General features: G+C 70.8%; 43 protein-coding genes and 3 pseudogenes (2 of these 46 running past the window's edge). 30 read left to right on the forward strand and 16 right to left on the reverse strand.

All coding sequences use genetic code 11. The features are described 5' to 3' along the window. Positions 1–1822: pseudogene (locus tag MMA15_RS15840) on the reverse strand (ABC transporter ATP-binding protein) (its annotated part extends 41 nt beyond the left edge of the window); the annotation flags it as partial. A 530-nt stretch (positions 1823–2352) separates the two neighbouring features. Here MMA15_RS15840 and MMA15_RS15845 point away from each other — a divergent pair. Further along, positions 2353–2593 (forward strand): annotated as a pseudogene (locus MMA15_RS15845) (DUF397 domain-containing protein). A 290-nt stretch (positions 2594–2883) separates the two neighbouring features. On the opposite strand, the gene MMA15_RS15850 reads toward MMA15_RS15845, so the two are convergent. After that, positions 2884–3552 carry an ATP-binding protein gene (locus MMA15_RS15850; protein WP_241060435.1) on the reverse strand — a complete coding sequence of 223 codons (669 nt, stop codon included), beginning with the start codon at positions 3550–3552 and terminating at the stop codon, positions 2884–2886. Positions 3553–3898: 346 nt separating this feature from the next. Here MMA15_RS15850 and MMA15_RS15855 point away from each other — a divergent pair, with 346 nt between their 5' ends. From MMA15_RS15855 to MMA15_RS15875, 5 genes are all read left to right on the forward strand, one after another. Next, entirely contained in the window at positions 3899–4738 is an 840-nt protein-coding gene (locus tag MMA15_RS15855) for a Sco1979 family transcriptional regulator (RefSeq protein WP_241060437.1), read from the forward strand. Positions 4739–4835: 97 nt separating this feature from the next. Further along, positions 4836–6293 carry an aldehyde dehydrogenase family protein gene (locus tag MMA15_RS15860; protein WP_241060439.1) on the forward strand — a complete coding sequence of 486 codons (1458 nt, stop codon included), beginning with the start codon at positions 4836–4838 and terminating at the stop codon, positions 6291–6293. 215 nt (positions 6294–6508) lie between these two features. After that, complete coding sequence (locus MMA15_RS15865) at positions 6509–7132, forward strand: DinB family protein (RefSeq protein ID WP_241060440.1); 624 nt, start codon at positions 6509–6511, stop codon at positions 7130–7132. Between the two features lie 258 nt (positions 7133–7390). Further along, positions 7391–8011: a PadR family transcriptional regulator gene (locus tag MMA15_RS15870; RefSeq protein WP_241060442.1), complete on the forward strand. Its 621-nt coding sequence runs from the start codon at positions 7391–7393 to the stop codon at positions 8009–8011. 225 nt (positions 8012–8236) lie between these two features. Then, positions 8237–9892 carry a threonine/serine exporter family protein gene (locus MMA15_RS15875; protein WP_241060444.1) on the forward strand — a complete coding sequence of 552 codons (1656 nt, stop codon included), beginning with the start codon at positions 8237–8239 and terminating at the stop codon, positions 9890–9892. 245 nt (positions 9893–10137) lie between these two features. Here the strand turns inward: MMA15_RS15875 and MMA15_RS15880 are convergent, their stop codons facing one another. Further along, the gene (locus tag MMA15_RS15880) at positions 10138–10629 is read right to left on the reverse strand and encodes an inorganic diphosphatase (RefSeq protein WP_241060446.1); all 492 of its coding nucleotides are present in this window, start codon (positions 10627–10629) and stop codon (positions 10138–10140) included. An 85-nt stretch (positions 10630–10714) separates the two neighbouring features. On the opposite strand from MMA15_RS15880, the gene dacB reads away from it, so the two are divergent. The 6 genes from dacB (at position 10715) to folE (ending at position 18715) form a co-directional block, all read left to right on the forward strand. After that, entirely contained in the window at positions 10715–12400 is a 1686-nt protein-coding gene (gene dacB, locus MMA15_RS15885; RefSeq protein WP_241060448.1) for a D-alanyl-D-alanine carboxypeptidase/D-alanyl-D-alanine endopeptidase, read from the forward strand. A gap of 126 nt (positions 12401–12526) precedes the next feature. After that, on the forward strand, positions 12527–13663 hold the full coding sequence (locus MMA15_RS15890) for an Rv3626c family coenzyme F420 biosynthesis-associated protein (protein WP_241060450.1): 1137 nt from the start codon (positions 12527–12529) through the stop codon (positions 13661–13663). A 359-nt stretch (positions 13664–14022) separates the two neighbouring features. Then, positions 14023–15108, forward strand: a complete 1086-nt coding sequence (gene tilS, locus MMA15_RS15895) for a tRNA lysidine(34) synthetase TilS (RefSeq protein ID WP_241060452.1) — start codon at positions 14023–14025, stop codon at positions 15106–15108. An 83-nt stretch (positions 15109–15191) separates the two neighbouring features. Continuing rightward, a complete protein-coding gene (hpt, locus tag MMA15_RS15900; RefSeq protein WP_241063221.1) occupies positions 15192–15731 on the forward strand; it encodes a hypoxanthine phosphoribosyltransferase in 540 nt (179 codons plus the stop codon). A gap of 168 nt (positions 15732–15899) precedes the next feature. After that, a complete protein-coding gene (gene ftsH / locus MMA15_RS15905; RefSeq protein ID WP_241060454.1) occupies positions 15900–17933 on the forward strand; it encodes an ATP-dependent zinc metalloprotease FtsH in 2034 nt (677 codons plus the stop codon). Between the two features lie 173 nt (positions 17934–18106). After that, positions 18107–18715: a GTP cyclohydrolase I FolE gene (folE, locus tag MMA15_RS15910; RefSeq protein ID WP_241060455.1), complete on the forward strand. Its 609-nt coding sequence runs from the start codon at positions 18107–18109 to the stop codon at positions 18713–18715. A gap of 146 nt (positions 18716–18861) precedes the next feature. On the opposite strand, the gene MMA15_RS15915 is transcribed toward folE, so the two are convergent. The 8 genes from MMA15_RS15915 to MMA15_RS15950 all read right to left on the reverse strand — a co-directional run bounded on the left by MMA15_RS15915 (position 18862) and on the right by MMA15_RS15950 (position 24882). Next, on the reverse strand, positions 18862–19350 hold the full coding sequence (locus MMA15_RS15915) for a DUF3180 domain-containing protein (protein WP_241060457.1): 489 nt from the start codon (positions 19348–19350) through the stop codon (positions 18862–18864). Between the two features lie 14 nt (positions 19351–19364). Further along, positions 19365–19961 (reverse strand): 2-amino-4-hydroxy-6-hydroxymethyldihydropteridine diphosphokinase, encoded by a 597-nt coding sequence (gene folK / locus MMA15_RS15920; RefSeq protein WP_241060459.1) that lies wholly within the window; start codon positions 19959–19961, stop codon positions 19365–19367. Then, positions 19958–20317 (reverse strand): dihydroneopterin aldolase, encoded by a 360-nt coding sequence (folB, locus tag MMA15_RS15925; protein ID WP_241060461.1) that lies wholly within the window; start codon positions 20315–20317, stop codon positions 19958–19960. Before folB ends, folK begins: the two co-directional genes overlap by 4 nt. A 339-nt stretch (positions 20318–20656) precedes the next feature. After that, entirely contained in the window at positions 20657–21133 is a 477-nt protein-coding gene (locus tag MMA15_RS15930; RefSeq protein WP_241060463.1) for a nuclear transport factor 2 family protein, read from the reverse strand. Next, complete coding sequence (gene folP / locus MMA15_RS15935) at positions 21130–22080, reverse strand: dihydropteroate synthase (protein WP_241060464.1); 951 nt, start codon at positions 22078–22080, stop codon at positions 21130–21132. The genes MMA15_RS15930 and folP overlap by 4 nt, the downstream gene beginning before the upstream one ends. 114 nt (positions 22081–22194) lie before the next feature. Beyond that, entirely contained in the window at positions 22195–22749 is a 555-nt protein-coding gene (locus MMA15_RS15940; protein WP_241060466.1) for a rhodanese-like domain-containing protein, read from the reverse strand. Next, positions 22746–23372, reverse strand: coding sequence for a cupin domain-containing protein (locus MMA15_RS15945; protein ID WP_241060468.1), 627 nt, complete (start codon positions 23370–23372; stop codon positions 22746–22748). Before MMA15_RS15945 ends, MMA15_RS15940 begins: the two co-directional genes overlap by 4 nt. Positions 23373–23658: 286 nt before the next feature. Continuing rightward, entirely contained in the window at positions 23659–24882 is a 1224-nt protein-coding gene (locus MMA15_RS15950; RefSeq protein ID WP_241060470.1) for an ABC transporter ATP-binding protein, read from the reverse strand. Positions 24883–25138: 256 nt separating this feature from the next. Here MMA15_RS15950 and MMA15_RS15955 point away from each other — a divergent pair, with 256 nt between their 5' ends. The 4 genes from MMA15_RS15955 to MMA15_RS15970 all read left to right on the forward strand — a co-directional run bounded on the left by MMA15_RS15955 (position 25139) and on the right by MMA15_RS15970 (position 30869). Beyond that, the gene (locus MMA15_RS15955; protein ID WP_241063222.1) at positions 25139–26038 is read left to right on the forward strand and encodes an ABC transporter permease; all 900 of its coding nucleotides are present in this window, start codon (positions 25139–25141) and stop codon (positions 26036–26038) included. A gap of 2 nt (positions 26039–26040) precedes the next feature. Next, positions 26041–26880 (forward strand): ABC transporter permease, encoded by an 840-nt coding sequence (locus MMA15_RS15960; RefSeq protein WP_241063223.1) that lies wholly within the window; start codon positions 26041–26043, stop codon positions 26878–26880. Between the two features lie 284 nt (positions 26881–27164). Further along, positions 27165–28208 carry an ABC transporter substrate-binding protein gene (locus MMA15_RS15965; protein ID WP_241060472.1) on the forward strand — a complete coding sequence of 348 codons (1044 nt, stop codon included), beginning with the start codon at positions 27165–27167 and terminating at the stop codon, positions 28206–28208. Positions 28209–28466: 258 nt separating this feature from the next. Continuing rightward, positions 28467–30869, forward strand: coding sequence for a hypothetical protein (locus MMA15_RS15970; RefSeq protein WP_241060474.1), 2403 nt, complete (start codon positions 28467–28469; stop codon positions 30867–30869). A gap of 70 nt (positions 30870–30939) precedes the next feature. On the opposite strand, the gene MMA15_RS15975 is transcribed toward MMA15_RS15970, so the two are convergent. Then, entirely contained in the window at positions 30940–32034 is a 1095-nt protein-coding gene (locus MMA15_RS15975) for an NADH-quinone oxidoreductase subunit D (protein ID WP_241063224.1), read from the reverse strand. Positions 32035–32318: 284 nt separating this feature from the next. On the opposite strand from MMA15_RS15975, the gene MMA15_RS28255 reads away from it, so the two are divergent. Both MMA15_RS28255 and MMA15_RS15985 read left to right on the forward strand, forming a co-directional pair. Beyond that, positions 32319–32825 (forward strand): PH domain-containing protein, encoded by a 507-nt coding sequence (locus MMA15_RS28255; protein ID WP_241060476.1) that lies wholly within the window; start codon positions 32319–32321, stop codon positions 32823–32825. Beyond that, positions 32822–34429, forward strand: a complete 1608-nt coding sequence (locus tag MMA15_RS15985) for a PH domain-containing protein (protein WP_241060478.1) — start codon at positions 32822–32824, stop codon at positions 34427–34429. Before MMA15_RS28255 ends, MMA15_RS15985 begins: the two co-directional genes overlap by 4 nt. Here MMA15_RS15985 and MMA15_RS15990 read toward each other — a convergent pair. Then, positions 34415–35761, reverse strand: coding sequence for an SAM-dependent methyltransferase (locus MMA15_RS15990; RefSeq protein ID WP_241060480.1), 1347 nt, complete (start codon positions 35759–35761; stop codon positions 34415–34417). The genes MMA15_RS15985 and MMA15_RS15990 overlap by 15 nt on opposite strands. Positions 35762–35883: 122 nt before the next feature. On the opposite strand from MMA15_RS15990, the gene MMA15_RS15995 reads away from it, so the two are divergent. Continuing rightward, positions 35884–37152: a sensor histidine kinase gene (locus MMA15_RS15995; RefSeq protein WP_241060482.1), complete on the forward strand. Its 1269-nt coding sequence runs from the start codon at positions 35884–35886 to the stop codon at positions 37150–37152. A 212-nt stretch (positions 37153–37364) separates the two neighbouring features. Beyond that, the gene (locus MMA15_RS16000) at positions 37365–38051 is read left to right on the forward strand and encodes a response regulator (protein ID WP_241060484.1); all 687 of its coding nucleotides are present in this window, start codon (positions 37365–37367) and stop codon (positions 38049–38051) included. Positions 38052–38182: 131 nt separating this feature from the next. On the opposite strand, the gene MMA15_RS16005 is transcribed toward MMA15_RS16000, so the two are convergent. After that, positions 38183–39463: a threonine aldolase family protein gene (locus MMA15_RS16005; RefSeq protein WP_241060486.1), complete on the reverse strand. Its 1281-nt coding sequence runs from the start codon at positions 39461–39463 to the stop codon at positions 38183–38185. 514 nt (positions 39464–39977) lie between these two features. Here MMA15_RS16005 and MMA15_RS16010 point away from each other — a divergent pair. From MMA15_RS16010 to MMA15_RS16060, 10 genes and pseudogenes are all read left to right on the forward strand, one after another. Beyond that, positions 39978–40844: a Rossmann-like and DUF2520 domain-containing protein gene (locus MMA15_RS16010; RefSeq protein ID WP_241063225.1), complete on the forward strand. Its 867-nt coding sequence runs from the start codon at positions 39978–39980 to the stop codon at positions 40842–40844. A gap of 92 nt (positions 40845–40936) precedes the next feature. Continuing rightward, complete coding sequence (gene panC / locus MMA15_RS16015) at positions 40937–41992, forward strand: pantoate--beta-alanine ligase (RefSeq protein ID WP_443732565.1); 1056 nt, start codon at positions 40937–40939, stop codon at positions 41990–41992. Continuing rightward, a pseudogene (locus MMA15_RS16020) lies at positions 41989–44024 on the forward strand (L-aspartate oxidase). Before panC ends, MMA15_RS16020 begins: the two are co-directional and overlap by 4 nt. After that, entirely contained in the window at positions 44021–45205 is a 1185-nt protein-coding gene (gene nadC, locus MMA15_RS16030) for a carboxylating nicotinate-nucleotide diphosphorylase (RefSeq protein ID WP_241060492.1), read from the forward strand. The pseudogene MMA15_RS16020 and the gene nadC overlap by 4 nt, the downstream one beginning before the upstream one ends. Then, positions 45205–46002 carry a type III pantothenate kinase gene (locus tag MMA15_RS16035; protein ID WP_241060495.1) on the forward strand — a complete coding sequence of 266 codons (798 nt, stop codon included), beginning with the start codon at positions 45205–45207 and terminating at the stop codon, positions 46000–46002. Before nadC ends, MMA15_RS16035 begins: the two co-directional genes overlap by 1 nt. Positions 46003–46167: 165 nt before the next feature. Then, a complete protein-coding gene (locus tag MMA15_RS16040) occupies positions 46168–46338 on the forward strand; it encodes a hypothetical protein (protein WP_241060497.1) in 171 nt (56 codons plus the stop codon). 51 nt (positions 46339–46389) lie between these two features. Beyond that, positions 46390–46797: a BlaI/MecI/CopY family transcriptional regulator gene (locus tag MMA15_RS16045; RefSeq protein ID WP_241060499.1), complete on the forward strand. Its 408-nt coding sequence runs from the start codon at positions 46390–46392 to the stop codon at positions 46795–46797. A 171-nt stretch (positions 46798–46968) separates the two neighbouring features. Further along, the gene (locus MMA15_RS16050; protein ID WP_241060501.1) at positions 46969–47496 is read left to right on the forward strand and encodes an amino-acid N-acetyltransferase; all 528 of its coding nucleotides are present in this window, start codon (positions 46969–46971) and stop codon (positions 47494–47496) included. Positions 47497–47685: 189 nt separating this feature from the next. After that, entirely contained in the window at positions 47686–48018 is a 333-nt protein-coding gene (locus tag MMA15_RS16055; protein ID WP_055488851.1) for a histone-like nucleoid-structuring protein Lsr2, read from the forward strand. Between the two features lie 1071 nt (positions 48019–49089). Further along, positions 49090–51618 (forward strand): ATP-dependent Clp protease ATP-binding subunit, encoded by a 2529-nt coding sequence (locus tag MMA15_RS16060; protein WP_241060503.1) that lies wholly within the window; start codon positions 49090–49092, stop codon positions 51616–51618. Between the two features lie 177 nt (positions 51619–51795). On the opposite strand, the gene MMA15_RS16065 is transcribed toward MMA15_RS16060, so the two are convergent. Both MMA15_RS16065 and MMA15_RS16070 read right to left on the reverse strand, forming a co-directional pair. Then, positions 51796–54510 carry an NACHT domain-containing protein gene (locus tag MMA15_RS16065; RefSeq protein WP_241060505.1) on the reverse strand — a complete coding sequence of 905 codons (2715 nt, stop codon included), beginning with the start codon at positions 54508–54510 and terminating at the stop codon, positions 51796–51798. A 143-nt stretch (positions 54511–54653) separates the two neighbouring features. Beyond that, positions 54654–57671 carry the 3' portion of an NACHT domain-containing protein gene (locus MMA15_RS16070; protein WP_241060507.1) on the reverse strand. 159 nt of this gene lie beyond the right edge of the window, so only the last 3018 of its 3177 coding nucleotides appear in the window; the start codon falls outside the window, past its right edge; it ends in the stop codon at positions 54654–54656.

A 57671-nucleotide genomic window follows, 5' to 3' on the forward strand; every position in this document is an offset into this window, starting at 1 on the left:
GTCCGCCCAGCGCGAGCAGCTCCTCGTGTGTTCCGCGCTCCACGATCCGGCCGCTCTCCAGCACGAGGATCAAGTCCGCGGCCCGCACGGTCGACAGCCGGTGCGCGATCACCACGGACGTGCGTCCGGCGAGCGCCTCGCCGAGTGCCTCCTGCACGGCGGCCTCCGAGGTCGAGTCGAGGTGTGCGGTCGCCTCGTCCAGGATCACCACGCGCGGCCTGGCCAGCAGCAGCCGTGCGATGGTCAGCCGCTGGCGCTCGCCGCCCGAGAGCCGGTAGCCGCGCTCGCCGACGACCGTCTCCAGCCCCTGCGGCAGCCCGGCGATCAGCCCGTCGAGCCGTGCTCTGCGCAGTGCGTCCCACAGCTCGTCGTCGGTGGCCTCGGGCCGGGGGAGCAGCAGGTTGGCGCGGATGGTCTCGTGGAAGAGGTGGCCGTCCTGGGTGACCATGCCGAGGGTCTGGCGCAGCGAGGCCGCGGTCACATCCCGTACGTCCGTGCCGCCGATGCGTACGGAGCCGCTGTCGGCGTCGTAGAGCCTGGGGGCCAGGGACGCGATGGTCGACTTGCCCGCACCGGAGGATCCGACCAGCGCCACCATCTGCCCGGGCTCGGCGCGGAAGGAGACGCCGTGCAGGATCTCCTCGCCGCCGCGGGTGTCGAGCGTGGCGACCTCTTCGAGGGAGGCCAGCGAGACCTTCTCCGCCGACGGATAGGCGAAGCGCACGTCGTCGAACTCCACGGAGACCGGCCCCTCCGGCACCTCCACCGCGTCCGGCTTCTCGTCGATCAGCGGCTTCAGATCGAGGACCTCGAAGACCCGCTGGAAGCTGACGAGTGCGCTCATCACCTCCACGCGGGCGCCTACCAGCGCCGTCAGCGGTGCGTACAGCCTGGTCAGCAGCAGCGCGAGGGAGACCACGGTGCCGGCGTCGAGGGTGCCGCGAAGGGCGTGGTAGCCGCCGAGTCCGTAGACCAGCGCGAGCGCGAGAGCGGACACGAGCGTCAGCGAGGTGATGAAGATGTGCTGGACCATCGCCGTGCGGACGCCGATGTCGCGCACCCTGCCCGCCCTCCTGGCGAACTCCGCCGACTCCTCCTGCGGTCTGCCGAACAGCTTGACGAGGGTGGCGCCCGGCGCCGAGAAGCGCTCCGTCATCTGGTTGCCCATGGCGGCGTTGTGGTCGGCGCGTTCACGTTCGAGGCGGGCGAAGCGCCTGCCCATCCTGCGGGCTGGGAGGACGAACAGGGGCAGCAGTACGAGGGTCAGCAGCGTGATCTGCCACGACAGCCGGAGCATCACCACCAGCGTCGCCAGCAACGTCACGAGGTTGCTCACCACTTGGGACAGGGTGTTGCTGAACGCCCGCTGCGCACCGATCACATCGTTGTTGAGCCTGCTGACGAGCGCGCCCGTACGGGTGCGTGTGAAGAACGCGACCGGCAGTCGCTGCACATGGTCGTAGACGGCCCTGCGGAGGTCGAAGATGAGCCCTTCGCCGATGCGGGCGGACAGCCAGCGTGTCAGCAGCCCCGTCCCGGCCTCGGCGACGGCGATCAGCGCGATCACCGAGGAGAGCGTGACGACGGTACGGGTCGCGGCGCCGCTGGTGATGGCGTTGACCACGCGGCCCGCGAGCAGCGGCGTCGCGACGGTCAGCAGGGCGAGCGCGCTGCTGAAGACGAGGAACGCGGCGAGCGCACGGCGGTGGCCCCGGGCGAAGCGGAGAATGCGGGTGAGCGTCGCCCGTGAGAAGGGGCGCTTGTCGTGCTGGGCGAAGCGGGAGGCGTAGAGCGCGTGCCACGCGGTCGTCTCCATGCTCATGCGTTCTCCTGGTGTGCCGGTGGCGGTGCCGGTGCGGAGCCGCACTGACGCACAGACCGTAGAAGTTGAAGTTACGTTGAAGTCAAGGGGTTCGGGGTGCCGGAGGGCGCGTAGGGTCCGTGGGTTCCGCGTCGCTGCCGTACTGCTGCCGTACCGCTGCCGTACTGCTCTCGTAAGGCTGTTGTACGGCTTTTCTTCGCCCGGCGTCCGGCTCTTCGGCGCCTGTCGTACGGCTGCGGTACGCCCGGCGTACGACGGCGGGGGAGCGGCATGCGGCGGGGTCGTGGTCCCTACGGGCTGTCCTGCGGGGGCGGCGGGGGTCCGGAGGAGGACTCCGGGTGATGGGTGATCAGCGGTCCGCAAGGGGCTTTGACCGGCTGTGATGGCGCAGCGACAGGGCGTCGTGCACGTGCATCGGCACATGCATAGGCACATGAACGAGGTTATGATCCAGGGCAGTTGACGGACGACGGTGTCCGTACACCGCGCACTGTGCGACACCCCCCACCGCACCAGCCCGGGAGATCCAAGTGCCTCACCCGTACAACGGCATGGCCGCCAGGGACCTGCACGGGGTCGAGTGGCAGAAGAGCCGGCGACAGCAACTCGCAGGGCACCTGCGTGGAGTTCGCAAGGCTGCCCGGCGGCGACATCGCCGTACGGAACTCGCGCTTCCCGGACGGACCGGCGCTGGTCTACACACCCGCCGAGATCGAAGCGATGCTTCTCGGAGTCAAGGACGGGGAGTTCGACCACCTCGTACAGGACTGACCCCGCCGCGGCGGCACCGGGGCCGACAGTGAAGACGCCTGCCGGGCCGCGGGGGTTGAGCCGCCTTCGGTGGTCTTTGCGCCCGAACCCGCCGGGTGTGTACGGGAGTTGAGCCCGCGTCCGCCGGATCTGCGTCCGCCGGATCTGCGTCCGCTGAGGGTGCACACGCCGAAGCTGCGCTCGCCGGGCCTGCACACGCTGAGCCCGCGCACGAGGTGTGCGCGCACTGGGCGTGTGTGCCCGCCGTACGGGAGAACGCCGCGTCCGTTCGGCCGGGGCGATCGCGCCGGTCAGCTCCCCCGCGGGAGCTGGAGGGCGCCCACCGGAGACAGCCGGAAGTGCGCCCAGACGACCTTGCCGCGCATCATGCCCGTCAGCGGATGCCAGCCCCAGCCGTCGCTGAAGGACTCCACGAGGCACAGACCGCGGCCCGACTCGGCGGTGAAGTCCGCGTACTCGGCGCAGTTGTCGACGGTCTGCGGCGGGGCGCAGCTCGGATCGCGCACGGCACACACCAACCGGGCGGCCCAGCGCATCAGGTCGAGTCTGACCGGGGGCCCCACGGGAGGCGTGGGCGCCGCCTCGATCGCCGGAGCGAGCGCGGGCAGTCCGCCTCCGGGCGATCCATGAACGGGCGCCCCATGCCCGGCAGTTCCGTTTCCCGTCGCCCCGAGTCCCGGCGTACCGTGGGCCGTTGCCCCGTGGCCCGCTGTCGCGTGGCCTGGTACTCCGTGGCGCAGCGCATTGGTCACCAGTTCCGAGACGACCAGCGCGACGGTGTCGAACTCGCCCTCCAGCCGCCAGCGTTGAAGAGTCTCACGGGTGAAGTCCCGTGCACTCTTGACCGCGTCGAAGCGCGCGGGCAGCGCGCACGTGGCGGAACCGGAGACGGTCGAGTGGTCGAGGTGCGGGAGCCCACGCCACAGGGGCTCAAGCACGGTCGATCCTTCGGTCCCCATGACGAGCCACTCCTGGTCGCGGCAGTGATGATCCTGTGTGGATCCGGTCGGCTTGCTGTCCCGATGGGTCTCGCTGTTCCTCGTTCGCCGTTCCCCGTCTGTCACAACTGGGCTGGCACGCAGCGCACTTGTGCGATCCCCATGGTTCCCAATGCCCTCGGCAGATGCAAGGGCAGATGCACGTGCACGAGAGACTTTCGATCGTGTGTAATCACCCGGGCACGCAACGAAGCGCATTGATGGCACACTTCCTTCAGAGCAGGGTGAAGGGTTTCTCGAAATGGAGACACAACCGGCAATGGGTGCGAGCGGCGGCGCAATCGGGGCGAGTGGCTCAAGCGGGTCCATGGTGCGGCGCATTCTGCTCGGGTCTCAGCTCCGCCGCCTCCGTGAGGCGTGCGGCGTCACCCGTGAGGCCGCCGGTTACTCGATCAGGGCGTCCGAATCCAAGATCAGCAGGATGGAGTTGGGCCGTGTGAGCTTCAAGGCCCGCGATGTGGCCGATCTGCTGACGCTCTACGGAGTGGTCGACGACTCCGAACGCGAGCCGCTGCTCGGGCTCGCAAGGGACTCGAGCATAGCCGGGTGGTGGCACAGCTACAGCGACGTGCTGCCCGGCTGGTTCCAGACCTACGTCGGTCTGGAGGGCTCCGCCTCCCACATCAACACCTACGAAGTGCAGTTCGTGCACGGCCTGTTGCAGACGGAGGAGTACGCGCACGCCGTCGTCACCGCGGGCCACCAGAGCCACATCCCGCGCGAGGAGGTCGAGCGACGCGTCGCCCTGCGCGTCGAACGGCAGAAGCTGCTCCTCGGGGAGAACGCCCCGAACTTCCTGTGCATCCTCGACGAGGCCGCGCTGCGCCGCCCGTTCGGCTCGCACGCCATCATGGACGCCCAACTGCGCCATCTCGCCGAGGTGTCGGAGTCCCCCAACATCACAGTCCAGGTCGTACCGTTCGAACTCGGCGGCCATCCCGCGGAGAGCGGCGCCTTCACGCTTCTGCGCTTTCCCGAGTCGGATCTCAACGACGTGGTGTATCTGGAGCAGCTGACCAGTGCTCTTTACCTGGACAAGAAAGATGAAGTCGCTCACTATGACCAGGTGTTGAGCCGATTGGTGAAGGACAGCCTCTCCCCGTCGCGTACGCGTGACCATCTACAAGCAATCCGCCAACTCGGCTGAATTGCAAGTACGATGACCAGCCATCAGTACGGAGTTGTGCTGTGCTGCGGCCCCAGGCGGTACCGCTCAGCTTGTTCCTGCCCCACGAAGGAATGACATGTCCTACTTCACGGAGCTGGCTCTTCAGTACATAGACGGCCAGTGGTGCCAGGGCAGCGGCTCATGGGACGTCATCGACTTCGATCCGTACAACGACGAGAAGCTCGCCTCCATCACGGTCGCCACGGCCGAGGAGGTCGACCACGCCTACCGCGCCGCCGAGCGGCACCAGCGTGAATGGGCCAAGACCAACCCGTACACCAGGCGGCAGGTCTTCGAGCGCGCGATCCGCATCATCGAGGACAACGAGCAGGAGATCAGCGAGGCGCTTATCGCCGAGGTCGGCGGCACGCGTCTGAAGGCGGACATCGAACTCCACCAGACCAAGGAATTCCTGCGCGAGACCGTCCACTTGGCGCTGCGCGCGGAGGGCCGCATCGTGCCGTCGCCGGTCGACGGCAAGGAGAACCGCGTACACCGGGTGCCCGTCGGCGTCGTCGGCGTCGTCACCCCGTACCACTTCCCGTTCCTGCTCTCGCTGAAGACGATCACCCCGGCGCTCGCGCTCGGCAACGCGGTGGTGCTCAAGCCGCACCAGAACTCCCCGGTGTGCGGCGGCTCGCTCGTCGCCAAGGTGCTGGAGGACGCGGGCCTTCCGCCCGGCCTGCTGAACGTCGTGATCAGCGACACCGCCGAGATCGGCGACACGTTCATCTCCCACCCGGTCCCGAAGGTCATCTCCTTCACGGGCTCGGAGCCCGTCGGCCGCCAGGTCGCGACCGTCGCCGCCGCGCACTTCAAGCGCACGGTGCTGGAGATGGGCGGCAACAGCGCGCTGATCGTCCTCGACGACGCCGATCTCGACTACGCCGTGGACGCCGCGGTCTTCAGCCGGTTCGTGCACCAGGGGCAGGTGTGCATGTCGGCGAACCGCATCATCGTCGACCAGGACATCTGCAAGACGTTCAACGAGAAGTTCACCGCCAAGGTGGAGAGCCTGAAGGTCGGCGACCCGCGCGACCCCGACACCCAGATCGGCCCGCTGATCAACGCCGTTCAGGCCGACAAGGTCAACTCCCTTGTGGAGCGCACCATCGCGGAGGGCGCGACCGCGCTCGTACGGGGCACCAAACGGGGCAACCTCGTCTCGCCGACCATCCTCACCGACCTGCCCGACGGGTCGCCCGCGCTGCGCGAGGAGATCCTCGGCCCCGTGGCCCTGGTCATCCCGGTGGACGGCGAGGACGAGGCCGTGCGGGTCGCCAACGACACCCCGTACGGGCTGGGCGGCGCCGTGCACACCGGCAACATCGACCGGGGGCTGCGCGTGGCCCACCGGATCGACACCGGCATGGTGCACATCAACGACACCACGGTGGCCGACGAGCCGATCGTCCCGTTCGGCGGCGAGAAGAACTCCGGCCTGGGCAGGCTCAACGGCGAGCAGATGGTCGAGGCGTTCACCACCACGAAGTGGATCTCCATCCAGCACGACCGCAGCGGCTTCCCCTTCTGAGCGTCGCTGCCTTCGAGGGCAGCGCTTCCGCTTGATGCCGGGCGCCGGGGCGCGCGGGGTGCACGTGCGCCGGGGCGCCCGGTGCCGGGCTCCGTGCCGCTGAATCCGAATCCGTGGCCCTGCGGCTTGAGGACACTCCCTGACCGCAAGCGCTCATAGCGTGGTCGCCATAGAGAGACGCCGTACGGGGCGGCTCCCGACGGAAGGTGACGACCATGCCCGTAGTCGTGAAGCCGGAGGCACCCGGCGACGAACGTGGCGCACTCCTTGCGTATCTGGACGCTCAGCGCGGCGGCATCCGGCGCGCACTGCACGGGCTGACCGAGGAGCAGGCCCGCAGTGTGCCCTCGGCCAGCGCACTGTCGCTCGCCGGCGTACTCAAGCACGTTGCGGTCGGCGAGCGCGGCTGGCTCCGACGCCTCCAGGCGAGCGGCGAGGACTTCGACTTCGCCGAATCCGCCGCCGAGTGGGAGGACAGCTTCAGCCCCGGCGAGCACGAGAGCGTCCAGTCGCTGCTCGATCTCTACGAGAAGGTCGCTAACGAGACGGAGGCGGCGGTACGTGCGCTCGACTCGGTCGACGAGACCTTCCACGCGCCGAAGGTCCCCTGGGACGAGGGCGGCCAACGCTCTTGGCGCTGGGCGCTGTTGCACCTCATCGAGGAGACGGCACGGCACGCGGGCCATGCCGACGTCATCCGGGAGAGCATCGACGGCAAGGGCGCCTTCGACCTCGTCTTCGAGACGGGCGCGATGCCGGAACCGGACTGGGCGGCCTTCGGGGGCGAGCCGTCCGGCGAGGGCGGCAAGGGGGACGAGGGGGACGAGGGGCAGAAGTAGGCGGCGGGGCAGGGCAGTTGACGGACCCCCGGATTCCCGGACCGGCGGCCCTCCGCTCCGGGCCCCCGGGACTCCCGGAGCGGCGGGCCGCCGGTCCCCCGCGTCCGGACCCCGGACGCCCTCCGCAGCCTCGCACCACGCACCGCCCGCCCCGGCGCCCGCGTACCGCCCGTCTAGGCTGGCGGCGACGCGGGCGCACGCCCGGCGCCGTGTGCCCGGCACCGGCCCGTGCGCGTGCCGTAGGGCGAGAGGGAGACGATGTCGGCGATCCGGCTGCTGGTGCTGGGGGCCGTACGCCAGCACGGGCGTGCACACGGCTACATGGTCCGCAACGACCTGGAGTTCTGGGGCGCGCAAGAGTGGTCCAACGCCAAGCCCGGCTCGATCTACCACGCCCTCAAGCAGCTCGCCAGACAGGGCCTGCTGCGCCCGTACGAGACCGCCCCGAGCACCGCGGGCGGCCCGCCGCGTACGCAGTACGAGCTGACGGACGAAGGCGAGAGCGAGTTCCTGAGGCTGCTGCGGCACGCGCTCACGTCCGTGGACGAGAAGCCGGACATGCTCACGGCGGGCGTCGGCTTCCTGGTCGACCTGCCGCGCGAGGAGGCCGTCGCGCTGCTGGAGAAGCGCATCGCCGCCCTGGAGGAGTGGCGCGAGGAGGTCGTACGGCGCTGGACGCCCGACGAGAGCGCCCCCGACGAGCACAGCCACATCCGCGAGATCATGGTGCTCTGGGTGCACGACGCCGACAGCGGCGCGCGATGGGCGCGCGGCCTCGTGGAGCGGCTGAGGAACGGCGCGTATGTGATGGCGGGAGAAGGCGAGCGAGAGGTCGACGTGCTGCCGCCCGGCATGGAGAACCCGTACGCGGAGAAGTGAGTTCGCGACCGCACCCCGCGGACGGCCGCGGTCGTCAGCGGCGCCGTGACGCGTCCCGGCCGCCGCCTCCGGCCACCGCTTCCGTCCCCGCTCTCGCACGCGTGTCGGCCACCGTCGTACGGGCACCCTGACCGGGACCCCGGTACGAATGCGACCTTATGCTTCGGTCCATAGGGCGGAGGCGGACGAAGGCCGCGGACGCAACTGTGAGGGAGCGGGCAGAAAGTGGTGGGGGAGCCGAAGCGGAACGGCCGGGCGGCCGAGAGCGGTGAGTCCCTGGAGGAGGCGCGCCAGCACCTCGCCGACGAGGTGCGCAGCGCCTTCACACCGCCTCAGGGGGTGCCGCTGCCGCCCGTACCGGAGGATGAGCACCCGACCTCCGAATTCGCCGTTCCCGAGGGGCTGTTGACGTCTCCGCCGCAGGAGTTCGCCAGCGCGTTCACACCGCCCGAGGGCATTCCGAGGATCTCGCTCGTCAAGCCAGGCGTGCCCTGGCAGGACCGGATGCGGACGATGATCCGCATGCCGCTGGCGGAGCGTCCGGCTCCGGAAGGGCCCAGCCGCGCCGAGGACACCGAGACCGGCCCCGCGGTGCCCCGCGTGCTCGACCTCACCCTCCGCATCGGCGAACTGCTGCTCGCGGGGGGTGAGGGCGCCGAGGACGTCGAGGCGGCGATGTTCGGCGTGGCCCACGCGTTCGGCCTGGACCGCTGCGAGCCCACCGTCACCTTCACGCTCATCTCGATCACCCATCAGCCGTCCCTGGTCGACGACCCGGTGACGCTCGGCCGCACCGTGCGCCGCCGCGGCACGGACTACACGCGTCTCGCCGCCGTATTCCGGCTCGTCGACGACATCACCAAGGGCGACATCACGCTGGAGGAGTCCTACCGGCGTCTCGCCGCCATCCGCCGCAACCGCCACCCGTACTCCAAGAACGCGCTGACCCTCGCCAGCGGCACCCTCTCCGGCGCCGCCTCCCTGCTCGTGGGCGGCGACGCGCTCGTCTTCGTGCTGGCGGCGATCGGCGCGATGCTCGGCGACCGGCTGGCGTGGCTGTGCGCCGGGCGCGGGCTGCCGGAGTTCTACCAGTTCGCGGTGGCGGCCGTGCCGCCGGCCGCGATGGGCGTCGTGGTCGCCGTGGCGGGCTCGTCGAACGAGACGAAGCTCAAGGCCGCGGCCGTCATCACCGGTGGGCTCTTCGCGCTGATCCCCGGGCGTGCGCTGGTCGCCGCCGTACACGACGGACTGACCGGCTTCTACATCACCGCCGCGGCCCGTCTGCTGGAGGTCATCTATCTGATCGTCGGCATCGTCGGCGGCGTGCTGGTGATGCTCTACCTCGGTTCCAAGCTGGGCGCCCAGCTCACCCCCGAGAACACGCACGGCGAAATCCAGCCCGTACTACAGCTCTTCGCGGCGATGCTGCTCGCGCTCGCCTTCTGCGTACTGCTCCAGCAGGAACGTCACACCGTGCTGCTGGCCACCCTCAACGGCGGCGTGGCCTGGCTGATCTACGGCGCCCTGGTCAATCCGCCGGTGAACGTGGACGAGGTCCCGGCGACCGTCGCCGCCGCCGGACTGGTGGGCCTCTTCGGGCAGTTGATGTCGCGTTACCAGTTCGCGTCGTCGCTGCCGTACATCACCGCGGCGATCGGGCCGCTGCTCCCCGGCAGCGCCACGTACTTCGGGCTGCTCAACATCGCCCAGGGCCACATGGACGAGGGCATGCTCAGCATCTCCCGCGCCATCGCCCTCGCGCTCGCCATCGCCATCGGCGTCAACCTCGGCGGCGAACTGGCACGCCTGTTCATCAAGAGCCCCGGTGTCGAGACCCCGCTGCCTGGCCGCCGCGCGGCCAAGCGCACCCGCGGGTTCTAGGCGGCGTCCTCGACGGGCGTACGTACTCGACGGGCGTACGTCCCCCGCATGCGTGCGTGCTCAACGGGCGTACGGGGCGGGCGACTTCGTACCCCGGGCACGAGCGCCGGACGGGCTGTGACGGGAACGGCCCCCCGACGCACAGGCCCACGCACACCGAGGGGTGCGCCCCTCGTCAAGGGACGCACCCCTCGCCTGTACGCCGTTCGTACGCGCTCGCCTCGCCCGTCGGACGGGCCGGTGCTTCAGTGGTCGCCGTGGGCCTCAAGCCGCTTGATCGACGCCTCGACCTCGGCCTCGGCGTCGGCACGTCCGACCCAGTTGGCGCCCTCGACGGACTTGCCGGGCTCCAGGTCCTTGTAGACCTCGAAGAAGTGCTGGATCTCCAGCCGGTCGAACTCGCTCACGTGGTGGATGTCCCGCAGGTGCTCCATGCGCGGATCGGACGCCGGCACGCACAGCAGCTTGTCGTCGCCCCCGGCCTCGTCCGTCATGCGGAACATGCCGATGGCGCGGGACTTGATGATGCATCCGGGAAAGGTGGGCTCATCGAGCAGCACGAGCGCGTCCAGCGGGTCGCCGTCCTCGCCGAGGGTGTGGTCGACGAAGCCGTAGTCGGCGGGGTACACGGTGGAGGTGAACAGGTGCCGGTCCAGCCGGATACGGCCGGTCTCGTGGTCCACCTCGTACTTGTTCCGCGAACCCTTCGGGATCTCGATGACGACGTCGAACTCCAAGGAAGGCTCCTCAATGATCAGCACATGTATCTGGTGATTAAGTGTCCCCTACGCACGTACACGGGCGCGAAAGGGGCTGATCGAGGTGCGTGACACCGCCTCCGAGGTGCGTGACACCGCGATCCGGGCATACCGGAAGGTCCGCGACCGTGCCCGTCGTCACGGGCGGCGGATCCGGCAGCGCTGGCGGACCGCGACTCCGCAGCAGCGGCAGACCGTACGAGTGACGGCCGGCGCCGCCGGGCTCGGACTGGTGGTCGCCGTCACGGCGGTGGCCACGAGCGGACCATGGGACTCGGGCCAGCGTACGGCGGAGCGTTCGTGGGCCGCCGCCCGCGATGGCCGAAGTGGCGGGAACCACACAGGAGAAGGCGCCGGAGCACCTGGAGCGCCCGACGTCCTCGCCGCGCTCGACATGGACGCCGTACGAGGAGACCCCGCGGGCGGCGGCCGCGAGGCCGAGCCGACACACGGCCCCGGCGCGGCAGGTGTGCCCCCGCCCAGCGAGGACGCGCTTGCCGACGCCCTCGAACCCCTCATGAAAGACGGCGACTTGGGGAAGCTGCGCGCCGTCTCGGTCGTGGACGCCGCCACCGGACGGAAGCTCTACGCGAAGAAGCCGCACAAGGCAGTCACCCCCGCCTCCACGGTGAAGCTCGCCACCGCCGTGGCCGCGCTCTCCGCCCGTGGCGCCGAACACCGCATCGAGACCCGGACGGTGCGGGGCACCGGAGAGTCCTCCGACGAGATCGTGCTCGTGGGCGGCGGCGACCCGACGCTGAGCCGCGGCGCACTCGACGACCTCGCACGCGACACCGCCCGCAAACTGCGAACGGGCCAGGACGGCAAGGACGGCAAGGACGGCAAGGACGGCAAGGGGGGCAAGGGCGGCAAGGGGGGCAAGGGCGGGAAGGTCTCGGTCCGCTACGACACATCCCTCTACGGCGGGCCCGTCCGCCACTCCATCGGCACCAACGACAACCTCGCACCCGTCAGCCCCCTCATGGTCGACGAGGCCCGCCTCGGCGACCCCCCGGACTCCGGCGACGAAGAACCCGCCCACGGCCCCGCCCCCCGCTCGTCCGACCCGGCCGAGGACGCCGCCGAGCACTTCGCCGACGCCCTCGGCGAGCACGGCGTCGACGTCGAGGGCGACCCCGAGGAGACCAAGGCGCCCGGCAGGACGCAGAAGCTCGCGTCCCACCGCTCCGTGCCGCTCTCCGCGCTCGTCGAGCGCATGCTGACCTACAGCGACAACGACATCGCCGAGGCCCTCGCCCGCCAGACCGCGCTCGCCGCCGGAGAGCCCGCGAGCTTCAAGGGCGCGGGCAAGGCCGTACGCCACCGCCTCGACAAGCTCGGCGTCCCCGTGAAGGGCGCGCACTTCGCCGACGGCAGCGGCCTCGACCGCGGCGACAAGGTCACACCGGCGCTCCTCACCAGCCTCCTCGTACGCGCGGCCGACCCCGGCCACGCCGATCTGCGCCCCGTGCTGACGGGCATGCCGGTCGCCCACTTCACCGGCACCCTCGGCGGCAGATACGGCAACGACAAGGGCAAGCAGGGCGCGGGTCTCGTGCGTGCCAAGACGGGGACGCTCACCGGCGTCAACACCCTCGCCGGCACCGTCGTGGACGCCGACGGCCGGCTCCTGGCCTTCGCCTTCATGACCTCCGGCACATCCGACGGCAAGGGGGCCCAGCGTTCCCTGGACAGCCTGGCCGCCGCCCTCGCCAACTGCGGCTGCCGGGACTCGCCTTCCGAGGGCTGACGCCCTCCGGCGCGGCCCAGGGCGGTACCGCGCAGTCCCGTGGCGCCGCGGCTCACGCACGGGCCCGCACTCCCGCGGCCCAGGCGCAGCCTCCCGCCCGGCGCCGGTGCCACGTACCGTGAAGTCATGACGAGCCTCGGTGGTGTGGAGATGGTCGACTGGAACCTCGCGGTCGCGACCGCGACCCGGCTCGTACGGCCGGGCCCAGAAGTGAGCCGTGAGGGAGCGCGGGAGGCCGTCTCCGAGCTGCGCCGCCACGCACGTTCCTCCGAGGAGCACGTACGCGGCTTCACGCTGATGCGCCCCGACCGCCCCTCCCAGACGGACACCCCGGTCCTCGTCGTGGACCGCCCCGGCTGGGTCCGCGCCAACGTGGCCGGCTTCCGGGAGCTGCTCTCCCCGCTGCTCGAAAAGGTGCAGGAACGCCGCAGCAGCACCCCCGGCGGCGCCGTGCTCGGCGCCGTGGGCGGCAAGGTGACGGGCGTCGAGGTCGGGATGCTGCTGTCGTTCCTCGCCTCCCGTGTCCTCGGCCAGTACGAGACCTTCGCCCCGGCGACCCGTGAACTGCCCGGCGGCCCCGACGGCACCGGCCGCCTGCTGCTCGTAGCGCCGAACATCGTGCACGTGGAGCGCGAACTCGACGTCGATCCGCACGACTTCCGGCTGTGGGTGTGCCTGCACGAGGAGACCCACCGCACGCAGTTCGCCTCCGTCCCCTGGCTGCGCGACCACATCCAGGGGGAGATCCAGTCCTTCCTAGGCGAGACCGACATGGACCCGTCGACGCTGCTTGAGCGCCTGCGCGAGGCGGCCCAGTCGCTCTCGGGCGCCCGCGGCCAGGGCGCGGGCACGGAGGAGAAGCCGGAGGCCGGCAGGGCCGCCGGAATCGTCGAACTCGTGCAGACTCCCACCCAGCGCGAGATCCTCGGCCGCCTCACCGCGGTGATGTCCCTGCTGGAGGGCCACGCCGACTACGTGATGGACGGCGTCGGCCCCGACGTGGTGCCGAGCGTCACGGAGATCCGCGAGAAGTTCCAGAAGCGCCGTGCCACGGGAGCGGGACGGCTGGACCAGGCGCTGCGCAAGCTGCTCGGCCTCGACGCCAAGCTGCGCCAGTACCGCGACGGCGAGCGCTTCGTACGTGCCGTGGTGGAGGAGCTGGGCATGAACGGCTTCAATCGCGTCTGGACGTCGCCCAACACCCTCCCCACCAAGTCCGAGATCAACAGCCCCTCCGACTGGATCGCGCGCATGCGCTCCTGAGCCCCCGCGCACGCGGGCGGCGAGCGCTGCCGACGGCCGTTCCGGCAGGTCGGTGGCGTTCGTTCTGCCTGCTCGGCCAGTCGCAGCAGCGCGAGTACGTGAGCAGATCCCGCCGAGCCGGGGCCCGTACGGCCACTGGCACGCGCCGGGAGGGCGAGGAGACCACGGCGAAATACGGACTGCGCGGCTCCGCCCGAGCCATTACTCTCCGGAACTGACACGGGCTGCGGAAGCCCTCGTAATCACCCGTCCGAGGGACCGAGAATGGCCGGTCCGCGTGCGATGCTCTGGGAACACCTCCGTCTCTGTCACCATCGACACACTCAGCGTGACAACTCCTTCGAGGAAGTGAATCGGACATGGGTCCCCACCCCGCGGTCGCTGCAATACGTCTGGCGGTTCGCCGCGCACTTCACGACGTCCTCAGTGAACAAGCAGTCGTCAGTGACGAAGCCGGCGACACCCGCAGCCCCGGCGAGCCCCCGCTCGTCCTCGTCGCCTGTTCCGGCGGCGCCGACTCCATGGCGCTCGCCTCCGCCCTCGCCTTCGAAGCCCCCCGGCTCGGCCTCCGCGCAGGAGGTGTGACGATCGACCACGGGCTACAGCCCGGTTCGGCCGACCGTGCACAGGAGGTCGCCGAGCGGCTCACCTCCCTCGGACTCCGCCCCGTCGAATCGATCGCCGTCACCATCGGCCGTACGAACACCGGCCCCGAGGCCGCCGCGCGCACCGCGCGGTACGCCGCCCTCGACGACATGGCGGACCGCTCCGGTGCGAAAGCCGTGCTGCTCGGGCACACCCGCGACGACCAAGCCGAAACGGTGCTGCTCGGACTCGCCCGCGGTTCCGGTACGCGCTCGCTGTCCGGCATGGCCGAGGTCACCGGGCCCGCGGCCCGCTACCGCCGACCGTTCCTGGCCATCGACCGGCAGACCACCCGCAAGGCCTGCCTCGCCCAGTCCCTTCCCGTATGGGACGACCCCCACAACGACGACCCCGCGTACACGCGCTCCCGCGTACGCCACGAGGCCCTGCCGATACTGGAGAAAGCATTGGGCAAGGGCGTCGTCGAGGCGCTCGCCCGCACCGCGCGTCTCTCCCGTGACGATGCGGACGCGCTCGACGCCTGGGCCCTCGAAGCCGAGAGGTCCGTACGCATCGACCAGCCCGGCACCGACGGCTGGGACGAGGTGGAGCTGGACGCCGCCCGGCTCTACGCGCTCCCGTCCGCCGTCCGCCGCCGGGTGCTGCGCCGCGCGGCCGTCGCCGCCGGCGCTCCCTCGGGCTCGCTCTTCGCCCGTCACCTCGAGGAAGTCGACCGCCTGATCACGGCCTGGCGCGGCCAGCGGGCCATCAATCTGCCCGGGCGTGTAGAGGCCGCGAGGCAGGGTGGCAGACTGGTCATCCGGCATGGCTCACAGACCCCGCCGACACCGACCGGCTGACCGTCCCCGACGGGAGGTGACCGGCCGGCGGCAGCGTGGGCCGGAGACCTCGACCGAGAGCGGCACGGGTGGACGAGAAAGACATGGGCACCGACCTCAAGTCGGTGCTCATCACCAAGGAAGAGATCGACGCGAAGCTGGCCGAGCTGGCCGCGAAGATCGACGAGGAGTACGAGGGCAGGGAACTGCTGCTCGTCGGTGTGCTCAAGGGTGCCGTCATGGTGATGGCCGACCTGGCCCGCGCCGTCTCGACGCCGGTCACCATGGACTGGATGGCGGTCTCCTCCTACGGGGCGGGCACGCAGTCCTCCGGCGTGGTCCGCATCCTCAAGGACCTCGACACCGACATCAAGGGCAGGCACGTCCTGATCGTCGAGGACATCATCGACTCCGGGCTGACGCTGTCGTGGCTGCTGTCCAACCTCGGCTCGCGTGAGCCCGCTTCGCTCAACGTCTGCACGCTGCTGCGCAAGCCGGACGCCGCCAAGGTGGCGATCGACGTGAAGTGGGCCGGCTTCGACATCCCCAACGAGTTCGTCGTCGGCTACGGGCTGGACTACGCGGAGAAGTACCGCAACCTTCCGTTCGTCGGGACGCTCGCCGCACACGTCTACGGCGGCTGACGCCGCGGCCAGCGGGAACCTTGAGAGGCCGCGCTCCGTTGGAGGAGCCAGGACGGTTCTGTTTGACCGTCCTCGGCGGCGCCCTGAGACAATGCTGAGGTACCGTCCGAAGGTCAGCCTTTTCAACTCACTGTGGCAGGAGGGACGGGGCGCACGCGCTCCGTATGGATGGACGTGAAGCGATACTTCCGCGGGCCGGTCATGTGGATCGTGCTGGCCGTCCTCGCCGTGGTCGTGTTGATGCAGGTCGTCGGCTCTTCCGGCGGCTACAAGACGGTGGACACGGGACAGGTCGTCCAGGCGATCGACCAGGACAAGGTGAAGTCCGCCGAGCTCACGACGGGCGATGAGCAGATCGTGAAGCTCGAGCTCAAGGACGGCGCCAAGGTCGAGGACAGCGACAAGATCAAGGCGAGCTACATCGACTCCCAGGGTGTCGACCTCGCAAAGAAGCTCCAGAGCAAGTACGAGCAGAACGAGATCACCAAGGGCTACACGGTCGCCCCGCAGCAGCAGAACCCGTTCGTCGGGATGCTGCTGTCGTTCCTGCCGTTCGTGCTCATCATCGTGGTCTTCCTGTTCCTGATGAACCAGATGCAGGGCGGCGGCTCCCGGGTCATGAACTTCGGGAAGTCGAAGGCCAAGCTGATCACCAAGGACACCCCCAAGACGACGTTCGCGGACGTGGCCGGGTCGGACGAGGCGTGCGAAGAGCTCCAGGAGATCAAGGAGTTCCTCCAGGAGCCCGCCAAGTTCCAGGCGGTGGGCGCCAAGATCCCGAAGGGCGTGCTGCTCTACGGGCCGCCCGGCACGGGTAAGACGCTGCTGGCCCGCGCGGTCGCCGGCGAGGCCGGTGTGCCGTTCTACTCGATCTCCGGCTCCGACTTCGTCGAGATGTTCGTCGGTGTCGGTGCCTCCCGGGTACGCGACCTGTTCGAGCAGGCGAAGGCGAACGCGCCCGCGATCGTCTTCGTCGACGAGATCGACGCCGTCGGACGCCACCGCGGCGCCGGCATGGGCGGCGGTCACGACGAGCGCGAGCAGACGCTGAACCAACTGCTCGTCGAGATGGACGGGTTCGACGTCAAGGGCGGGGTCATCCTGATCGCCGCCACGAACCGGCCCGACATCCTCGACCCGGCGCTGCTGCGTCCCGGCCGCTTCGACCGGCAGATCGCCGTCGACCGGCCGGACATGCAGGGCAGGCACGAGATCCTGAAGGTCCACCAGAAGGGCAAGCCGATGGCGCCCGACGTGGACCTGGGAGCGGTCGCCCGCCGTACGCCGGGCTTCACCGGCGCCGACCTCAGCAACGTGCTGAACGAGGCGGCGCTGCTCACGGCCCGCGGTGACCAGAAGCTCATCGACAACAGGTATCTGGACGAGGCGATCGACCGGGTCGTCGCGGGTCCGCAGAAGCGGACCAGAATCATGAGCGACAAGGAGAAGAAGATCACCGCGTACCACGAGGGCGGTCACGCCCTGGTCGCGGCGGCTTCGCCGAACTCCGACCCCGTACACAAGATCACGATTCTCTCCAGAGGCCGGGCCCTCGGCTACACGATGGTGCTGCCGGACGAGGACAAGTACTCCACGACGCGCAACGAGATGCTCGACCAGCTCGCGTACATGCTGGGCGGGCGCGCGGCCGAGGAGCTGGTCTTCCACGACCCGACGACGGGTGCGGCGAACGACATCGAGAAGGCGACGGCGACGGCGCGGGCCATGGTCACGCAGTACGGCATGACCGAGCGGCTGGGCGCGATCAAGTTCGGTTCCGACCAGTCCGAGCCGTTCCTGGGCAAGGAGATGGGTCACCAGCGCGACTACTCCGAGGAGGTCGCCGGGCTGGTGGACGAGGAGGTCAAGAGCCTGATCGAGACGGCGCACAACGAAGCCTGGGAGATCCTGGTGGAGAATCGCGACGTCCTCGACAACCTCGTTCTCGCGCTGCTGGAGAAGGAGACGCTGGGCAAGGAGGAGATCGCCGAGATCTTCGCCCCGGTCGTCAAGCGCCCGTCCCGTCCGGCCTGGACCGGCTCGTCCCGGCGTACGCCGTCGACGCGTCCTCCGGTCTCGTCTCCCGCTCTGAGCAACGGCAACGGCTCGGCGCCGAGCCTCGACAAGAGCGGCGGCGGCAAGGAGATCGGCCCGCATGAGTCGGAAGCCATCGTCGAGCCCGTCGACCCGACGGAGAACTGACGGAGGCGGAAGGCCGCCGGAGTCCTGGCAGCAGTAATTGTGTGACGGCCCACATTCGGGCCGTGGAATTCAAGCCGCGCCCCCCGGGTTGTGAGACCTGAGGGGCGCGGCTGAATGTGTGCGCACACATGCGCGGGCCACGGGCAGGCGCAGGTATCAGGAACGAGGCAGAGATGACCGACCCGGTGACGCTCGGTGGGGAGAGCGACTTCCCGCACGCCGACTTCGACGAGAAGCGCGCGGAGAACGCCGTACGCGAACTGCTGATCGCGGTCGGCGAGGACCCGGACCGCGAGGGGCTGCTGGAGACTCCGGCGCGTGTGATGCGTGCGTACAAGGAGATGTTCGCCGGGCTGCACCAGCGTCCCGAGGACGTGCTGACGACCACCTTCGACCTGGGGCACGACGAGATGGTCCTGGTGAAGGACATCGAGGTGTTCAGCACCTGCGAGCACCATCTGGTGCCGTTCCACGGTGTCGCGCACGTCGGCTACATCCCTTCGACGGACGGCAAGATCACCGGGCTGTCCAAGCTCGCGCGTCTCGTGGACGTCTACGCACGGCGACCCCAGGTCCAGGAGCGGCTGACCACGCAGATCGCGGAGGCGCTGATGCGGATACTGGAGCCGCGCGGCGTGATCGTCGTCGTGGAGTGCGAGCACATGTGCATGTCGATGCGCGGCATACGCAAGCCGGGGGCGAAGACGCTCACCTCGGCGGTGCGCGGGCAGTTGAGGGATGCCGCCACGCGTTCCGAGGCGATGAGCCTGATACTGCGCTGATACGGGCAGGCGCTGATACTGCGCCGAGGCGCGACACCCGTGCTGGGCCCGTCACCGCGCTGAACTCGTCACCGTGCTGGGCTTGTTACGGCGCGGGCCTGCGGGGGCGAGTTCGAGCCGCCGACTTCCGCCGCGCCGCGTTCAGTTCAAGCCGTCGACGTCGCCGACGGGTCGTCGTTGTCGTCCTCCGGGAGCCGGCAGACCCGTTGCAGGAAGAGCGCCGTCACCACCACCGCGATCCCCGCCGCGACGGACAAGCCCGCGTAGATCGTCTGGTCCTGACGGGCCGGAGCCTCCGACGGGTCCATCAGCAGCGCCACCCCCACGCCCCCGTAGATCCCGGAGACCAGCGACGCCACCAGGGCGCTGGCATGTCCGAAGAGGACGGCGCGGGCCGCCATCATCGGGTCGACGCCCTTCGCTCCCGGTTCGCGCTCGCGCTGTGCCTTGAGCCGGGAGCGCAGCGAGAGTGCGGTGGCCAGCAGGACCGTGGCGATGATCGCCAGTACGACGGGAGCCGCGACGGGCACGGCGGGCAGTGTGTCCAGCGAACTCCACAGCCGCGCGACCGCCCAGGCCAGTACCCCGGCGACGACGAAGACACCCGTCAGGACGGGGATACGCAGTTCCTTCACGGGGTTCCCAACGACTACTCGGGCAGGCTGAGTTCCAGGTCCGTACGGGCCGCGACGCCTTCGCGTCCCAGCGTGGCCAGAAGCTCCGCCACCGTGCCCTGGCCGGGCACTTCCGCGGTCGGGTCGATGTCGTGCCACGGTACGAGCACGAAGGCCCGTTCGTGGGCGCGCGGATGAGGAAGCGTCAGCCGGGGATCGTCGGAGACGACGTCCTGATAGGCGACGATGTCGACGTCTATCGTGCGGGGTCCCCAGCGCTCCTCCCGCACCCTTTCGAGAGCCTCCTCGATCGCGTGTCCGCGTTCCAGGAGCGAACCGGGCGGCAGGGTCGTACGTACGAGGACGACAGCGTTGAAGTACGTGGCCTGGCTGCCCGGGTCGACGCCCCACGGTTCCGTCTCGTAGACGGGGGAGACGGCGAGGACCTTCATCCCCGGGGTGTCGGCGAGCGCGTCGACCGCGCTCTGAAGCCGCTCAAGGCGGTTGCCCACGTTGCTGCCGAGGGCGATCACCGCCTGCTGGGGGTTGTGGAGTGTGGTGTCGGCGGCATCGACCTGGCGCACGACGGAGGCGGGCACCGGCTGTACGGTCGGGTCACTGTTCGGCGTCATGCGCGGCTCCGCTTGATAGTGATGGTCACGTCGTCGAAGGGGACGGTGATCGGGGCGTCCGGCTTGTGCACGATCACCTCCGCCACCTGTACGCGCGTATGTGAGAGGCAGACGTCGGCGATCCGCTGCGCGAGGGTCTCGATCAGTTCTACGGGCTCTCCCTCGACGATCTTGACGATCTCCTCGGCGAGAACGCCGTAGTGAACGGTCTTGGTGAGGTCGTCGCCCTCCGCGGCGGGCCGGGTGTCCAGGCCCAGCTCCACGTCCACGACGAAGATCTGGCCCTGTTCCCGTTCCCGTTCGAGGACGCCGTGATGCCCGCGGGCCCGAAGGCCCCGCAGTGCGAGGTGGTCCACGCGAATCACTCCCGTCCTCGGTCTCGGTCCTGGTCGTGGCGGGCGGCGGGGGATGCGCCTCTTCCGCATCGAATCTACCCGCGGACGGTCGCCGTACCTGCCCGGGGCGGGTGCCTACCCGACAGCGTCGAGGCCCACGCTCGCATTCCGCGCGGGCTGCTGCGAAGGAGTGGCACGGGCCACACCCGGGGTGGGCGCGAATGCATGCCGGGCGCACTCCGCCGCATACGCGCTGCGCATGAGCCCCCTCGGACGGCTGTGTACGGCCGCTGCGTCGGGCCTTTTACGGGGCGCGCATCGGTGCTGGGCGGCGGTGCTGGGCGTCGGTGCCGGGCGGGGTCAGAGCGTGACGTCGCCGTCGTCGAGGCCGCCCTCGTCTTCGTCGTCCTCGCGCTCGACCAGCACCGGCGAACCGTGGTGCGACCACACCTTCCAGCGGCCGCCCTCGTCCCTGCGGAAGACGTTGGTGGCGACGACCAGGCCGCCTACGAGGGGGCCCGCGGAGCCGTCGTCCTCGGCGGGGCCGCCGCTGAGGATGTTCTCGGTGCAGCTCACCAGGGCGGTGTCGCCGTGGACGGCGACCTCGACGTCCGTGAGGAAGAACTGCACGTAGTCGGTGTTCGCCATGATCAGGGCGTAGGAGCGCAGTACCTCGTCGCGTCCGGTGAGCACCGGCCAGCCGGGGTGCACGACGCTGATGCCGTCGTTCATCCACAGGTCTTGCAGGGCGTCCAGGTCGGCGTGCTCGACCGCGTCGTACAGGGCGGTGTTGGCGGCCTCGACCGCCTCGATGTCGGTACGGGCGCCGCGGCTCACCCGCGCCGCCCCTGGTCGTCGGCGGGCGCGGGGCCGGCGGCGGGCGACGGCGTTCCGTGGCCCGTGCGGTGGCCCGTATCCGGTGGGTCCGCGGCGTTCTCGACGGCGTGTACGACGCGCACCGCGTCCGCGCTCGCCCGCACCTCGTGCACACGTACGGCCCAGGCGCCCTCGCGGGCGGCGAGCGCGGTGACCGCGGCGGTGGCGGCGTCACGTTCGCGCGCCGGGGGCACCGGGGCGTCGCCGCCATCGGCGAGCACACGGCCCAGGAACCGCTTACGGGAGGCGGCCACCAGCAGCGGGCGGCCCAACTCACGGCGCAGACGGCCCAGTTCGGCCACGAGGCGGAGGTCGTGCGGGGCCTGCTTGGCGAAGCCGAGGCCCGGGTCGGCGATGATGCGGGCCGGGGAGACGCCGCCGTCGACGGCGCGGTCCAGGCTGGCGCGCAGCTCGGTGAGGACCTCGCTCGTCACGTCGTCGTAGACGGCGCGGTTGTTCATGTCGATGGACTGGCCGCGCCAGTGCATGACGACGAAGGGGACCTTCGCGGAGGCCACCGTGGGGACCATGCGGGGGTCGGCGAGGCCGCCGCTGACGTCGTTGACGAGCACGGCGCCCGCTTCCAGGGCCTGCTCGGCGACGGAGGCACGCATGGTGTCGACGCTGACGAGTACGTTCTCGGAGACCAGCCCGCGCACCACGGGCAGCACCCGCCTCAACTCCTCGGCCTCGTCCACACGGGGTGCGCCGGGACGGGTCGACTCCCCGCCGACGTCGATCAGGTCCGCGCCCTCGGCTACGAGGTGGAGGCCGTGCTTGACGGCGACTTCGCTGTCGAACCACTTGCCGCCGTCGGAGAAGGAGTCCGGGGTGACGTTGACCACCCCCATCACTGCACAGCGGTTCCATTCCGGGAGTCCGGTGACGCGGCCACGCGATGGGTTCATGTGTCCAGCGTAGGGCGCCTGCCTTGTCGGGGAAGGACGGGTGGGGCGACGGGGTGGACGGCGGGAGGGGGCGAGGGGAGCGCCGGGGCCGTAGCGGAGTCCGCGGCGGAATGGTCAGGCGGTGCCCGGACCGGGACCGCCTGACCGGTCGCCAGGGCCCGTGACCGGGAGTCCGGCCGCACGCCAAGCCTGGAAGCCGCCTTCCAGGTCGGTCGCCCGGTGCAGTCCCAGCTCCCGCAGCGAGCGGGCGGCGAGGCTGGAGGCGTAGCCCTCGTTGCACACCACGACCACGAGCAGGTCGAACGCCTTGGGGTCTCCCCAGGCCCCTCGGGCCGGGGGGAAGGCCTCGGGGGAGCGGTGCGGGCAGGTCGGGTCGAGGCGCCACTCCAGCTCGTTGCGTTCTACGACGAGGGCTCCGGGGATGGTGCCGTCCCGTTCACGCAGGGCCGCGTAGCGGATGTCGACGAGCAGGGCGTCCTCGTCGCGCCGTGCGCGTGCGGCGGCCTCCGGGGTGAGGCGGGCCAGGCCCGAGCGGACCGACTCCAGCAGGGAGTCGACGCGGCTCGGGCGGCCGTCATCTGGCGGGCCGGGTGCCGGGTGCGGACCGGGGCGCGGATCGGCGGCGCCGTCCGCCGGGGGCGGCTGAGGGGCGCGTACCTGCTCCGTCATTCCCACTCGCCCGGACGCTCGATCTGTTCCAGGCGCAGCAGCGATCCCGTACGGCTGTAGCGGCGCATCAGCGGAAGCGGCGGGTAGTAGGCGTGCACGGAGATCGCGTGCTGGTCCTCGGTTTCGTTGAGCACCTGGTGCACGTGGTGGGGGCCGAAGGCGCGTCCGCGGCCCTCGGTGAGCTGCCGTTCGCGGTCGACGCCGTCCGCGAGTTCCAGCGTCTTCCACCCCTCGGTGGGGATGCGGGCGGCGAGGGACTGCTCGGTGAGGCGACCGCGGGCCGTGGTGAAGGCGCCGTGGGAGCCGCCGTGGTCGTGCCAGCCCGTACCGGTGCCGGGGGGCCAGCCGATGATCCATGCCTCGCTGCCGCCGGGGCCGTTGAGCCGCAGCCATGTGCGGCCCTCGGGGTCGAGGGGGAGGGAGGCGACGAGTCCGGCGTCGGCGGCAGTCCTGCGTACGAAGTCGAGAAGCTCTGCCTGGGTGGGGGCGGGAGCGTCGGCTGCCCCGGCGGGCGAGCCGGTGCCGGTACCGGCAGCGGAGGCGGGCCCGGAGACAGAACCGGAAGGAGAACCGGAACCGGATTCGGAACCGGACACAGGTGTTGCGGGGGATGCGGAAGACACGGAAACCGTCCTGGATGCGATCGAAGGGCGCGCTCACCGACTGAGCGCGGCATGGCCTGACTTGATCAGCAGGACGGACGACACACGCAGCCCACGTAGCGGAGAAGGTCGAGATGGACCCTCCGCCAGGGGTGCAGTGCGGTGCCGTTCATGCGGTGGAGTGAAACACGAGTCCGTGTGGTGGTCAACTTGCGTCCACGTACGGGGCGATGGGGTGCCGCGACGGAGCGCTGCACACGGAACGGCCCGTGTGCAGCGGCGGCCGGCACCGGTCGGCCTCCTCCGCCTATGCGTCGGCGACCGTGCTCAGTTCGACCTCGTCGCGGCGTACGTCGCGCTCGTCCGCGTCGATGGAGCGGCGCAGCGCCTCGTGCAGGCGTCCGGGGGTCAGTACGCCGACGAAGCGGTCGGCGTCGTCCAGCACCGCGATCCAGCCCGCGTCGTGCTGGAGCATGCTGCTGAACGCCTGCTTCAGGGGCGAGCCGAGCGGCAGCCATGCCTCCATGCGGCGCGCGTGGTCGGCGACGGTCGGAGGTCCGGCGGCTTCCCCGGACCCTCGGCTTCCGGCACCGGCACCGGCCCCGCTTCCGGATTTCGGCGGGGTGTCCACGGCCTCGGCCGCGAGCCAGCCGTGCAGCTCGTCCGCGTCGTCGAGCACCACCGCCCATCTCGCGCCCTGGCTGCGCATGCGCGTACGGGCCTTGTCGAGCGGGTCGTCGAGGTGCACGACGGGCGGCTCCTCCAGGTCGCCCCGTTCGATGGGGGTGACCGACAGCCGCTTGAGTCCGCGGTCGGCGCCGACGAAGTCGGCCACGTACGGAGTGGCCGGTGCGCCCAGCACCTTCGCCGGAGGGTCGAACTGCTCGATGCGGCCCTCTCCGTAGACCGCGATGCGGTCGCCGAGCCGTACGGCCTCCTCGATGTCGTGCGTGACGAAGAGGACCGTCTTGTGGAGCGTCGACTGGAGCTTCAGGAACTCGTTCTGGAGGTGCTCGCGCACGACCGGGTCCACGGCTCCGAACGGCTCGTCCATCAGCAGCACCGGCGGGTCCGCGGCGAGCGCGCGTGCGACGCCGACGCGCTGCCGCTGGCCTCCGCTGAGCTGGTCCGGGTAGCGGTCGCCGTAGCGGGACGGGTCGAGGCCCACGAGGTCGAGCAGTTCGGCCGCGCGCTTGCGTCGTTCGGTCTTGGACCAGCCCAGCAGGTAGGGGACGGTGGCGGTGTTGTCGAGCACCGACTTGTGCGGGAAGAGGCCGACCTGCTGGATGACGTAGCCGATGCGGCGGCGCAGTTCGACCGGGTCGACGGCGGAGATGTCCTCGCCGTCGAGGAGAATTCGGCCCGAGGACGGCTCGATGAGCCTGTTGACCATCTTCATGGTGGTCGTCTTGCCGCAGCCGGACGGGCCGACGAGCGTGACGAGCTCCCCCTGCGCCACCTCCAGCGACAGTTCGTGCACGGCGGTGGTGCCGTCCGGGTAGCGCTTTGTGACGTTCTCGAAGCGGATCATCGTCTCAATCTCATCGCTCGGCTCGGCCGTCCGTGGTCCCGGTGAATTCTGCCGGGCGCCGGATGAAGTGTGTGTTGCAGGAGTGTGGCAGTTCGGAACCGCTGTCGGTAGCGGGCTGTAGGGTCTCCCGGCATGCTTGCGGGCGCGCGGCGTCGTCGGCGGCAGCGCTGCGGCAGTCGTACGTGAATCCGTACGGACGCAACCGGGCGGGGCGGGAATCGGACATGAGACTCGGAGATGGGACGGGGTGAGCGGCTTGAGCGGCGCCGGGCAACTGGCGGCCCTCGCAGGGCCCCTCGCGAAGCCGGGAGGCGACTGCCTCGCCGCGAACGACTGGATATGCGCCGAATACGTGCGCTCGCGCGGCCAGGAGCTGACGGACGCCACCGTCGAGCACGTGTGGATCACCGTCGTCTCGGTGCTGCTGGCGCTGCTCGTCGCCTTTCCGCTGGCGCTCGCCGCCCGGCGCTGGCAGCGGGCGTACGGGCCGGTGCTGGGGCTGACGACCGTGCTCTACACCGTGCCCTCGCTGGCGATGTACGCGTTGCTGCTGCCGCTCTTCGGGGTGGGCGCCGCGGTCGTGGTGACCGGGCTGGTGCTGTACTCGCTGACCGTGCTCGTACGGAACATCCTCGCGGGCCTGGAGTCCGTTCCCGACGAGGCCCGTGAGGCCGCCCGCGGCATGGGCTACGGCCCGTACCGGCTGCTCTTCGGGGTCGAACTGCCGCTCGCGCTGCCCGCGTTGATGGCCGGCGTGCGCATCGCGACGGTGTCGGCGGTGGCGCTGACGACCGTCGGTGCGATCGTCGGCTTCGGCGGCCTCGGCAATCTCATCTACGACGGCATGGACAGCTTCTTCAGGGCGCAGGTGCTGACGGCGTCGGTGATCTGCGTACTGCTGGCGGTGCTCGCGGATGTGCTGCTGCTGGGTTTGCAGCGGCTGCTCACGCCCTGGGTGCCTTCGGGCAGGCGGGGGCGCGGTCGTGGACAGGGCAGCGGGTCCGGGTCCCGTTACGGATTCGGGCGGGCGCGTAAGGGCGGCGCGGGCGAGGCGGACGCGGCGGACTGCATCGACGGCACGGGCGTCGGCTCCGGCGGTGCGGGGCCAGGCTCCCGGGCGCCCGGCGAGCCCGAGCCGGCCGGCAAGGGGGCGTGACGGTGGGCTTCTTCGTGGACGCGTGGACGTGGCTGACGACCGGCGCCAACTGGACGGGCGGCGACGGCGTGACGCACCGCCTCTCCCAGCACCTCTTCCTGACCCTGGTCTGTCTCGGCGTGGCCTGCGCCGTCGCCCTGCCTGTGGCCCTGTGGCTCGGGCATGTGGGCCGTGGCGGGGCGCTCGCGGTGAACATCTCCAACGTGGGCCGCGCGGTGCCCACTTTCGCGGTGCTGGTGCTGCTGACGCTCAGCCCGCTCGGCAAGTACGGCGACGTGCCGACGATCGTCGCGCTGGTGCTGTTCGCACTGCCGCCGCTGCTGACCAACGCCTACGTCGGAATGCGCGAGGCCGACCGCGACGTGGTGGAGGCCGCACGCGGAATGGGCATGTCCGGCTGGCAGCTTCTGTGGCGGGTCGAAGTGCCGCTCGCCTTCCCGCTGATCATGACGGGCGTGCGGTCGGCCGCCGTACAGGTCGTGGCCACGGCGACGCTGGCCGCGCTGCCTGGCGGTGGCGGGCTGGGCCGGATCATCACGGCGGGCTTCGGTACGTACGACACCCCGCAGGTCGTCGCCGGTGCCGCGCTCGTCGCGGCGCTCGCGCTGCTGGTCGAGGGGGTGCTGGTGGCCGGGGAGCGGCTGCTGGACCCGATGCGGGGGCGGCGCGGTGGCGGGAAGGCGAGGCGCGGGCCGCGTTCCGAGTCGAAGTCGGCGGCGCATGCGGCCGGTTCGGGAGAGACGGGCAGCGATGAGACGGGCCCTGAAGAGACGGGCTCAGATGAGACGGGGTCCGAAGAGGCGGGGCCCGATGAAAAGGTGATGTCCGCACGGCCGTCCTGAACGCTGACCACCGGCCTCTGGCCAGTGACCGCTCAACTGACCCTGCCTACTGACCTCTGACCTCTGACCTCTGACCTCTGACCTCTGACCTCTGACCTCTGACCTCTGACCTCCGACCACTGACTTCTGACTTCTGACCGACGACTCTTCCCGGCCCGGGGCCGCGAACGCCTCGGGTGATCGCCCCCACGTAGCCGCGTAGTTGACGTAGCTCACGCAGCGCACGTAACTCACGGACCGCACATACCCCACGTATTGCACATACCCCTACGAACGGTGTGGACATGAAGAACGAGGCAGTGACCCCCGACGAACCGAACCCCCCGAACTCCCAGGAGATCTCGAACTACCCGAAGCCCGCGAGCCGTTCCGTGCCGCGCGGGGCGCGGAGGCTGCTCGCAGCGGGCGGCGCCGTCGCCGTACTCGCCGCGACGCTGACCGCGTGCGGCGGCAACAGCCTGGAGAAGGAGGGCGGCGGCTCCGCGGACGGCGGCTCGAAGGGCGAGATCGTCATCGGATCGGCCGGGTTCACCGAGTCGCAGGTCATGGCGGAGCTGTACTCGAAGCTGCTGACCAAGGCCGGTTACAGCACCTCGATCAGCAAGCTGAAGAACCGCGAGCTGTACGAACCCGCCCTGGAGAAGGGCGAGATCGACGTCGTACCGGAGTACGCGGCGACCCTCGCGGAGTTCCTGAACGCGAAGGAGCACGGCCCGAAGGCGAAGCCCGTCGCCTCCAACGACATCGACGAGACGGTCGCCGCGCTGGAGAAGCTCGCCGAGCCGAGGGGGCTGAGGGTGCTGCCCGCCGGTGAGGCCGTGGACCAGAACGCCTTCGCCGTCAGCGAGGACTTCGCGAAGAAGCACAAGCTCAAGACGCTGACGGACCTCGGCAAGTCCGGCGAGAAGATCAAGCTCGCGGCGAGCGACGAGTGCGAGGAGCGCCCCTTCTGCCGTCCCGGTCTGGAGAAGACGTACGGCATCGACGTCACAGGGGTCGACCCGAAGGGCGTGGGGACGACGCAGGCGAAGGAGGCCGTCAAGGACGGCACCGACCAGCTCGTGCTGACGACCACGACCGACGCGACCCTCGCCGACTTCGGGCTGGTGCTGCTGAAGGACGACAAGGGCCTTCAGAACGCGGACAACGTGCTGCCGGTCGTCAACGCGAAGAAGGCGGGGAACAAGAACGTCGCCGCCGCGCTGGAGAAGCTGACGAAGGTGCTTACGACGGAGGACCTCGCGGACCTCAACAGGAAGGTCGACGCCGAGCGGCAGAAGCCGAAGGACGTCGCCGAGGAGTATCTGAAGGCGGAGAAGCTGCTCTGAGACGGGGCGGTCGGACCCCGGGAGTTCACGCGCCGGCCCTGCGGAGCCCGGTCCTGCGGTGCGCGGTCCCGCGGGGCCGGTAGTCACGGGCATCCGCAGGGCCGCCGCGTGATCGCGAGCCGATCGCGCAGGGGCGGCGGACCGGGAAATTCCAGAAGGGGACAGCCGAGGCGAAAGAGGACAGCACCGGGTTGTGGCGGGGTAACAATGGCCTTCGTCCGGTGCCTGATCGGAGACTCGCACGGTACATTCCAGGCCATGCCTCGTGGACGTCATCGCCATTCGCAGCCACTGCACCGGGCCCTCGCTCCGGCAACGGTCACAGCGGCAGCGCTGCTCTGCGCGGGAGGCGCCTGGCTGTTCGGTGAAGCCGGTTTCGGTGACACGGACACGGTGCTGCTGCGTGTCTGCTCTGCCGGTGCTGCCGCGGCAGCCGTGACCGGCGCCGTACTGCTGCGTACCTGGGACCGTGCGGCAGGCAAACGCGTAGGCGACCTGAAGACCAAGCAGGCGAGCACGGAGTGGCGGGCCGAGGAGCGCCAGGCCGAACTCGAAGGCGAACTCGAGGAACTCCGCCAGGCACGCGAGAAGACCCGGGGCAGGCTGCGGGACAAGCGCGAGGAGCTGGCGCGGCTGCGCAGCGAGCACGCGGACCTGCTGCGCCGGTACGCACACGCCGAGACGGAGCGGGCCAGCGCCCTGGAGGGCAGACGACAGCTCCAGCTCGAATCCGGCGAACCGACGAAGGCACTCACTGCTTCGGCCACCGACCACCGTCATCCGTCGGGGGCGCCCACTCCGCTCACTTATCTCCAGGCGAACGAGGCGCTGCGCAATCTCAGCCGCAACGTCGCACGCAGGCAGGAGCGCGAGGAGCAGGAGCAGGAGGAGCGCGAACGCCAGGAGAGGCTGCGCAAGGAACGCGAACTGCGGGAGCAGGAGCGGGAAGCCGTCCGGCGGGCGGCGCTTCAGAAGCCGGGAACCGTGACGGAGGAGCGCAGGTCGACGGAGCCGGAGGCCGGCAAGTTCGACTTCTTCGGCACCGGCAGCATGGGCAAGCCGAAGCGTCGGGCTAAGCGGCCGTCGGCACCGCAGCAAGGGCTGGGGGCGACGTCCGTACCGGGGCGGACGCGGGAGCCGCGCGAGGCGTCCGAGCTGTTCGAGCGGCGCGACCGCCGGGAGCAGAGCGGCACGGGGGACGAGGCGAAGGATCGTACGAAGTCCGATGCCGCGGCGGAGGACACGGCCGGTACGCCGGAGAAGGCCGGTGCGGCGGACAAGACCGGTGCGGCGGGAGACGCGGAGAAGGCGCGCGAGGGCGCGAAGTCCGGGGCGGCGCGGTCGGAGGCGGCGCCGTCCGCAGTGAACGGCAGCGCCGGTGGCGGGCTGCACGGGCAGGACGGTCCCGGCTCCCGGTCGGATGCGGACGGTACGAAGGCGACGAGCGGCGCGAAGAGCGGGGCGGACGCGGCGCAGCAGGGCTCCGGGAAGGCCGACGACCCGAAGGCTTCCGACGCGAAGACCACCGGGGACGCGAAGGCCACCGGGGACGCGAAGGCTCCGGCAGTGGCGGAGGCTGCGGCAGAGGCGAAGACGACGGCGACGGAAAAGGAAGCCGACGCAGGCCGAGCCAAGGAGACCGAAGCCAAGGACGCCAAGGAGCCCACGGCGAAAGACGCCAAGGAGCCCACGGCCGCGAACCGGACCGGCCGCCATGCCCGGCGCGACGAAGGCATACGGGAAGCGTCCCCGGCGGCATCGGCATCGATATCCGGATCGACTTCCGCGTCGGCGGCGACATCGGTGTCGGCCTCTGGAGCGGCGTCGACGGGCGCCGGTGGCAAGGACTCCGGGCGGACGGGCTCCGTACCGGAAGCGGACGCCAAGTCCCGTGAGCGCGGGGCGCGTTCGGCCTCCGGGAAGTCCGGCCAAGGACACGAGTCCGAGGAGCCGAAGAAGGACGACGCACAGGACCCGAAGAGGGACGGCCTCACCGGGAAGGGCCCGGCCGGTGCCGCGGACGCTCCCGGCAGCAAGCCCACGCAGAACGGAACGCCCTCGAAGGCGGAGAGCAAGCCCGCCTCTGAGCCCAAGTCCGCCTCGGACTCCAAGCCCGCCTCTGAGCCCAAGTCCGCCTCGGAGGAGGGGCCCGAATCGAATCCGGGATCGGGGAGGACCCCGGAGCCGGAGGCGGAACAGAAGACGACTTCGGAGAGAAACCCGGAGACGGAACAGAGCCCGGAGACGGACCCCGAGCCGGAGCCGGAGCCGGGCCGGAAGCCGGGGGCGGAGAAGAAGCCCGAATCCGGGAAGAAGCCGGAACCGGGACCCGGGGCCGCGGCCAAGACCGGGCCCGCGCCTGCGAACGAGTCGAAGCCTGAGGCCGACTCGAAGGCCGAGGAGGGCTCCGAGCCGAAGTCGGAGGCCGAGCCGAAGTCGGAGACCGAGCCGAAGTCTGAGACCGGGTCGGAATCCGAGGGCGAGCCGAAGTCGGAGACCAAGTCGTCAGAGTCTGACCCGAAGTCCGGGACCGCGAAGTCCGACGCCGACTCCCAGATCAAGGACGGTTCCGAGCAGAAGCCGGGGCATCCGACGGCCAAGGCGCGCAGCTCCGCGAACTCCAAGCCGAGGTCCGACTCCGGGGTGCGCAATGCGAGTTGAGCCGGGCACCCGGCTTCGCAGCCCTGCCCCGTAGCCCGTACTCGCCGACTGCTCGCCGACTACTTGTCGCTTACTTGTCGATGTCGCCGACCACGAAGAAGAACGAGCCCAGGATCGCCACCATGTCGGCGACCAGCGTGCCCGGCAGCAGCTCCGTCAGCGCCTGGATGTTGTTGAAGGACGCCGACCTGAGCTTGAGCCGGTAGGGCGTCTTCTCGCCCTTGGAGACCAGGTAGTAGCCGTTGAGGCCGAGCGGGTTCTCCGTCCAGGCGTAAGTCGCGCCCTCCGGTGCCTTGAGTACCTTCGGGAGGCGCTGGTTGACCGGGCCGGGCGGCAGTCCGGCGAGGCGGTCGAGGCAGGCGTCCGCCAAGTCCAGTGAGTTGTGGGCCTGTTCGAGTAGCACCTCGAAGCGGGCGAGGCAGTCGCCCTCGCGCCTGGTGACGACCTTGAGGGTGTCCCGCAGTTCCCCGTACGCGAGATACGGCTCGTCGCGGCGGAGGTCGAAGTCCACTCCGGAGGCACGGGCGATGGGGCCGCTGACGCCGTAGGCGTGCACCGTCGCCTGATCGAGTACGCCCACGCCTCGCGTGCGCCCGCGGAAGATCTCGTTCCCCGTCACCAGGCGGTCGAAGGTGTCCATCCGGGACCGCACGTCCGAGACCGCCTGCCGTGCCCGGGACTGCCATCCGGCCGGAAGGTCCTCCTTCAGCCCGCCGACGCGGTTGAACATGTAGTGCATCCGGCCGCCGGAGATCTCCTCCATCACGTGCTGCAACTCCTCGCGTTCGCGGAACGCGTGGAAGACGGGCGTGATGCCGCCGAGTTCCAGCGGATAGGAGCCGAGGAACATCAAGTGGTTGAGCACGCGGTTGAGTTCGGCGAGCAGCGTCCGCGTCCACACGGCACGCTCGGGGACCTCCATGCCGAGCATGCGCTCGACGGCGAGGACGACGCCGAGTTCGTTGGAGAAGGCGGAGAGCCAGTCGTGGCGGTTGGCGAGGACGATGATCTGCCGGTAGTCGCGCGCCTCGAAGAGCTTCTCCGCGCCCCGGTGCATATAGCCCACGATGGGTTCGACCGCGCTGATCAACTCGCCGTCCAGGACGAGTCGCAGCCGCAGCACGCCGTGCGTGGAGGGGTGCTGGGGGCCGATGTTGAGCACCATGTCGGAGCTGTCGGCGGCGCCGCCGACGCCGACCGTGGTGTGCGTGCCCCGGCCGTCCGTCGGGCCGCCGGCCGGGGCGCCGGGGGTCGCGGCGGTGCCGTGCCCGGTGCCGTCCGTCGTCGTCCGCTGACTCATGCGCTCAGTCTCGCACCCGTGGCGGCAGGGGACTCCGGGAGCCCACAGCCCGTAGCGGACAGCGGGTAGTCGCGAGCCCCGGCGGCCCGTCTCCGGGGTTACGTTCCCGAGCCTGCCCCGGTGTCGGTGCCCGGCCGTAGGGTTGGCGCATGAATACGGGGACGGAGACGCGCGACGCGGAGAGGGCGGGGGAGCCCGTGCGCTGGAGCGGCGTCGAGCGTGCGCTGGTGCGGATGCGCCGGGTGGTGCTGCTGTGCGCGCTGGGGCCGCTTGCGCTCGCAGCGGGCGCCGGGCTGTGGCTGCTCGCGGGCCCGCCGTGGGCGGCGTTCGCGCTGCTGCCCACGGCGGTCGCGGTGTGGGGCTGGGGCGCGCTGGAGCGCAACTGGCGCTCGTGGCGTTACGCGGAGCGCGCCGACGACCTGCTCATCAGCCGCGGCGTGCTCTGGCGGGAGTTGACGGTGGTGCCGTACGGGCGGATGCAGCTCGTCGAGGTCACGTCGGGACCGCTGGAGAGGCGGTACGGGCTGGCACGCGTCCAGTTGCACACGGCCGCCGCGACGACGGACGCCGAGATCCCGGGGCTCGTACCGGAGGAGGCGGAACGCCTGCGCGACCGGCTCACGGAACTCGGCGGCGCCAGGTCGGCCGGGCTGTGAGCGGGGCCCCGCGTCCGACGTCGGACCAGGAAGCGAGCCCGGGCCCGAACACGAACCCGGACCCAGTCCCGGACCCGGACCCGGCCGCGGACCGGGAGCACGCCGGGGCGCACGGCCGCGCGGAGGGCAAGCGGCTGCACCCCGTCACACCGTGGCGGCGTGCGTGGGCGCCCGTCGCCGGGCTCGTCGCCTTCGCCCTGCACGACTTCGAGCGCATCCGCGAGTGGTACACGCAGCTCACGCCCGGCCGCCTCCTGCTGGCCTTCGCCGTGCTGCTGCCCCTCGCGGCGGGGTACGGATTCCTGTCCTGGTGGTTCACCAGCTATCTCGTCACCGACACCGAGCTGCGCATCCGTACGGGTCTGGTCTTCCGGCGCACGGCGCATATCCGGCTCGACCGAGTCCAGGCCGTCGACGTCGGGCGGCCGCTTCTGGCGCGGGTGGCGGGAGTCGCCAAGCTCAAGCTGGACGTCGTGGGCGCCGAGGCGAAGGACGAACTGGCTTTCCTCGGCGAGCGCGAGGCGGTCGCCCTGCGCGCCGAACTGCTCGCCCGCGCCGCCGGGATCGCCCCCGAGGCCGCCCCGGAGGCGGGCGAGGCCCCGGCCCGCGAGATGCTCCGCGTCGACACGCGCACGCTCGTCACCGGGCTGCTGCTGATGGGCAGCGGCTGGGGCGCTCTGCTCGCGGCGGTGCTCGTCCCGGTCGTCGTGTACGCCGCCAGCGACAGCGTGCTGGGGGCCGTCGCCGCCCTCGCGCCAGCCCTGGGCGGTGTCTGGGCCGGTACGGGCGGACGTCTGCTCAAGGAGTACGACTGGACGGTCGCCGAGTCGCCCGACGGGCTGCGCCTGGACCACGGCCTGCTGGACCGCGAGCACGCCACCGTGCCTCCGGGCCGCGTCCAGTCCATACGGATCACCGAGCCGCTGCTCTGGCGTCGACGGGGCTGGGTGCGCGTGGAGCTGGAGATCGCGGGCGCCGGCAAGGACAAGGGCGGCGTGCTGATCCCCGTGGCGACGCGAGACGACGCGGCAGGCGTACTGGCGCGGGTGCTGCAGGGCGTGGACCTCGCCGCGGCGGCGGGCGTCGCCGCTCCGGTCCCGCGCCGCGCACGCTGGTGTCTGCCGCTGCTGTGGCGCGGCTGCGGGCACGGGACCACCGACGCCGTCTTCGTCACCCGCAGCGGCCTGGTCAAGCGCCGGGTCACGCTCGTACCGCATGCGAAGGTGCAGAGCGTGCGCCTCGTACAGGGGCCGTGGCAGCGGAAGTTGAGGCTCGCGGACGTGGCCGTGGACCACGGTGCGAACGGATGGACGGCGGCTCGGCTGAGGGACGCCGACGAGGCGTACGCCTTGGTGCACGCGCAGGCGGAACGGTCGCGGACGGGGCGCCGGGAGGCGCGTCCCGACCGGTGGATGACGGGGGGAGCGGGGGCGGGCGCGACGGACGGCGATGCGCCTGGCGCTGCGGGCGGAGAGACGCCGGACGCCGCAGAGGGAGAGACGGACGGCGATGCGCCCGGTGCGTCGGCGGCGAAGGCCGGGCGGTCCCCGAAGCCGCCCGCCACGGCTGCCATTGAGGACGAGGACCCGTCAGCCGAAGGGTGACGGGACGCCGCCTACGGGTTGGATCAGCCAGCCGAAGGCGCCGAGCCCGCCTCGGTCGGTCAGCTCAGCGGCCTCACCGGCCGACGCCAACTGCCGTACGTATGCGGCCGGATCGCTCGACGCGAGGGAGAGCGGCGGGCGTGCGCCGTCGATCCCCAGGATGTGGAGGGCGTCGCGCTGGGAGCGCACGGCGGGAGCGGTGGAGCCCGGGGCACCGACTGAGCCAGGGGCCTCCGAGCCGGCCGCACCTGGGCCTGCGGTGCCCGTTCCGGTGGTCCCGGTGTACCTCTCCACCGCCGCGTGTGCGCCTGCCGCCGCGCATGCGTCCAGCGCTACGTGTGCGGTCAGATCCCGGCTGCCGTCCGGTACGGGCGACACCTCGCGGCCGTCGAGATAGCCGGTGAGCGTGCCGAAGAGAGGGCGGTCCGCGCGGAAGTGCGCGTAGTCGACGGCGACGGCCAGGCCACGGGACAGGGTCCGCACGGCAGCGGCCCACGCCTCGTCACGGGGCAGCCCGATCTCGGCACGCAGCCCGGGTTCGCCGGTGCGGCCGGGGCCGACTGCTTCGCCGTGCTTGCCGGGTTCGCCGGACCCACCGGGCTCGCCGGGGCCGTCCGACCCAGCGGTCTCCCCGGTCTCCCCGGTGGTCTCGGGCTCGGGCTCCGGTGCAGCCGGACCGTCCGCGCCCAGGGGCCACCAGCGGCGCAGCCAGTCCGCGTCCGGACCGTGTACCGGTTCGCCGAGCCGTTCGGCGCCGTCCGAGGTACGTACGAGCACGGTGCGCGGAACGCCGTCGGAGTCGTTCTCCGCGACGTCGAGCGGGACGTTGTCGAGCCATTCGTTGGCGAACAGCAGACCGGACAGCGACGCGGGGGCAGGCAGCCGGTGCGACCAGACGATTCGCTCGTCGAGACCGGGGGGACGGGGCGCGCGTTCCACCGCGTAAGGGCGGACGCGCTCGGAGACCTCGTCGGGCAGCGCCTCCAGTACGCCGGTCAGCAGCTCGCCACGGCCCGCGCCCACGTCCACCATGGCGAGCTCTCGGGGGCGGCCCAGCTCGTCGTCGACGTGGCGCAGCAGGCGTGCGACCGCGATGGCGAAGAGCCGTGAGACGTGCACGGACGTACGGAAGTGGGCGGCGGGCGGCTCGCGTTCATAGAACCCCGGGCCCGCGTCCTCGGCCCCCTCTGCCGCGCCGCTCTCCGCCGGGCAGTCGGTGCCGTAGAGCGCCCGCCTGGCCGCGGCCTGCCACGGCAGCCAGAGACCGTCGTCGCAAGGGGAGTCCGCGGGGCCGCCCGCCGCTTCGCCGCCTCCCCGTTCTCTCGTGTCCACGTCGAGCCACGTTAGGCGAGCCGTGCGGACGGGCCTCCTCCACCTTGCGGAGTATGCGGGCGCTCAGGGATCGGCCGCCGGTCTGACCCCTGCACGTGCCCGGCCTGAATACGCTGTGTTATGTGAACCGCATCTACGACTTCATCCGCCGGCATCCCACTTGGGTGGACTGCTGGTGGGCTCTGCTGCTGCTGATGATGTCGGCGGTGTGGCTCATATCGAGCGTGGAGAGCGACGGCGAGGGGCTGCCCCAGGGGCCGAAGGAGCAGATAGCCGCGGTCCCCATCGTTCTGGCGATGTGCACGGTGGTCGCGCTGCGCCGCCGCGTACCGGAGAAGATGCTGGTGCTGGCCACGGGCACCGGCGTGGCACAGGTCGTCACCCACGTGGCCATCGGCCCCAGCAACTTCGCCATGCTGGTGATCGTCTTCACCGTGGCCTCCCGCAACATCCGCTGGGCGTCGCGCTTCGCTCTCTGCGGCGCCCTGCTCGCCCCGACCATCGCCACGCTGCGCTGGCCGGACGAGGACCAGACGCTGGCCGGGACGATACTCGGCGACGTCTTCCTGACCGTCACGTTCCTGCTGGCCTGGGTGCTGGGCGACTCGCTGCGTACCCGGCGTGCCTACTACGCGCAGCTGGAGGAGCGCGCGACTCGTCTGGAGAAGGAGCGCGAGGCACAGACCAAGATCGCGGCGGCTGCCGAACGGGCCCGTATCGCCCGGGAGTTGCACGACGTCGTCGCGCACAACGTCTCGGTGATGGTGGTGCAGGCCGACGGCGCCGCCTACGTACTGGACTCGGCGCCCGACCAGGCCCGGCAGGCACTGGAGACCATCTCCGGCACGGGCAGGCAGGCTCTCGCGGAGATGCGCCGCCTGCTGGGCGTGCTGCGTACGGGAGAGGGCGGAGCCGCGGCGTCCGGTGCCAACGGACATCCGGGCCGTGAGGGCAGGGACGGCGCGGGCGAGTATCTGCCGCAGCCCGGGATGGAGCAGCTCTCGGAGCTGATCGATCAGGTCAGGGGCGCGGGCCTCGACGTCAGCTTCTCGATAGAGGGCACGCCGCGCCCGCTGCCCAGCAGCGTCGAACTGACCGCGTACCGCGTGGTCCAGGAGGCACTGACCAATACGCGCAAGCACGGCGGACCGCAGGTCGGGGCGACCGTCCGGCTCCGCTACGGCCCCGACGAACTGTCGCTGCTCGCCGAGGACGACGGGCGGGGCGCGGAACGCGACCTGTACGAGGACGGCGGTACGGACGGACTGGGGCACGGACTCATCGGAATGCGCGAACGAGTCGGCATGGTGGGCGGCAGCCTGGAGACCGGGCCACGGCCCGGAGGCGGCTTCCGCATCAGCGCCGTGCTGCCGCTGAAGGCCGCCCACTGAGCGGCGGAGGCGGCACCGGCGAGGCGATACAGGGCCCGACTCGTCCTCGTACAGCCCGCATCGGCCCCTGCGGACCAGCTAGCTCCCAGAGTCGCCACAGCCCCACAGCTCCATAGACCCCCAGCCCCATAGACCCACAGCCTGATAGACCGCCAGACCCACCGACCCACAGCCCGTGAAGCCACACAGCCCGTGAGGAAGGGATCGATCCCATGACGATCCGCGTGATGCTCGTCGACGATCAGATGCTGCTGCGCACCGGCTTCCGCATGGTGCTGGCCGCCCAGCAGGACATGGAGGTCGTCGCCGAGGCGGGGGACGGCGCGGAGGCGCTGGCGACGCTGCGTTCGACGGCGGTCGACGTGGTGCTGATGGACGTACGGATGCCGAACATCGACGGAGTGGAGGCGACACGTCGCATCTGCTCGGGCGGCGAGGGCGGCCCCGGTTCGCCGAAGGTGCTGATACTGACGACCTTCGACCTCGACGAGTACGCCTTCTCAGCGCTGAAGGCGGGCGCCAGCGGCTTCATGCTCAAGGACGTGCCGCCGGGTGATCTGCTCGCCGCGATCCGGGCCGTGCACAGCGGGGACGCGGTGGTCGCCCCGAGCACCACCCGGCGCCTCATCGACCGCTTCTCCACGGTGCTTCCCGCGGCCACGCCCGAACCCCTCTCGCATGGGCTGGAGCGGCTTACGGACCGCGAGCGCGAGGTGCTGACCCTCGTCGCGCAGGGCCTGTCCAACGGGGAGATCGCCGCCGAACTGGTGCTCTCCGAGGCCACGGTGAAGACCCATGTGGGCCGCATCCTCGCCAAGCTCGAACTGCGCGACCGCGTGCAGGCGGTCGTGCTCGCATACGAGGCGAAGCTGGTCAGGGCCGGGGGCGGTGGGACGTAAGCCGGGGGTGGTGGGACATGGGAGCGGGACGCGGGGCCCGCACCACACCGGCACCGCACCCAGTCCCCGCACCTGCTCCGGCACCGGCTCGATGTCCCTGTGCCCCCGACTCGGCGTCGCCGTAAGGGAGTTCAGCCGGTTGTGACCATACGCAGGCAGCCGAGGAATCCGGCGAGTGCCTCCCGTACGTCCTCGTCCGACCACGAGAGTCCGGTAGCGGCGACCGTCACCTCGGTCATCGCCAGTCCCGGAGGTGCGCCCGGCGGCTCGGTCCAGCGCCTGAAGAGCAGCGTCCCGGTCTCCTCCGCCTGGCGAGCGCCCGCCTCCGTCAATTCGCCTGCCCCGTAAGGCAGCCAGACCTGGAACTGATGCGTATGGGGCACCCTGGGCCACACCCGCCACCACGAGACCGCGTTCGCGCCCGATCGGCCGGCGCCCGTGTCCGCGCCTTTTCGGTGGGCGTGCGTGGCCGCTTCCGGGACCGCGCCCATACCCGCTTCTGCGCCCGTGCCCGCTTCCGTGGCGGTGCCCGCGTCCGCCAGTGCGCCGTGCAGCGCCTCGGCGACGACCCTCGCATGGGCCACGTAGGCGGGCAGACGCGGCAGTTCGCGTTCCAGCCCCACCAGGGCGGAGAGAGCGGCGGGCCACTGCTGGAAGATCTGGCCGCCGTAGCGGTGGCGCCAGGCCGCGGCCTCCTCGATGACCGTCTCCGGACCGGCGAGCGCCGCCCCCGACAGGCCCCCGAGCGACTTGTAGAAGCTGACGTAGACGGTGTCGGCGAGCGAGGCGATTTCGGGGAGCGTACGGCCGAAGTGGGTGGTGCACTCCCACAGCCGTGCGCCGTCGATGTGCACGACCGCGTCCCGTTCACGTGCCGCGGCGACGGTCGACTCCAGCTCCTCCCAGGACGGCAGCAGGAAGCCCGCCTCGCGCAGCGGCAGTTCGAGCGCCAGCGTGCCGAACGGGTCGGCCAGTTCCCGTACTTCGGCGGCCGTGGGCAGGCGTGGCGCGTCCGTCGGGGTGGTCACGCGCAGACCGGTGAGCTGCCGCAGCGCGTCCCGTTCCCAGCGCACCGGGTGGGCCAGCGGATGCATGGCGACGGTGTCGTTGCCGGTGCGGCCCGCCCAGCAGCGCAGTGCGGCCTGCTGCGCCATCGTCCCGGTGGGGAAGTACGCGGCGGACTCCGTGCCGAGGGCGGCGGCGGTACGGCGCTCCAGTTCGCCGACGATGCCGTCGGGGTTGCCGTAGACGTCCGGCCAGTCGGAGAGGTCGTACGCCTCGGCGCCCTCGGCCGACAGCCGCGCGAGCCGTGCGCCGATGCTCCCGCCGACGGGACTCGGGGCGAGGCTGCGCCGTGCGCCGTTCCACGCGCGCAGCAGTCGTGCGCGTTCCTCCTGCTCGGATGCGGTCATGGCAGGCATCCTCGCGCCGCCCGGGACCGGGCCGCCAGGGTGCACGGGCCGGGGCCCGGCCATCGGGAATCCGGGGCGGTCACGGAGCGCTCGGCTCGGTGCGTACGTGGAGCGCTCCGGGAAGGGCTGGGGCGTACGGCGTCCTGGCGTGCGCCTTGCCGCAGGGCACGTCGCTCCCGAACCTCGTCCGTGCCCGCTTCCCCTGCCCGTTCCCCCGGCTCGTCCCCCCCCCGGCTCGTTCCCTCCCCTCGCTCCCAGCCCTCGCTTCCGCTGCTGACGCCCGTTCGCCGTCGCCCGGCGGTACGGCCCGCGCCCTCGGCGGCCCGCCCCGGCCGCCAGGGAATAGCATGGCCGCAGGACGTCCGGTACCCGGCGAGGACCGGAACGGAATACGGAAGGCCGCCACCCCGTGAACGATCAGACCCCCGCCCAGCCCCCGGACGGCCACCGCCGGGACGCTCACCGGGACGCCCACCCGGACTCTCACCTCCGTGCCGAGGACCGCCCCGCGCGACTGACGGTGGGCGTCGTGGGCACGGGCCGCGTGGGCCCGGCGCTCGCCGCCGCGCTGCGCCAGGCGGGACACCGCCCGGTCGCCGCCTCCGGCGTCTCCGAGCGCTCCCGCAGCCGCGCCGCCGAGCTGCTTCCCGGAGTGCCGCTCGTAGACCCTCCGGAGGTGCTGGCCCGTGCCGAACTGGTGCTGCTCACCGTGCCGGACGACGCGCTCCCCGAGCTGGTCGCCGGGCTCGCGCGTACCGGCGCCTTCAAGCCGGGCCGCCTCATCGTCCACACCTCAGGGCGGTACGGGACGAGCGTGCTCGAACCCGCCCTGCGCCAGGGGGCGTTGCCCCTGGCGCTGCATCCGGTGATGACGTTCACCGGTACGCCCGTCGACGTACAGCGGCTGGCGGGGTGCTCGTTCGGAGTCACCGCGCCCGAGGAGCTGCGGCTGGCCGCGCAGGCTCTCGTCATCGAGATGGGCGGCGAGCCGGAGTGGATCAGCGAGGAGGCACGTCCGCTCTACCATGCGGCGCTCGCGGTGGGCGCCAACCATCTCGTCACGCTCGTAGCGCAGTCCATGGATCTGCTGCGCGCCTCCGGTGTCGAGGCGCCCGCGAAGATGCTGGGGCCGCTGCTGGGCGCCGCCCTCGACAACAGCCTGCGCTCCGGCGACGCCGCCCTCACCGGCCCGGTCGCACGCGGCGACGCGGGCACCGTCTCCGCCCATCTCGCCGAACTCGGCGCACACGCACCGCGCATGGTGGCCAGCTATCTCGCGATGGCGCGCGCCACCGCGGACCGCGCCATCGACAACGGGCTGCTCAAGCCCGAACTGGCCGAGGAACTGCTCGACGTACTGTCCGAAGGGGGCCGTCGCTGATGGACCGCACGGCGGAGAACGCACAGGCGCACGGCCGCACCCCGGCGGACGCGGCGGACACGACGGACCCGGCCCCTGCGGGTGAGGTCCCCATGGACCCGGCCCCTGCGGGCGAGGCAGGCACCGCCCGAGCCGGGCGAAACGGCCGCCAGGGCATACGACTTGTCCGTACGGCGGCCGAACTGCGCGCCACGGCAGCCGAGTCGGCGCCTTCGCGTGACGGCACGGCGAGCGGGCGGCAGGGGACGGCGCTTCGTGCCGTCGTCATGACGATGGGCGCGCTGCACGCCGGGCACGCCGCGCTCGTTCGCGCCGCCCGTGAACGGGTCGGCCCACAAGGGCAGGTGGTCGTCACGGTCTTCGTCAACCCGCTCCAGTTCGGGCCCACGGAGGACTTCGACCGCTATCCGCGCACGCTCGACGCCGATCTCGTCGTGGCCCAAGAGGCGGGCGCGGACGTGGTGTTCGCACCGTCGGTCGCGGAGGTCTACCCGGAGACCGCCGAGCACGGTAGCGGAGGTTCGGGGACCACCTCCGTCGGCTCTCAAGTCCGCATCGCCGCCGGGCCGATGGGCGAGCGCTTCGAAGGGGCGCACAGACCGGGCCACTTCGACGGCGTGCTCACGGTCGTGGCGAAGCTGCTGCACCTCACGGCACCCGACATCGCGCTGTACGGCCAGAAAGACGCACAGCAACTCGCCCTGATACGGCGCATGGTGACGGACCTCAACTTCCCGGTGGAGGTCGTCGCCGTGCCCACGGTCCGCGAGGCGGACGGCATGGCGCTCTCCAGCCGCAACGGCTATCTCTCGGCGGAGGAACGCGCGACCGGACTCGCCCTGTCCAGGGCGCTGTTCGCAGCACGGGACACACTGCCGGACGGCGGCGCACACGCCGCGCTCGCAGCGGCCCGCAAGGTCCTCGACGAGGCCGCCCTCGCCGAACCGCCCCTGCACGTCGACTACTTGGCGCTGATCGACCCCTCCGACTTCACGGAGATCACCGACCTCGGACGGGCCGGCCGGCCGGGCGGGCCTGACCGGCCCTCAGAAGAGACGGGCGAGGCGGCCGTGCTCGCGGTCGCCGGACGAGTCGGCGGCACCCGGCTCATCGACAACGTCCGCCTCCCGCTGGGAGCGGCCCGATGACGGCCGGTCAGGCGCCCCTGCGCGCCCCCGCCCCCGGCTGGCGCATCGACGCCGACGTCGTGGTCGTCGGCTCCGGAGTCGCAGGGCTCACCGCCGCGCTCCGCTGCCACGCCGCGGGCCTGGCCACCGTGGTGGTCACCAAGGCAAGCCTGGACGACGGCTCCACCCGCTGGGCACAGGGCGGCATAGCCGCGGCGCTCGGCGACGGCGACAGCCCGGACCAGCATCTCGACGACACCCTCGTCGCCGGTGCGGGCCTGTGCGACGAGGAGGCCGTACGCACCCTGGTGACCGAAGGTCCCGCCGCCGTACGAAGGCTCATCGGGACCGGAGCCCGCTTCGACACCGACCCCGCCACCGGTGAGATAGAGCTGACCCGCGAGGGCGGCCACCACCGTCGCCGCATCGCGCACGCGGGCGGCGACGCCACCGGCGCGGAGATCTCCCGCGCGCTGCTCGACGCCGTACGCGAACTACGAACGGGGCGCCGGGCGGACCGGGCGGACCAGGCGGACCAGGCGGAGGACCATGGCGCGCACGGCGGTCCGTATGGCAAGGGCGGCTCTGCCCCGGCGGTCCGCGGGGGCCTCCGTACCGTCGAGAACGCGCTCGTACTCGACCTGCTCAAGACGGACGACGGAGCGGCCGCGGGCGTCACGCTGCATGTCATGGGCGAGGGCCAGCACGACGGAGTCGGAGCGGTACACGCACCGGCCGTGGTGCTCGCGACCGGCGGCATGGGCCAGATCTTCTCCGCGACCACCAACCCGCCCGTCTCCACCGGGGACGGCGTGGCCCTGGCGCTGCGCGCGGGCGCGGAGGTCAGCGATCTGGAGTTCGTGCAGTTCCATCCGACGGCGCTGTATCTCGGCGCGGACGCGGAGGGCCAGCAGCCGCTGATCTCGGAGGCGGTACGCGGCGAGGGCGCACACCTCGTCGACGCCGACGGCGTGCGTTTCATGGTGGGCCGGCACGAACTGGCCGAACTGGCACCGCGCGACATCGTCGCCAAGGCGATCATGCGGCGGGCCGCCGAGCGTGGCGCCCAGCCGGGCACCGAGCACATGTTCCTCGACGCCCGCCACTTCGGCGCCGCGATGTGGGAGTCCCGCTTCCCCACGATCCTCGACGCCTGCCGCAGCCACGGCATCGACCCCGTCACCGAACCGATCCCGGTGGCGCCTGCCGCGCACTACGCCAGCGGCGGTGTACGCACCGACCTCCACGGCCGTACGACCGTGCCCGGCCTCTACGCCTGCGGCGAGGTCGCGTGCACCGGCGTGCACGGCGCGAACAGGCTCGCCTCCAACAGCCTGCTGGAGGGCCTGGTCTTCGCCGAGCGCATCGCGGAGGCGGTGGCGCATCAGGCGGATGTACGGCAAGCCGAGGCGCACGCGGGGGCGAAGCGGGACCCGGACCGCCCTGCGGCCGAGACGTACGCCGGCGGGCCCGCCGACGGGCCCGCCGACGCCGGCAGTGCACAGCCGCAGGCGCCCGTCACCCCGCTGCTGCTGCCCCCGAGGCCCGGCCCGTCATCCAGCGCATCATGACGAGCGGCGCCGGAGTCCTGCGGTCGGCAGCCAGCCTCGCGGAGGCAGCGGCCCGCCTCGACTCGCTTCCCGCCGACACGGCGCACAAGCCCGCCGACCCCGGCGTGGAGACCTGGGAGACCGCCAACCTCCATCTCGTCGCCCGCGTGCTGGTCGCCGCCGCGCTACGACGTGAGGAGACCCGCGGCTGCCACTGGCGCGAGGACCACCCGCACCGTGACGACGCCTCATGGCGCCGCCACCTCGTCGTCGGCGTGCGCGGCACAGGCCGTAATCTCGACACCCGCAAAACCCACGACTCGTCCGAACTCGCCCCGCCCGACGCCTCCGAACCCGTCCCGACGAACGTCCTCGACATCCGTACGACCCCGACGACCGCCTTCCCGCCGACGACGGCACCGCACCCGGAGCCCCACGCGGGCCCGTACCGTCCCCGGGCTTCAGCGGCCCCGCCACCACACACCCCTACGGAGAAGCCGTGACCAGCCCCTTCCCGGACTCCCCGGAGGAGCGACGCCCTCTGCCCGTCGACGTGCCCCTGCTCCAGATCGGCGGCCCCGGCTCGTCCGCGACGCCGTCCTACGGCGGCGGCTGCGGCGACTCCTGCGGCTGCGGCGGAGGAGCCGGGAGCGACGCGGACGCATGGGACCTGGACCCGCTGGACTGCGGCCTCGACGCGGACCTCGCACGGCTGCTGGCGGACGCGGGCCTCGACCCCGTACAGGTCGAGGACATCGCGCACCTGGCCGTCGAGGAGGACCTCGACCACGGCGTCGACGTCACCACCGTCGCCACGATCGCCGAAGACGCCGTATCCACGGGGGACTTCACGGCCCGCGAGGACGGGACGGTCGCCGGGCTGCACATCGCCGAGGCGGTGCTGTCGGTGGTCTGCACGGACGAGTTCGAGGTGGAGCGCCACGTCGAGGACGGCGAGCGCGTCGTGGCCGGGCAGCGGCTGCTGACGGTACGCACCCGCACCCGCGATCTCCTCACCGCCGAGCGCAGCGCCCTCAACCTGCTGTGCCGCCTCTCCGGCATCGCGACCCTCACCCGCCGCTGGGCTGACGAGCTGACCCGGGCCGCGACCGCCGCGGACGCCGGCACCCATGCCGAGACACGCGTACGCGACACCCGAAAGACGACGCCGGGCCTGCGTGCCCTGGAGAAGTACGCGGTGCGCTGCGGCGGCGGCACCAACCACCGCTTCTCGCTGTCCGACGCCGCGCTCATCAAGGACAACCACGTGGTGGCGGCGGGCGGCGTCGCGGAGGCGTTCAGACTCGTGAGAGCGGAGTTCCCCGACGTGCCGATCGAGGTGGAGGTCGACCGCCTCGACCAGATCGAGCCGGTCCTCGCCGAGGGTGCCGACCTGATCCTGCTCGACAACTTCACGCCCGACGAGACCGCGGCGGCCGTGGTGCTGGTCGCGGGCCGAGCCCAGCTCGAATCCTCGGGCCGGCTCAGCCTCGACAACGCCGCTCAGTACGCGGCCACCGGCGTCGACTTCCTGGCCGTAGGGGCGCTGACCCACTCCTCGCCGATCCTCGACATCGGCCTCGACCTGCGCGACACGGACGCGGGCGCGGCCGGGACCGGCGAGGACCATGACGTACACGAGGGGCCGGAGGGGCCCGAGGGTCGCGAAGAGGTGGACGACTGATGCTGCTGACCATCGACGTCGGAAACACCCACACCGTCCTCGGCCTCTTCGACGGCGACGACATCGTCGAGCACTGGCGCATCTCCACCGACCCCCGCCGCACGGCCGACGAACTCGCCGTGCTCCTACAGGGCCTGATGGGGATGCACCCGCTCCTCGGCGAGGAGCTCGGCGACAACGTCGAGGGCATCGCCATCTGCTCGACCGTGCCCTCGGTGCTGCACGAGCTGCGCGAGGTCACCCGCCGCTACTACGGCGACATCCCCGCCGTGCTCGTCGAGCCGGGCGTGAAGACGGGCGTGCCGATCCTCATGGACAACCCGAAGGAGGTCGGCGCCGACCGCATCATCAACGCCCTCGCCGCGGTCGAGCTGTACGGCGGCCCCTGCGTCGTCGTCGACTTCGGCACGGCCACCACCTTCGACGCGGTCTCGGCACGCGGCGAGTACGTCGGCGGCGTCATCGCCCCCGGCATCGAGATCTCCGTCGACGCCCTCGGCGTGCGCGGCGCTCAGCTACGCAAGATCGAACTGGCCCGCCCGCGCAGCGTCATCGGCAAGAACACCGTCGAGGCCATGCAGTCCGGCATCCTCTACGGCTTCGCGGGCCAGGTCGACGGCGTAGTGGACCGCATCGCACGCGAACTCACCGACGACCCGGACGATGTGACGGTCATCGCCACCGGCGGCCTGGCCCCGATGGTGCTGGGCGAGGCCACCGCCATCGACGAGCACGAGCCGTGGCTGACCCTGATCGGTCTGCGTCTGGTCTACGAGCGCAACGTGAGCCGCACATAGGGGCTGCCACGCACGGCAGGCCCCGGGCGTCCCGTGGCGGTCGTCTCCGGGGTGCGCACCGCCGCCCCGGGGCATGCGGCCGCTCCGCGGTCCCGGGCCCGTGAGAGTGGGCCTCAGCGCCCCTGCCGTAGGCTTGTGGCCCTGTCCGAAGGAGGCGCGAAAGGCATGGAGTACATCGCGGCACTGACCCCGCCCGTCGTGATGGCGGTGGCATTCACCGCTCTCATCGTCACGATCGTGAAGAGCCAGGGCGGCGCGAACAAGGCCAAGGAAGACGCCGCCGTGGACGCCGCCATCGCACGCGCGGAGAGCGTCCGGCAGAAGAAAGAGAGCTGATCCGGGCTCTCCCCTGCGGTATTCGGGACATCTCCGTCTATTATTCACGGCGTGCCTCGGCCATTGGGAGAGTTGGAAGACACCGTCATGACGCGGGTATGGCGGTGGAACCGTCCGGTCACGGTGCGGGAAGTCCTGGAGGATCTGCGGGACGACCGCTCCATCGCCTACACGACGGTCATGACCGTAATGGACAACCTCCATCAGAAGGGCTGGCTGCGCAGACGCCAAGAAGGCCGTGCCTATCGATATGAGCCGGTCTCCACACGTGCCGCGTACTCCGCCGCACTGATGAACGAAGCCTGGGCGTCGAGTGACAACGCGGCAGCGGCTCTCGTGGAGTTCTTCGGCCGTATGACTCCGGAACAGCTCGACGCCGTACGGGACGCGTTGCGAGTCGTGCAGTTGAACGATGTGCACGTCGATGTCCCGGAGAGAGCGCCGCGCGAGAGTCACTAGGCGCACGAGAACCCAGCAGAACCACCGCTCGGAAGCAGCGCTCGGAAGCGCCGCTCAGAACCGGTGAGCAGAACAGCTTCGGATCTCGTAGGCGAACGCCTGCCGGAAGGCGGCCGTGAAGGGCGGGGACCCGGAGAGCAGTGCCTTGGGCAAGGGCGATAGCGTCCGCTCATGGCGTCAGCATCCCCTTCCGTATCAGAAGTCACCGTTCGCCGAGCACGGACGGCAGATGTGCGCGCTGTGCGACGCCTCATCGATGTCTACTCGCGAGACCGCATCCTGCTCGACAAAGCCACGGTCACCCTTTACGAGGACATTCAGGAGTTCTGGGTCGCGGAACGGGATCACGACGCGGAGGTGGTCGCATGCGGCGCTCTCCACGTGATGTGGGAGGACCTGGCCGAGGTCAGGACACTCGCCGTCGACCCGGCACTCAAGGGCACCGGAGTGGGTCATCTCCTGCTGGAGAAGCTCCTGAACACCGCGCGCTGGCTGGGTGTGCGGCGCATTTTCTGTCTCACCTTCGAAGTGGACTTCTTCTCCGGCCACGGCTTCACGGAGATCGGGGAGACACCGGTCGACGGCGATGTCTACAGCGAACTGCTGCGTTCCTTTGACGAGGGTGTGGCCGAGTTCCTGGGTCTCGAACGGGTGAAGCCGAACACCTTGGGCAACAGCCGCATGCTTCTGCATCTCTGAGTGACGGCACGGTGACCGCCCGAACCACTCGCCCGAGCGATGCGGGAGCCGCTTTGTCCGAAAGATCCCGCCAATCCCGCCGGGGGACCGGACAAACTCAACCGAGGGTTTGTGTTTCTCACCGAAAAGCGGTTTGCTTTCTTCGTCAGTATCAGTAATCGAGTTATCGATGACGAATGGGAGTATGCGGTGGCACAGAAGGTTCAGGTTCTTCTGGTCGACGACCTCGAGGGCGGCGAGGCCGACGAGACAGTGACGTTCGCACTGGACGGGAAGACCTACGAGATCGACCTCTCCACCTCTAATGCGGACAAGCTCCGTACGGTCCTCGAACCGTATGTGAAGGGCGGGCGCCGCACCGGCGGCCGTTCGGCACGCGGAAAGGGCCGTGCCTCCGGCGGCGGCAGCAGCCAGGACACCGCGAAGATCCGTGCTTGGGCCAAGGAACAGGGTTACGAGGTCAACGACCGCGGCCGCGTTCCGGCCAATATCCGCGAGGCGTACGAGAAGGCCAACGGCTGATTGCGGGACTTGAGTGCGGTGCTTCGCCGCAGCGCCCGGCGGCATTCCGCCGCGAAGGCGCCGACGAACCGCACGAGACCGACGCGATCCACCTCACGTCCCGGCTCGGGAGGCCGCGCGCCTTCGGCGGCCTCCCGAGGGTCGTGACCGATACGGCCCTCGGGGATCGATCCGGTATCGCCCTCGGGCGTCGGTCCGGTACGGCACTTCGGCGGCGTTCCCTGCTGTCCCGGCCGCCGGTGATCATGTGCGCCGCTCCCCCTTTTTTTGCGAGCAGCCTTTTGCGAGCAGCACGAAGCTTCCGCTCCGCCCGTGGTGGGTCAGGCCCCGTACGGAAGCCGGAGCGACCCGGTCCGCGGACGTCCTGAGCGGGCCCGGCAGCCTGCATCCGCGCTCCGGCCGAGCGCTTCCGCCCGTAGCGCGTCCCGGAACCCCTAACGCGGCTTGAGAGTTGAGCGTCGGGCTCCGGAGCCCGGACCGGCCGCACCCCGGGCCGGCCGACGAACCTCCGCCGTCACGCACCGTCGACCCCCGCTAGACTCTCCCGCTGCTGTGTGTGTCCGTGCGTACGCGGAAAGTGACCGGCGCAAGAACCACGAGGTGCAAGGCTGTTCGCCCTGAGCGGATGCCTTCAGCCGACTCCGACAAGCACGGCATGGAGTGTCAGTGCGAGCGGGTAAGAAGGTTCCAGGTCGGTCCTGCCTGCTTCTTCAGGCCGGACAGCAGCGCAAAGGCAGCAGCACGAGGACCTGGCGGCACGGGGGTGTGAGGGGCTATGCGGACGAGCCGGGAGCGTTTCGGCCAAGAGCCGTTCGCCGTGGGCGTAGTGAATCACGGCGGATACGCCTGGCCTGCGGGAACATCGTCTCGCACCATCGGGTTGGAACTGTTGTCGACTGTTCGGGGAAGGAGGCCCGACTGTGCTTCCCAAGGGAGCGTGGCCGGTCGTCGGCGCAGCCGGGCCGGAGTCGGCAGATGGAATGAGCGGTCCCCGCTTGCGGGACTAAGCTGCGGAAGGACAGAGAGGGGAGCGTCCCCTTACTGCCTGACCGCTCTGAGGAGCGATTAACGATGTTCGAGAGGTTCACCGACCGCGCGCGGCGGGTTGTCGTCCTGGCTCAGGAAGAAGCCCGGATGCTCAACCACAACTACATCGGCACCGAGCACATCCTCCTGGGCCTGATCCACGAGGGTGAGGGTGTCGCCGCTAAGGCACTGGAGAGCCTCGGGATTTCGCTCGAGGCGGTCCGTCAGCAGGTGGAGGAGATCATCGGCCAGGGCCAGCAGGCCCCCTCCGGCCACATCCCCTTCACGCCCCGTGCGAAGAAGGTCCTGGAGCTGTCGCTCCGCGAGGCCCTTCAGCTCGGCCACAACTACATCGGTACGGAGCACATCCTGCTCGGCCTGATCCGCGAGGGCGAGGGCGTCGCAGCCCAGGTCCTCGTGAAGCTGGGCGCCGATCTGAACCGGGTGCGGCAGCAGGTCATCCAGCTGCTCTCCGGCTACTCCGGCGGCAAGGAGGCGGCGACGGCCGGCGGCCCCGCCGAGGGCACGCCCTCGACCTCCCTCGTCCTGGACCAGTTCGGCCGCAACCTCACGCAGGCCGCCCGCGAATCCAAGCTCGACCCGGTCATCGGGCGCGAGAAGGAGATCGAGCGGGTCATGCAGGTGCTCTCGCGCCGTACGAAGAACAACCCGGTGCTCATCGGCGAGCCCGGCGTCGGCAAGACCGCGGTCGTCGAGGGCCTGGCCCAGGCGATCGTCAAGGGCGAGGTGCCCGAGACCCTGAAGGACAAGCACCTCTACACCCTCGACCTGGGCGCGCTGGTCGCCGGCTCCCGCTACCGCGGTGACTTCGAGGAGCGCCTGAAGAAGGTGCTCAAGGAGATCCGCACCCGCGGCGACATCATCCTGTTCATCGACGAGCTGCACACGCTGGTCGGTGCGGGCGCCGCCGAGGGCGCGATCGACGCCGCGAGCATCCTCAAGCCGATGCTGGCCCGCGGTGAACTCCAGACCATCGGCGCCACGACGCTCGACGAGTACCGCAAGCACCTGGAGAAGGACGCGGCCCTCGAGCGCCGCTTCCAGCCGATCCAGGTCGCCGAGCCGTCGCTGCCGCACACCATCGAGATCCTCAAGGGCCTGCGCGACCGGTACGAGGCGCACCACCGCGTCTCGATCACCGACGCCGCCCTGGTCGGCGCGGCCACGCTCGCCGACCGCTACATCTCCGACCGCTTCCTCCCGGACAAGGCGATCGATCTGATCGACGAGGCCGGTTCCCGTATGCGGATCCGCAGGATGACCGCGCCGCCGGACCTGCGCGAGTTCGACGAGAAGATCGCGAACGTCCGCCGGGACAAGGAGTCGGCGATCGACTCGCAGGACTTCGAGAAGGCCGCCTCGCTCCGTGACACGGAGAAGCAGCTCCTGGCGCAGAAGGCCAAGCGGGAGAAGGAGTGGAAGGCAGGCGACATGGACGTCGTCGCCGAGGTCGACGAGGAGCTGATCGCGGAGGTCCTGGCCACGGCCACGGGCATCCCGGTCTTCAAGCTCACCGAGGAGGAGTCCTCGCGACTGCTGCGCATGGAGGACGAGCTGCACAAGCGCGTCATCGGGCAGGAGGACGCCATCAAGGCGCTCTCCCAGGCGATCCGGCGTACGCGCGCCGGGCTGAAGGACCCGAAGCGCCCCGGTGGTTCGTTCATCTTCGCGGGCCCGTCCGGCGTCGGTAAGACGGAGCTGTCCAAGACGCTCGCCGAGTTCCTCTTCGGCGACGAGGAGGCGCTGATCTCCCTCGACATGTCGGAGTTCAGCGAGAAGCACACCGTCTCCCGGCTGTTCGGCTCGCCTCCCGGATACGTGGGTTACGAGGAGGGCGGCCAGCTCACGGAGAAGGTGCGGCGCAAGCCGTTCTCCGTCGTCCTCTTCGACGAGGTGGAGAAGGCGCACGCCGACATCTTCAACTCGCTGCTCCAGATCCTGGAGGACGGTCGCCTGACCGACTCCCAGGGCAGGGTCGTCGACTTCAAGAACACGGTCATCATCATGACGACCAACCTCGGCACCCGGGACATCTCCAAGGGGTTCAACCTGGGCTTCGCCGGACAGGGCGACGTCAGCGCCGGATACGACCGGATGAAGGCCAAGGTCAACGACGAGCTGAAGCAGCACTTCCGTCCGGAGTTCCTCAACCGTGTCGACGACACGGTGGTCTTCCACCAGCTCACTCAGGACGACATCATCCGGATCGTCGACCTGATGCTGGCGATGGTGGACGAGCGGCTCAAGGACCGCGACATGGGCCTGGAGCTGAGCACGGACGCCAAGGAGCTGCTCGCCAAGCGGGGTTACGACCCGGTGATGGGCGCCCGGCCGCTGCGCCGGACGATCCAGCGGGAGATCGAGGACCAGCTCTCCGAGAAGATCCTCTTCGGTGATCTGCGTCCCGGTCACATCGTGGTCGTGGACACCGAGGGCGAGACCGACGAGGAGAAGAAGTTCACCTTCCGCGGTGAGGAGAAGGCGGCACTGCCGGACGCACCTCCGGTGGAGTCCGCTGCGGGCGGCGGCCCGAACCTCTCCAAGGAGGCGTGAGCTTGGACTGAGGCCGGGCTCCGGCCCGGCCGGTCCTCGGCGACGGATCTGCGCGCCGTGGCGGCACTGCCGCCACGGCGCGCAGGCGTTTGCTGGGAGGTCGCTGACTGCGAGGGCGGCGCCCGCGATGTCGTCACCCGGCAAGCCCCGCCGGCGCCCGTAGCCGCCGGGTCCGCGTCATCTGCCGGTGACGATGATCCGTACGCCGTCGGGCACGTCGCTCACCGGCGGGAGACGCCGGTCCACCCGCAGGGACATCAGATGAGGGAAGGCGCTCAGCCACCCCATGCGCATGCCCGCTTCGAGATCGCACGAGAGCCACAGATGAGTGAGCCCGTCGGGCACCAGGCCGTCGACCAGCTCACCCGGTGTGAAGGGGCCGCCGATCTGCACCTGCGGACGTCCGCCGAGCTTGCGTAGCGCGGCCAGCTCCTGGCGGTCCCGTACGGGCAGGAAGAGCCCTTCCGGATTGAGGTGCCGGATGACTTCCTCCGCGTAGCGCTCGGTCTCGAAGTTCCGCCAGCCGCGGGCGAGTTCGGTGCGTACCTTCAGCGACTTCCGGTCACGTAGCCCGGCCAGATAGTCCACCGCGGCGTCGTCGTCGATGCGGGTCACCGTGAGCGCCAGACGGTACGCCTGCTCGTCCGAGACGGTCGCCGGGTCGGGGAGCATCTCCAGGACGATCGGACCCACGAAGCCGAGCCTGAGCGCGGAGTCGTCGTCGCTGGGCGAGACCAGGTTCCGGGTCTCGCGGCGTACGCGGGCATAGGTCTCCGGGTCGACCTCCGTGACGTGCTCCAGACAGGCGGCGGCCATCAGCCGCCGGCGCTGGCGCTTCATGCCGAGCGCACCGGGAGCCAGCAGACCTTGCAGCAGCATGGCGCACTCGGCGGGGCGGGCGTGGGCGACGGCCATGCGGATGACCTCTTCCCACTCCGGCTCATGGGCGTGGTCCAGCAGCAGATCGAGGTCGCCCTGTTCGACGATCTCCTTCGCCGCGAGGTAGTCCTGCACCGTGCGGTGTACGAACTCCACCGATCTGCCGGGCTGTTCGCGCAGCACCCCCGTACGCAGCAGCAGATGGTCGAGGATCTGCTCGGGGCATACGTCCTGCAATGCGACGGCGGGGATCGCGGTGGCGTACCTCTCGACCTCGCGCAGCGCGGTCCGGTGGTCGAGCACGGCGTGCCCGCCGACGAGCATTCGATGGGCGAGCTTGCGCAACAGCCGTTCGCGGGGGGCGCGTTCGAGCTCGACGGGGTCCGCGTGCACGACCTGGCGTTCCGGGTCGCGGCGTTGCAGAAGCATCGCCATGGCGGCCTCGTACAGCTCCTTGCGGCCCTGGGGGAGGAAGCCCGCCCGGTCGACGTTGAGTGCGCAGATGAGGCCGCACATCAGGGGGTTGGTGGCGAGGACGCGCAGTTCGCGGTGGAGGGGGATGGACCGCAGCAGCATGTCCCTGTAGCGGTCGAGCTGTGCGTCGGCGTCGTCGGACCTGTCCATACGGGCGGCCGTGTGCCAGGCGGTGATGAAGGCCGCGACCTGGTCGCGGTTCATGGGGGCGAGGGTGAGTTCGGTGAAGCCGTCCTCGGCCAGCCAGTTGGGCTCCACGGCGGTGGGTCGGGAGGTGACGAGGCAGAGACTGCCGGGGTGTTCGCGCAGCAGGGGGCGCAACTGCTCGTGCAGCGCCCGCCGTTGGGGTTCGGGCACCTCGTCGATGCCGTCGATGAGGAGCAGTGCGCGCCCGGCGGCGAGTACGCGGGCGACCCAGCCTTCGGGCGCCTCGTCGGCGAGTTCGTGGCCCGCGACGGAGAGGAAGTCGCCGGGGGCGGGAAAGCCCTCCTCGGCGAACCGCCGTACGGGCAGCACGAACGGGATGCGGCTGCGCAGCCCTTGCAGCTCCTCCGGGAGGGCGGCGCCTGCCGTGGAGACGGCCAGCCACTGTATGACCGTGGTCTTGCCGGAGCCTGCCACTCCGCGCAGCAGTACCCGTTCGTGCCTGGCCAGTGCCTTCTCCGCGGTCATCACCGGGTCCACGGAGGCGGCCCCGGGCTCGGTGTCGCCGCCTTCCTCGTCCGGTGCGCTCGACGAGGTCGCCGAGGGTGTTGCGGGGGCCGAGAGCGCCGAGGTCGCCGAGGGCGTGGCGGGCGCCGCCGCGAGGGGGCTGAACTCCGCGGACAGGCTCAGATATGTGGCCTCCAGCGGCCAGTCGGCGGGCGTCGCGGGATTGTCGAGGTCTATGCCGCAGATGGTGATGCGGTCGTACTGCTCGATGACGTGCCGCAGATAGCGTTCCTCGAATTCGACGTCCTCGGCCGAGCGCGGGTCGCGGCTGGTGCTCGTGGCCTCCGCGTCGTTGAGTTCGACGAGTTCGCCGATGTGGTGGGCCTGTTCGGGGAGTTGCCCGGCGAGGCCGGGGGAGCGCTCCAGCAGCAGCCGGAGGAAGTGCAGGCATACGGCGGCCAGCAGCTCGTCGTAGAACCGGGCGGCCTCGGGGGAGAGTTCGCGGTCGGCTCCCGGCACGGCGGAGTGGAGGAGCTGTGCAAACGCGGGCGGCCCGAGCCGTACGGCCTCGGCGTCGGTGGTGTCGAGTTCGCCGGCGGCCCACAGCGTACGGGCGAGGACGCCGGCCGTGCCCGACTCCTCGGCGGCGGACAGCCGGTGCCCGGTGGCCCGCAGCCCGAGGTGGACCAACTCCGCGGCCGTCTCGAACAGTTCGTCCCATCCGAGGGCCGGGTCCTCACCGCGGAAGGCCAGCAGATGCGCCATGAGCCGCCCCGAGCCGGACGACGGTGCGTCGGCGGCGGCCGAGGCGGGCACGAAGAGCGGGCCGATGAGCGGTTCGACGACGGCGGACGTGAGACGTACGACGGGTTCGGCGGGCTGTTCCATGGAGACGGGACTCCCGGCAGGGTGTTGGCATGTGGACGGGTGGGGGGGGGCCGCCGCATGACAGAGCGTCAATGTGCGTCAGGTCACTACGAGTTCAGCCTATTCGGCGGAAGCGGCGCTCGGCCACGGGGTGGACGACGGGCTCACGGGCGCGGACGGGGGCGCACGGTGACGGACACGGATTCGCCGAAGGTGCGCTGGGCGGACTCCCGTACGTCGGGCGTCGGTTGACGCAGGTGCAGGTTGCGCAGACCGTGCAGCCGGGTCAGCGGTGTCAGATCGGTGCCGTACCAGGGGTTCAGAAGGGTGATCGACTCGGTCTCCGGGAAGTGCTCGGGGATCAGGCGAAGCCACGGCGCGGTCTCGTATACGCAGAGGAGGATGATGCTGCGCACTGTGGGCAATGCCGGTCCACCGTCGAGGAGTTCGAGCATGCGGGAGTCGACCATCAGGTCCGACAGCCGGGGTAGTTCCGCGATCTCGGCCCAGTCGTTCGGGACCGAGGACAGGTCGACGATGTCGAGTTCGGTGAGGCCAGTGAACCGGGAGAGGCCAGCCAGCTCGCAGTCGGTGTTCTCCAGGGACAGCGATTCCAGCGACTCCAGAACCGGCAGCTCGTCGATGCGGAGCAAAGCGGGCTCCTGCAACAAGAGCTTCCGCAGGCTGGGCATCGACGGCAGGATCTGCGTCTCGTACATGTGAAGGGTGAGGGTGTGCAGCGGCACGTCCGCGAGGCGAGTGAGGTCCGGCACCTCCGGCGCGGCCAGTGTGAGTTCGGAAAGACGGCGAAACCGTGGGAGGAAGTCAAGGTCTCGGACCGACCTGTTCCCTGCGAGCCACAGTTCGGTGATCGCATCCTCCGGGAGCGCCTCGGAGATCTCCTCGGCCGTGAAGTCGCCGTGCAGGTACACCCGTGGCGGCGGCCCCATCCGGGAAAGCAGGCCCAGCTCTTCCTTCGAACGGACCGTGATCGGAACGTCTTCCCGGCTCAGTAGCGGCGCGATGATCTCCCTCCCGTACGCCTCCGTGTCGAACCGGTCCCAGTGGCTTGCCAGTTGGCTCAGCACGCCCGGCCGGGAGTCGTCGCGGAACTCGGCGAGCCGCGCCAGCGCCGCGTCCGAGCCGAACTGCGCAATGGCGTGGGCAACGGCCTCCGCCTCGTCGTCCTCCAGCATCTCCGGGCCGGGCAGCAGCTCAAGCGCCACCGGTCCCACTCCCGCGAGCGCCTTCGCCTCGTCGAAGCTGCGCGGTGGGAACATCGCCGCCGCCCGGAGCTCGACCTCCTCCCGTACCCGCGGGTCCAGGTTCGTGGCGTGTTCCAGGCAGGCTGTGGCCAGCAGATACAGCCTGATGCGCGGCTCCGGCTCCGCGTCGCCGCGCTCGATCAGGGTGCGCAGAATGCGCGCCCGCTCGTCGGGCCGGGCGTGGGCGACGGCCATCCGTACGACGTCGTCCCATTGGTCCTCGTGCGCGTGCCGTGCCAGCAGGTCGAAGTCCCGCTCCTGCACCAACTCCCGTGCGGCCAGATAGTCCTGGAAGGTGCGGTGTACGAAGTCGACGGCGCCGTCGACCGGTTCGCGCAGCAGCCCGGAGCGTACGAGCAGGAAGCGGAGGATGTCCTCGGGGGAGCCCTGTGCCTGTGCGTAGGGCATGGAGGGGAGCACCCGCTCCAGCAGCCCGACCGCGTCCGAACGCTCCATCTCCGCACGCCCGTTGCGGATCAGCCAGTACGCCAGCTTCTGGAGCAGCTCGGTCTGCGACTCGCCGTCGAGGTCGATGCCGCCGGGCGACAGCGAGCCCAAGTGCCGCTCGCGGTCGCGGCGTTCGAGCATCATGCTGAGCGCGGCGTCGTAGAGGGCCTTGCGGCCGCGCGGCAGAAAGCCGCGCCGCTCACGGTGCAGGGCGCAGATGAGGCCGCACATCAGCGGGTTGGTGGCGAGCCTCGCCAAGTCGGGCTTGACGCGCAGCTCTCCGAGCAGTGCCTCCTCCAACTCCCCTTCCACCGCTGCCGCCTTGTGCCAGCGCCGTACGAAGACCGCCACGTCCGCGGGTCGCATCGCCGACAGCGACAACTCCGCGAACTTGTCGCCGCTCAGCCAGTCCTCGCTGACTGCTGAGGGGCGCGAGGTGACCAGAAGCCTGTTGCCCGGGAAGGCGGTGAGCAGGTCGCGAAGCCAGCGGCGGGTGCGTTCGCGGTCGTCCTCGGGTACCTCGTCGATGCCGTCGACGAGGATCAGGCCGCGCTCGGCCGTCAGCACCCGGCTCGCCCAGCCATGGGGCTGGTTACCGGCTAAGGGGCAGCCCACAGCGCCCAAGAAGCCCTCGGGAGCGGGGAGTTCGGCGCCGCCCCGGGCCAGGGTGCGCAGCGGCAGTACGAACGGCACCATGCCCGTGAGCCGGGTCAGCTCGCCGGTGAGGCGGTCCTGCCCGTCGTCCCCGGCCGTCGAGACCGCCAGCCACTGCATCAGCGTGGTCTTGCCCGACCCGGCCACTCCGCGCAGCAGTACGCGCTTGTGCCCGGCGAGGGCCTCGTCCACGCGCCGGGAGACCGGACGCCAGCCGTCGTGTGCGTCGTCGGCACCCGCCCAGGGGCCCGGCGCGGAGCGCTGCGTCACCTCCAGGTTCAAGTAGGCCGTGTCCAGGGGCCATTCGCTGGAGTGCTTCAGGTCGATGCCGTAGATGGTGATGCTGCTGTGCTTCTTCGCGACGTATGCCGCGTAGCGCTTCTCGAACGCCGCGTCCTCGCTCGTACGGGAGGCGAGCCGGGACAGCAACAGGTCGCTGCGGGCGACGAGTTCGGAGAGCTGGCGGCTCTGCTCGACGAGGGTGCGGGCGACGAAGGTGGAGCGCTGGGTGAAGAAGTGCAGGATGTGCAGGCACGCCGAGTCGAGCACGCGCTCGTACAGGGCTTCCGAGGCGCTGCTGAGGGCGGAGGCGGGGGCGGGCCCCGCGTGCCCGGCCGCTTCCAACAGTGCGCGCTTCAGGGCCTGTTCGCCCAGTGCGACGGCCTCTACGTCGTCCATCCGCAGGTCGCCGAGGGCGTGCAGGGTACGTACGAGAGCGTCGGTCACGGCCTCGGACTCGACGGGCTCGGCGTCCGCACCGGTCCCCTCCGCGGCGCGCTTCACCAACTCCCTTACGAGCCTGTGCAGTTCCTTCTC

This window comes from Streptomyces marispadix, assembly GCF_022524345.1.
Lineage (GTDB): Bacteria > Actinomycetota > Actinomycetes > Streptomycetales > Streptomycetaceae > Streptomyces > Streptomyces marispadix.

What these genes read in the sequence shown, in the direction of transcription:
- MMA15_RS15850 (WP_241060435.1), bottom strand. Translation starts at nt 3,552, where the DNA reads ATGGGGACCGAAGGATCGACCGTGCTTGAGCCCCTGTGGCGTGGGCTC.
- MMA15_RS15855 (WP_241060437.1), top strand. Translation starts at nt 3,899, where the DNA reads ATGGTGCGGCGCATTCTGCTCGGGTCTCAGCTCCGCCGCCTCCGTGAG.
- MMA15_RS15860 (WP_241060439.1), top strand. Translation starts at nt 4,836, where the DNA reads ATGTCCTACTTCACGGAGCTGGCTCTTCAGTACATAGACGGCCAGTGG.
- MMA15_RS15865 (WP_241060440.1), top strand. Translation starts at nt 6,509, where the DNA reads ATGCCCGTAGTCGTGAAGCCGGAGGCACCCGGCGACGAACGTGGCGCA.
- MMA15_RS15870 (WP_241060442.1), top strand. Translation starts at nt 7,391, where the DNA reads ATGTCGGCGATCCGGCTGCTGGTGCTGGGGGCCGTACGCCAGCACGGG.
- MMA15_RS15890 (WP_241060450.1), top strand. Translation starts at nt 12,527, where the DNA reads ATGACGAGCCTCGGTGGTGTGGAGATGGTCGACTGGAACCTCGCGGTC.
- tilS (WP_241060452.1), top strand. Translation starts at nt 14,023, where the DNA reads ATGGGTCCCCACCCCGCGGTCGCTGCAATACGTCTGGCGGTTCGCCGC.
- hpt (WP_241063221.1), top strand. Translation starts at nt 15,192, where the DNA reads ATGGGCACCGACCTCAAGTCGGTGCTCATCACCAAGGAAGAGATCGAC.
- ftsH (WP_241060454.1), top strand. Translation starts at nt 15,900, where the DNA reads ATGGACGTGAAGCGATACTTCCGCGGGCCGGTCATGTGGATCGTGCTG.
- folE (WP_241060455.1), top strand. Translation starts at nt 18,107, where the DNA reads ATGACCGACCCGGTGACGCTCGGTGGGGAGAGCGACTTCCCGCACGCC.
- folK (WP_241060459.1), bottom strand. Translation starts at nt 19,961, where the DNA reads ATGACGCCGAACAGTGACCCGACCGTACAGCCGGTGCCCGCCTCCGTC.
- folP (WP_241060464.1), bottom strand. Translation starts at nt 22,080, where the DNA reads ATGAACCCATCGCGTGGCCGCGTCACCGGACTCCCGGAATGGAACCGC.
- MMA15_RS15940 (WP_241060466.1), bottom strand. Translation starts at nt 22,749, where the DNA reads ATGACGGAGCAGGTACGCGCCCCTCAGCCGCCCCCGGCGGACGGCGCC.
- MMA15_RS15950 (WP_241060470.1), bottom strand. Translation starts at nt 24,882, where the DNA reads ATGATCCGCTTCGAGAACGTCACAAAGCGCTACCCGGACGGCACCACC.
- MMA15_RS15965 (WP_241060472.1), top strand. Translation starts at nt 27,165, where the DNA reads ATGAAGAACGAGGCAGTGACCCCCGACGAACCGAACCCCCCGAACTCC.
- MMA15_RS15970 (WP_241060474.1), top strand. Translation starts at nt 28,467, where the DNA reads ATGCCTCGTGGACGTCATCGCCATTCGCAGCCACTGCACCGGGCCCTC.
- MMA15_RS15975 (WP_241063224.1), bottom strand. Translation starts at nt 32,034, where the DNA reads ATGGTGCTCAACATCGGCCCCCAGCACCCCTCCACGCACGGCGTGCTG.
- MMA15_RS28255 (WP_241060476.1), top strand. Translation starts at nt 32,319, where the DNA reads ATGAATACGGGGACGGAGACGCGCGACGCGGAGAGGGCGGGGGAGCCC.
- MMA15_RS16000 (WP_241060484.1), top strand. Translation starts at nt 37,365, where the DNA reads ATGACGATCCGCGTGATGCTCGTCGACGATCAGATGCTGCTGCGCACC.
- MMA15_RS16005 (WP_241060486.1), bottom strand. Translation starts at nt 39,463, where the DNA reads ATGACCGCATCCGAGCAGGAGGAACGCGCACGACTGCTGCGCGCGTGG.
- panC (WP_443732565.1), top strand. Translation starts at nt 40,937, where the DNA reads ATGGACCCGGCCCCTGCGGGCGAGGCAGGCACCGCCCGAGCCGGGCGA.
- MMA15_RS16035 (WP_241060495.1), top strand. Translation starts at nt 45,205, where the DNA reads ATGCTGCTGACCATCGACGTCGGAAACACCCACACCGTCCTCGGCCTC.
- MMA15_RS16040 (WP_241060497.1), top strand. Translation starts at nt 46,168, where the DNA reads ATGGAGTACATCGCGGCACTGACCCCGCCCGTCGTGATGGCGGTGGCA.
- MMA15_RS16050 (WP_241060501.1), top strand. Translation starts at nt 46,969, where the DNA reads ATGGCGTCAGCATCCCCTTCCGTATCAGAAGTCACCGTTCGCCGAGCA.
- MMA15_RS16060 (WP_241060503.1), top strand. Translation starts at nt 49,090, where the DNA reads ATGTTCGAGAGGTTCACCGACCGCGCGCGGCGGGTTGTCGTCCTGGCT.
- MMA15_RS16065 (WP_241060505.1), bottom strand. Translation starts at nt 54,510, where the DNA reads ATGGAACAGCCCGCCGAACCCGTCGTACGTCTCACGTCCGCCGTCGTC.